The following is a 57,671-nucleotide window of genomic DNA, read 5'->3' on the forward strand; positions in this document are numbered from 1 at the left end:
TGCGGCGCACGTGCATTTCGGGTCCTTCTATTTGCAAGAGCGTATGCGGCCCCATTGGTCGAATGTGTTCCGCGCGGCAAAGGGAGCGGGATTAACGACCTCATTCGACGTCGGATGGGATCCGGAAGAAGCTTGGGATCGGGAACGTATCAAGGAGCTTCTGGCATGGACGGATTGGTTTATTCCGAGCGAGGAAGAGGCGCTCCGTATATTTGATGTCCAAACCCTGGCTGAGTTGGTTGAATCACTACCAGCCAAGCGAGGGCAGGTCATCGTCAAGCGGAGCTCATCAGGAGCCATGGCCATCGATACGAATGGCCTTATGACGGAAGGAAAGCCGTTTCGGGTGACGCCCGTGGACACGACGGGAGCCGGGGATTCGTTTAATGCAGGCTGGATTTCCGCGATGCTCTCAGGCAAGCCCAAGGCAGAGGCTATTCTCTATGCCAATGCTTGCGGAGCATTGGCTACCTTGTCCATCGGAGGAGCAGGGGGGCTAAGCCTGGAAGGGGTAAGGCGTCTTTTTGCACAGGAAGCCGGTTCATAATACGTCTTGATAAATGAAATCAACATCAACTTAGGAGCGTGATTGACTTATGACAGCCAACACACAGAACCGCGGAGAACTGACCTATCGCGAGATCGCCGAGCAACCGCTGGCGTTGAAGGAAGCCTATGAGGAGGCGCTGCGCCGCAAAGCTTGGGCCGAAACCTATTTAGCGGAACCAACGGTTTCACAAACCTTATTCGTCGGCTCAGGCTCCTCTTATTATCAATCCCAGACGATGGCGGCGACTTATCGCTCATGGCTTGGACGAGAAGCCTTGGCATTGCCTTCTTCCGATCTGTTGCTTATCCGTAAACAGGTTGCGTCCGAGAAGCTTCGGACGGTCGTGTTCGGAATCTCGCGATCCGGGGAATCCACTGAAGTCGTTAAGGCCTTGGAATCGGTGAAGGAGCTGCCGAACTGGCAGACAGCGGGCGTTACTTGTTATAAGGACAGCAGCATGGCGAGCTTAGGGGATGTACTGGTATCGAAGCTCGGCCAAGAGCAAAGCACGGTGATGACCAAGTCGCTTGCCAGTATGATCGTCGGCGTGCAGACGGCTATCGCCTCGGTATCGGATCAACCTTCTCTGTTAACCGATATGGCTGATGTAGTTGCGGGTCAAGCCGATCGCGTAATCGAAGGCGAACAGCTTGCCAAGGATTTGGTTCAATCCAGACATTTTGATCGTACGGTCTTTCTTGGCCTCGGAGCGATGTTCGGCATTGCTCAAGAGGGATGCCTCAAGCTCAAAGAGATGGCTAACGTCTGGACCGAAAGCTTCGGGACGCTAGAATTCCGCCATGGTCCGAAGTCGATCGTCGATCCGCATACTTGCGTGATTGTGCTTGTTACGGAGTCGTCGCGCGCGGCTGAGCTGAAGGTCGCACAGGAAATGAAAGAATATGGCGCTCATGTCGTAGTTGTCGTGGCAGCAGCAGGGGAGGATACAGCATTCGCGGATACGGTTGTCGTCGTTGGTTTATCGCATGTTGCGGATGAAGCCCGTTCCGTGGCCGCGCTTCCGTTCCTGCAGTATTACGGCTACTTCACCGCGCTCAAAAGAGGCGTAGACCCCGACCAGCCTCGCAACCTGACTCAAGTGGTTAGAATTTAGATAGAGCAGAGCCCTAATAGACATCATACTGGAGGAATATGCATGCCACTCGTATCATCAACACCCCTTCTTCGAACAGCACGAGCGGAAGGTTATGCCGTTACGGCATTTAATGTACACACGTTAGAGATGCTTCAAGCGGTCGTTGAAGCCGCAACGGAGCTTAACGCGCCGGTCATCCTACAGACGACGATGGGAACCGTTCAGCATCTGGGAGCAGACTATGTCGTAGCAGCCGCCAAAGTAGCTGCGGATCAGACGCATGTACCTGTCGCGCTCCATCTGGACCACTGCACCGACTTTGCAATGGTCGTTCGATGTATTCGCGCAGGATACACCTCCATCATGATCGACGCGTCCATGAAGCCTTATGCGGATAATGTTCGCGAGACCCTTCGAGTGGTCGAGATGGCTGCCGCGATTGGAATTAACGTTGAAGCCGAGCTAGGTAAAGTGGGTGGCGTGGAGGACGATATTGCGGTGGCCGATCACGATGCGACTTTGGCCGATCCGGAAGAATGCGTGCGCTTCGTGTCGGAAACCGGCGTACCGACTCTTGCTCCAGCCATCGGTACGGCACATGGGATTTATAAGGGCGATCCGAACATCGATTTCGAGCGGATCGGGCGTATCGCATCGATGGTTGACGTTCCTCTCGTGCTGCATGGAGGCTCGGGTATACCTGAAGATCAGGTGAAAAGGGCGATTTCGCTTGGGATGGCGAAGATGAACGTGGCGACCGAGCTTCGCATCGTGTTTACCGACGCGATTAAGAAGGTATTCGCGGACAATCCGAAGGTCGATGATCCCCGTCACTATCTTAAACCTGCCAAGGATGCGCTGCGCGAAGCGGCCAAAGAAAAAATCCGCATGTGCGGAGCCGCAAATCGCATTAAAAGGGGATAAAGGCGATGAACGCTCCGCTAATCTTGCCGATCGTATGTACGGCACTGAACCCTGCAATCGATAAGCGTCTTCATCTTCCTAAGTTAACTATCGGCGAGGTGCATCGGGTCGCTCATATGGAGGCGACGGCAGGCGGCAAAGGATTAAACGTCGCCCGCGTCGCCCGTGCACTTGAGGCGCCCGTAATCGCTTCCGGGTTCATAGGCGGGAAAAACGGGGAATGGATCCGAGAAGAGCTGACCCAAGCCGGAATCGAACAGCAATGGACGGCTATCGCGGGCGAGACGCGAACATGCCTTAATCTGATCGATGATTCCAACGGGAGCTCTACCGAGGTGCTGGAGTCAGGTCCTCCAATTTCCCAGGAGGAATCCGCCGCCTTCGTGAGTCTCTGGCGCGCTTTATGTGTTCCCGGTCGTTGGATGACTCTGTCGGGTAGCCTACCCCGCGGGCTGTCTCCTTCGTTTTATTCGCAGCTAATCGAGATTGCGAGAAGCAAGGGGGCTTCAGTCGTTCTGGATACGAGCGGCGTTCCGCTTGAAAAAGGCGTTGAAGCGGGGCCGCATACGATCAAGCCGAACGAGCAGGAATTTAGACAGTGGACGAACTCCGATCCGCGCGACGAAAAAGCGATGCTTGGTCTAGCTAAAGAATTAAGCTCGTATGGGGTCAAGACGATCATCGTCTCTCTAGGCCGGGAGGGGTGTATCGCGGCGACCGCCGACGGACGACTTTTGCGAGCTAAGGCCCCCGTTATACACGCGATTAACGCGGTCGGCAGCGGCGATGCGTTCGTAGCCGGCTGGACGGTTGCGTGCGCCCGAGGCATGGAGATGTCCGATGCGCTTCGTTATGCGTCTGCGGCCGGCGCATCTAATGCCATGTCGTCGGGAACAGGCGTCATCGACCCTTCCCTCATTCCTGCCCTAGCGGCGGAGGTACAGCTTACGCATTCCTGATCGTTTGCGATTGCGATCAGCCGCTATCCCAGTCGTCATCATAATCCAGATCCTGCAGATCTGTCCGGTATTCGGACAGGTCTGTTTTTTTGCAACAAAATAAAGTGGACGGATGTGAGTAATGATCGTATAATGATGTTAATTTGTAACATTAAATGATAATAACGAACTTTTTCAGTAGAGGAGACGGTTGATTTATGCTTCCAACGAATGCAAAGCCAAGGCTCAAAAGGATGTTCAGCGCACAGGGGAAATGCTTCGACGTTGCAATCGATCATGGTTTTTTTAACGAGATGAGCTTTTTGTCGGGAATCGAGAACATGCGGGAGGCAATAGAGACGATCGTCGACGCGGGACCGGATTGCATTCAGCTAAGCGTCGGTCAAGCTGGCCATCTGCAAGCGATCCCTGGCAAACAAAAGCCGGGTCTTGTGCTGCGCACGGACGCGGCGAACATCTACGGCAATCAGTTGCCGCGATTTCTGTTCAGCGAGTTGATCGGCAACGCGGTCGAGCATGCGGTTCGTCTCGATGCCGTCGCGATCTGCGTGAACCTGCTCATGCTCCCTAATCAGCCCGAGCTTCATCATCAATGCGTGCGTAATGTTACGTTGCTGAAGACAGAGGCGGAGAAATACGGAATGACGCTCATGGTTGAACCGCTCGTCATGCTCGGCAATGAGGAGAAGGGCGGCTATATGGTCGACGGAGATCTTAACAAGATTCTTCCGCTTGTTAGACAAGCGGTCGAACTCGGCGCCGATGTCATTAAAGCGGATCCTTGCGATAACGTACAGGAATATCATCGCGTAATCGAGATTGCTTCCGGCATCCCGGTGCTTGTGCGAGGCGGAGGCAGAGCGAGCGACGAGGAGATCATCAGCCGAACCGTTGAACTCATGAAGCAAGGCGCATCGGGCATTGTTTATGGGCGCAACGTCATTCAGCATCCTAATCCATCGGGGATGACGAAAGCGTTAATGTCGATCGTCCATCACGGCGCGACCGAGGATCAAGCGTTAGCTTTGTTAAAATAACACATTCGAGCGAGGAGATATCAGGCATGACTAATGCTACTAATAATAAGATCATCCGCTTCGGCGTCATCGGTTGCGGACTTATGGGCAAGGAATTCGCCAGCGCAGCATCGCGCTGGTGCCATCTGACCGGCGTAGACTTCGAACCGAAAATCGTGGCCGTCTGCGATGCGATGCCGGCGGCGACGGAATGGTTCACGGCCAACGTGTCTAGCGTTCAGAGAACTTATAGCGACTATAAAGATCTGCTGACGGATCCGGAGGTGGATGCCGTCTATTGCGCGGTTCCCCATAATCTGCACGCGCAGATCTATGTAGACATTATCCGTGCGGGCAAGCATCTACTCGGCGAGAAACCGTTCGGAATCGATCAAGAAGCGAATCGCCTGATCTCGCAAGCCTTGCAAGAGCATCCAGAGGTCATCGTCCGTTGTTCGTCCGAATTCCCGTTCTACCCGGGCGTACAGCAGATCGTGCAGTGGGTGAATGAGGGCAAATTCGGCCGAATCATTGAGGTAGAGGCCGGTTTCTGGCATTCCAGCGATCTGGATCCGACGAAACCGATCAATTGGAAGAGGCGAATTGCCATGAACGGCGAATATGGATGTATGGGCGACTTGGGGATGCATGTGTTGCACTTGCCGCTTCGCTTCGGCTGGAAACCGAATTCGGTACGCGCGCTCTTGTCCAAGATCGTGCCGGAGCGTCCGGACAATCAGGGCGGCATGGTGCCTTGCGAGACTTGGGACAATGCGATTCTGGCCTGCGACGTGAAGCTGGCAGACCAGAAGTTCCCGATGGTCCTCTCGACGAAGCGGATTGCTCCCGGCCATGCGAATACGTGGTTCATTCGGATTCAGGGCACTGCGATGTCCGCCGAATACTCGACGAAAAATCCGAAGCAGATCGCCTCGTTGCCTTACGCGCCTGGCGGACAGCAAGCGTGGCATGTGCTGGACACGCCTTATAAATCAGCTTATTCGACCATTACGGGCGGTATTTTCGAATTCGGATTTTCGGACTCCATTCTGCAGATGTGGGCGGCGTTCTGCGACGAGGTCGTTCACGGCAACCAGATGCAGCAGGCTTTCACATGCGCAACGCCGAGCGAAGCGGAGGACAGCCACAGAGTCTTTACCGCCGCATTAGAGTCAGAACGGACCGGAGGCACGATTCCGATTTCTTGGAGGGATTAAGTTGCGGGCAAGAGGAGCCGAGGTTATCGTAGCCGGACATATTTGCTTAGATATTATTCCTAAGCTTACGGAGAGGAAAGAAGGCGTAGAAACCTTATTCATACCGGGTAAGCTGGTGAACGTCGGCCCGGCGGTAATCGCGACGGGCGGCGCCGTCTCGAATACGGGAATCGCGCTTCACCGGCTGGGCAGCCGCGTCAGGTTGATGGGCAAGATCGGAGACGATCCGTTCGGCCGAACGATCGTGCAGGTGCTAAACGGTTACGACCCGTCATTGGCCGAAGGGATGATCGTTGCCCCTGGCGAGCATAGCTCCTACACGATGGTCATCAGTCCGCCGAACGTGGATCGTATTTTCCTGCATTCGACGGGGGCGAACGACACGTATACGGTGGACGATGTGAATAGCGAACATCTGCAAGGGGCTCGGTTATTTCATTTCGGCTATCCGCCGCTCATGCGCAGGATGTACGAAGAGGGCGGGGAAGAGCTGGCAAAGCTGCTTCAAGCCGTGAAGAACGAAGGTCTAACCGTTAGCCTCGACCTCGCGATGCCGGATCCGGAGTCCGAAGCCGGCAGGGCGGATTGGCGCTCGATTCTAGAGAGAGCTCTCCCTTATACCGATGTCTTCCTGCCCAGCTTCGAAGAAATCGTGTATATGCTTCACCGCGATCGCTACGAGCAGTGGCTCAAGATGAGCCCGAAGGGAGACTTGCTCCCTTATGCCGACGGCGAGCTCTTGCGCGAGCTCTCGGAGGAGCTGCTTGCCATGGGGGCGGCCATAGTGGCCGTTAAGCTCGGCGAACATGGCTTATACGTGCGCACGACGGCCGATGCCGAGCGTCTGGCCGCTATGGGTGCTTGTGCTCCGATTGAGGATGGCGCGGCGAATTGGTTAGCTCGGGAGCTGCTTGCCACGTGCTTTAAAGTAGATGTAGTCGGGACGACGGGGGCGGGAGACTGCACGATAGCCGGGTTTCTATCGGGATTGCTTGCAGGACATGCTCTGGAAGAGACGCTCCAGACGGCCGTCGGGGTTGGCGCGTGTAATGTAGAGAAGGCCGATGCGGCCAGCGGTATTCCGACGCTCGACGAAGTGAAAAGCAGAATGGCCTCCGGCTGGACCAAGCGAAAGCTATCGATTAGCTTGCCTGGCTGGGCGGAACGAGAAGATGGCGTATGGGAGGCATTGCGATAATGAATAAAAGCGAGATTCAGCAAGCGCAGAAACAGACTGCGGCGAGTTTAGCCGCATGCGGTATCCGGCTAACTCCGAGTGAACTCGATCAGATCGAAATCGCCGATTTCGGCCTCGGCGAATTGGAGCTTCAAGGCTTGGAATTGATTACTTACGTGAATACGGATCGATATTGCGCCAAGGAGCTCGTGCTCTTCCCACGCCAGACTTGTCCGGAGCACTTGCATCCCGCGGTAGGGGAGGATCCGGGCAAGATGGAAACTTTCCGTTGCCGATCCGGCAAGGTTTATTTATATGTAGAGGGTGCAGCGGCATCGACCCTTCAAGCTCATATCCCCTCTGGGAGCGAAGCGTACTATACGGTCTTTCACGAAGTGGAATTGAACCCGGGCGAGCAGTATACGATACAGCCCGGGACGAAGCACTGGTTTCAAGCCGGCGACGAAGGGGCGATCGTCTCCGAATTCTCGAGCACGAGCCGTGATGAATATGACATATTCACTGATCCACGAATTGTGCGAGTTCCAGCCGTTTTGGAAGATGAGTAGAGGTCTGACGGCTGCCGAATCCGGAGAAGCATTTCAAGAGTATACGCGACCAAAGAAGCTCTTGATAAGCTTCGCAACCTGTAAGCTTTGTTCTTCTAGCACAAAATGCCCTCCGCACAGAAAATAGGTTTCGATATGGACTAAATCTCTGCTAAAGGCATAAGCCCCTTCCAGCGTAAAGATAAAATCGTTTTTCCCCCAAGCTATGAGCGTTGGGGGCTGATAGGCTCGTAAATATTGTTGCCAGACAGGATATTGTTCAACGTTTTTTCTATAGTCGTAGCCTAGCGCCAATTGGATTTGGCTATTGCCGGGGCGATCCAGAAAAAACTGGTCCATCGTATACCCATCGGGGCTAATCAGATAAGGCTCGCACACTCCCGTCAAATATTGCTTTTTCGTAAAATCGAAGGTGACAAGCTCGGCAAATGCCGCTACGGTTGTCGGGCTCGGATCAGCCCAAAGCGCTTTAAAGAGATCGAACGGTTTCCCTAGACCTTTCTCGTCCGCCACTGCATTCTGAATAACAAAACCAAGAATTCGTTGCGGATTACGAACAGCCAGCCTAAACCCGATAGGTCCTCCATAATCATGAACGTACAAGAAATAGCGAGGAATGCAAAGCTTGGCGATTAGCTTCTCGATCACAATGGAGAGATTCTCGAAGGTGTATGGATATTGTGCCGTCGTAGGCATACTACTGTTACCGAATCCGGGATAATCGGGAGCGATGACGTGAAACCGGTCGGCCAGTAGAGGGATTAAATCCCTGAACATATGGGAAGAGCTTGGAAATCCATGAAGAAGGATTAGGGTCGGACGATCGGGGTGCCCGGCCTCCCGAAAAAAGATATCCAAGCCATCAATTTTCGTTTTTTTATATCTCACCATCATGTCAGCTCCCTATCCGAGCGCATTTCCCGTCATAACAAAAATATGTGAAGAAGATTCCTTTGAGACTTTCTAATTTCACAAGCGCCTGGCCGGGATCGATAGTAGTCTCCCGGCAAGACGAAAAATCCACAGCCCGTTAGAGGCTGTGGATTTTGCTTTATGAAGTGGGTTATCTAATTTAGTCGGCGAATCAACGGATTTTGGAGAAAGAAATCCAACTGAGGACGTTGATTTGCGTTTTTTTGCCCCTGTCCTTGACCATGCCGTAAAATTTCCCTAAGAATTGCTCCCACTTGCCGCCGAGCTCTTTGCTTGCCGCATGATTCTCCAATGCGGCATGTATGCTTTGATCGATGGCCTGCTCCAAGTGAGCAAGCGCTTCTCGAAGATGATCATCAATCGTTTGATTCTCCTGCATGCGGCATATCTCCTGTCTCTTCGAATGGACTGATTTCCGCGGCGATTTCCTGATCGAGCTTTTTCTTCATCCGTTCGAATTGGGCTTCGGCAACAATATCTTCGATCTCGTCCCGAGCCACTTGCAGGACGTACTGGATCCGGCCCGTCAATCCGGCGGCGGCGCCTTGGGTTCCGGTTTCTGCCGAAGGCTTCAAGGCGTTTCTCGCAATCGGCCAAAGCGTAGAAGCCGCATACGCGAGCGCGGCGCCTACGATAAGCTTTTCGGCGTTTTTTTCCAACATGTGCGGTTAACCTCCTAGGTACATTTGCAAAAAAAAGCTATTCCGCAGCTAAGCTGCGGAGTAGGAGAGTGTCCCGAAGCGCTTCGTCTCGTTGTTCCTGTCGAGCAAGGACAGGATCGGCTTCGAAAGCCAAGAAATCGAGGCTGCGACGAGTAGGATCGGACCCCATTGATACAGAGAGATCGGCGCGGTATGGAAAAACCGGTTGAGCGAAGGCATATACAGCGCGCCAAGTAGAGCGAGCCAAGAGATGCTCAGTGCGCCGACGAGGAAGCGGTCTTTACTCCAGTCGCCTACCGTCTGCTCGGTACCTTCCTGCCGCCAAGAGAACGTTTGGATCAATTGTCCCGCAACTAGCGTCGCGAAGGCGATGCTTTGCGCAACCGGCACCGGCTGACCGGAGGCCAGAGCCAGACCGAACAGTCCGAGCGACCCGGCGCCTAGCAGCACCCCGCGAGTAATCACCTTCCGGTAGAGCGATTTATCCACGATATCGATCCGTTTCGTCTGTTTCGTCTTGCTTCCGGGATTGACGGCCAGAATCATGGCCGGCAACGCGTCCGTCAGCAGGTTCATTAGCAAAATTTGAATCGGTACGAGCGGAATCGGCATACCCGCGACAACCGCCACGCTCGTTACGAGAATTTCCGCAAGATTGCCGGTAAGCAGGCAGCCGAGAGCCTTGCGTATATTGCCGATAATCGTGCGGCCTTCCTTGACCCCGTCTACGATCGAACCGAAATGGTCTTCTTTTAGGATGATATCCGCGGTTGCTTTACTGACCTCGGTGCCGGCTCGCCCCATCGCGATTCCGACGTCGGCCTGCTTGATCGCGGGACTGTCGTTCACGCCATCCCCGGTCATGGCGACGATATGCCCTTTTTTACGCATCGTACTGACGATACGCAGCTTATGCTCCGGTGTCATGCGCGCGAAGATGGACACCTCGTCGACGCACCGTTCTAATTCTTCATCGCTCATACGGTCCAACTCGTGACCCGAGAGTACTTGACCCGGCCCGGCGATATCCGTAATTCCGATTTGCTCGGCGATGGCGATCGCCGTGATCGGATGATCTCCGGTGATCATGACCGGCTTTACGCCGAGAGACAGCGCCTCTTGAATGCTTTTTTGCACATCGGCCTTCGGCGGGTCGATCATGCCGGCCATTCCGACATAGATCATATCCCGCTCGTCCAGATGCGCCTGCTGGTCATGCTCATCCGCTTGCAACGGCCGATAAGCGAAACCAAGCACGCGCAGCGCGCTGGAGGCAAGCCGTTCGCTCTGCTCCAGAATGCCCGCCCGAATCTGCTCGTTAAGCGGGCGGACTTCGCCGTCCTGCTGATACTTGCCGCAGCGGTGAAGTATCGATTCTACGGAGCCCTTAGAGAAAATAAAGCAAGCGTGACCGGACGAGGTATCTTTGCACACTACGCTCATTTTTCCGGTGCCGGAGTCAAAGGGCATCTCCGCGCCGCGATGCCAATGGGCCAGCCGTTCCGGTTCGATCCCGCCTTTATAAGCCATCGCCAGCAATGCGCCCTCGGTCGGATCTCCCTGCATCGTCCAGCGGTTTTCTTGCTTAACCAGCTTGCTGTTATTGCACAAGGAGGCAATCTGCAGAATTCGCAGAAGCTCCGGCTGCGTGACGGAGCTTTCGGATTTCGCCGATTCCGGCCGTTCGATGCTGCCGTCTCCAATATGACCCTCCGGATCGTATCCGCTGCCGGACACATGCCAGGTTCGGCCGACGGCGGCGATTTGCTTGACCGTCATTTCGTTTTTCGTCAGCGTGCCGGTCTTGTCCGTACAGATGATAGTCGCGCGTCCCATCGTCTCCAGAGCCGAAAGCTTGCGTACGAGCGCGTTTTTCTTGGACATGCGGAATATGCCCGCGCTCAGCGCGATCGTAATGGTGACCGGGAGTCCCTCGGGAATGGCCGAAGCGGCCAGCGTTATCGAGGTGCTCACCAGCTGAGGAAACGGAATGCCACGGATGAGCCCGGCTGCGAATACGACGCTTACGGCGATTAAGGCCCATTTGATAAATTTTTTACTGATGGAAGTAACCTTTTCCTGGAGCGGCGTAATCGTTTTCTCATTGGCCTTGAGTAGCGACATCAGGTGGCCGAACTCCGTGTTCATCCCGGTTTGGACGACGACGCCCAAAGCTTTGCCGCGGGAAATATCGGTGCCCATATACAGCATGCAGCTTCGTTCCGACAACGGACAATCGCCGTCTGCCTCATTTTCCTTCTTCGCCACGGGCACTGATTCCCCGGTTAACGCCGATTCGTTGACTTCGAGGTTCCATGCGCGAACCAGGCGAATATCGGCAGGCACCCGGTCGCCCGGCTCGAGGCATACGATGTCGCCAGGCACTAGGTCTACGGCGCTTATGCTTTGTTCCGCGCCTTCCCGGATGACCTTGGTGATCTGAGGCTGGAACTGGGTCAAGCTTTCCACGATCCGCTCGGCTTTACGTTCCTGGAACGTGCCGACCGCCGCGTTCGCGAATAGCACGGCGCCCATGGCGAGACCGTCGAAGAGTCCCCCGGTATACAAGGCGAGCACCGAGGTGCCAAGCAGGATCAGCGTCGTAAACTCTTTGAATTGTCCGGCATAAGACACGATCCAAGGAGTTTGCCGCTTTTCCTCCAGATGATTCATGCCGTATCGGCCGCGCAATTCGTTCGCTTGAACCGCGGTTAAGCCGCGCTCGACTTGGACTTGAAGCCGTTCGGCGACGCGTTCCCAGGGCAAGCCGTGCCAAGCGACGGCCTCCGCAGTGGCGGCTACTTCGTGACTGGCCCCGAAGGCGGCGTCGATGGAATGAACCGCGGCAGCCGGAAATTCCCGTTTAGCCAGTTTTTGCGAACGAGAAAGGAAGGCTAGGGAGAGGCCGTCGCCGATCAAATTCGCAAGCGGGGCGCTGAGCACTCCGACGGCGGCAAACAGCGATCCGAAAACATTCCACTTTTTGGTTACTTGAAAATGCTGGTTGACCGCGCTCTCGATTTTTTGAGCGGACTGTCTGGCGTCCAACAATGGACCGAGCTGATCGAACGTGATGCCGGCCACGCCGGCTTCCCTTAAATAGCGGCTAAACTCGCCGGTAGACTCGCTTACGAGGAGTACTCCGTCTCCTTGCTGATGAAGAGCAGCGATGCGCTCGACCGCTTCACCGTAAGACGCACCGAGCCAATCCGTCCCCAGTGCGAGTTGAGCGAGAGCTTCCTGACCGATGACGGAGTTATCTTCCAGCACGGCAGTCCGAATGCCCTGCCGCTGCGCTCGCGCGAGCAGCGCCGTCCGCTCGGGATCGAGCTGCCGTCCTCTGTAGATCAGCCCTTGGCAGACCCACTTGCCTCCGGTTTGTTTGGCCAGGTACAGCACGTTGCTACCTTTGGTCTCGATCCGTTTCGCTTCCAGGTAATACCGTTCATAAGACACTTCGTGTTTTCTGCAATAGGCGAGATTACCGATGCAATAAGACGTATTGCTGATCGTGCCGAGAATGCCGTCCTCCTCTTCGACGACGCGGAAAGCCGCGCGAACGGATCGGCATGTTTGCTTAGCCATCCGCAACACTTCCTCTTTCCAAGGATGTTCGGATTTCCCCATTAAGCCTGCGGCTATGCAAACCATTTTGTCCGGCTTCTCCTCGTGGGACAAGCATTCCGTCTCTTGAATATTCGTCTGCATGAGCATGGATGTATTGTCCAGGAGCAGCGTACGGGTATGGGCTAATTGCGCTAATTTCTCTCCGTGAAAATGATTCGGCTGCGATTCGTTGGCGTACAGCTCTGCCTGCTGCCACGCCGTTTGCACCGGAATCGTCGCCGGTCGCGGATTGGCGGCAAGCAATACCGCGATAGCCCGCAACGGACTTCGGGTAAACAGCAGCGTGCCGGCCGCCGCGGCCACGCCCCAGCGACCGGCACGCTCGCTGTAGGCTTGAATGTCGGGAGAAAGCGGCTGAGAACCTGCTTCGGTTAGTCCGTTTCGGCTGCGTCTCCAGCTTACGTATTGGAGGAGGCTTATGGCGCCCAGAACGACCAGGTTCTCCCGAATCAGCGCAAGTCCTAGCGCGGCGGAGCCCAGAATCAAGTCGGGACTTAGCTTGCCTTGCTCAGTGAGACGGGTGAAACCCCTTCGGAGGAAGGGGTATCCGGTTACGACCGCGAGCAGCCCGGACATGTAGAAAGGAACCGGGCTTTGGGCCAATGCCGACCTGCCGAAGATCAACTGTTTGGCTCCAAGCAGTAGAAGTCCGCTCATCGCAAGCGTAAGCGGAAGGGGGACGCCAGGCGGCGAAGCGGTTCGCGGATGGAGCGAAGCTGGCAGCATGCTCGGAGCTACGGACGCATCTCTTGAGTTCTGTATGTCATAAGTATAGGCCGGCAGTTGCGGAGGCGGCTCCCGGGTCTCTAAGGAGGCGGCAGCTTCGGCGCGTTCAACCGGTTCGGCAATTTCCGCTGCGGGCGTGTTCCGAGGAGCTTGGATATGTGTTTTATCGCGATCCAGTCCGGCGTATTTGCTCTCCAATAGCGCGATTTGCTGGAGGAGCTGATGCTCGGATGTTCGTCGTTCGTCATAAACGAGGAATATTCGGCCGGTAATCGCGGATGCTTCAGCTTTAGTGACGCCCGCCAGGAGCGTTAGATCCCGGCGCAAAGACAATTCTGTCGGCGTACTGCGCAGCAGACCGGCGAATTCCCAGCGAATACGTCCCGGCAATAAACGGATAAACCTGCTGCGAGGGGCGGTAATCGACATGAAGTGACTCCTTTCGGGAATAGCTGCGATTTTTAACATAAAAAGTAGTATATACAGGATGAACTTGGTTATTCGTCTAAGCCTTACGCATAAGCCGCCGCGCTTTGAGGGATAATCTTATCTATTAAATGGATCAATCAGGGAGAGTGCTGCTCATGATAAAGTCACGAATAGGTTTGATGTTGGGCGCGGCGGCTTTATTGTTGGTTTTGTCGCCGGAAGCCAGAAAAGCCGTCAGAAGGTGGGCGGTCAAGGGAACGGAGACCGTGCTCGATTTATCCGAAATAGCCAAGGATACGGGTACCGCGGCGCAAAGCAAGCTGAAATCTCTGATCGCTCACGGCGATGAAATAATTCCCAGCGGCACCGACCGACACCACTAAAGGAAATCGGGGCACAATCTGAAACGACCGCGAAATGCGGTTAACAAAAAGGAGGTAAGAAAGGAGGGTTAGGTATGTTCCAAGGCGGCTCATTATGGGCAGGCCTTCTCTCGGGAGGCATGTCGCAGTTTCAAGATACCAGAAACTTGCGGCAAGGGCAGATCGGGAAGAGGGAGTATACGAAGCAAACCGTAGAGAACGCAACCGGAGCGGTCGGCGTAATGGCCGGCGTGGAATACGGGGCGGTGTTGGGAAGCGCGGTACTGCCAGGCGTAGGTACCGTGGCCGGAGCGATGCTCGGAGGCGTGCTTGGGGACAGGCTCGGCCGAATGTTGGGCGGGCAGGCGGGCAATATGTTAGTTCAAAACCCGTTGGTTAATAAAGTAGTCGAGCCGATGGAAGAGATCATCCAATAATGAAGAAAGGCGGGAGCTTAAACCCGCCTTTTTCTTTGTACATAACGGATTGCAAACGAAGCGGATTTTGCTTTTGTAGAAGCGGTACTTGTATATTTATAAGGAATACATGGAACTGACAACCGGGAGGAAATAAATTGAGTACACAGAGTATTGGAGTTCCATTAGAAGGTTTTGCCGATTTTAGCCGAACGGTAGCCTCGGAAGGCGCGGTGCTGCTAAAGAACGACGATCAGGTGCTTCCGCTTCGAAACGGCGATAACGTTGCCGTCTTCGGCAGAACCCAAGTTAATTACTACCGCAGCGGTACGGGTTCGGGCGGGAGCGTCCATGTTTCTTATACGACCAACTTATTGGACGGACTACGCGGTAAAAAGAACTTTAAGGTCAACGAACGACTGGCGGCCGTCTATGAACAGTGGATAGAACAAAATCCATTCGATAATGGCGGAGGCGGTTGGGCCGCAGAGCCGTGGCACCAGAAGGAAATGCCTTTATCTGATGAACTGGTGTCGGAGGCAAGAGGCATATCGAACAAGGCGATCGTCGTGATTGGACGAACGGCGGGAGAAGACCAGGATAATGCAGACGAGCCGGGAAGCTACCGATTAACGGCGGAAGAAAAAGCGATGCTGAAGCAAGTGACGGCCTATTTTGAACAAACCGTTATCGTGCTGAACGTATCGAATATTATGGATATGAGCTGGTTGAACGACGATAGCTATTCGCACCCGATTACTTGCGCCATCTATTCTTGGCATGGCGGCATGGAAGGCGGAAACGCGATTGCCGACGTGCTGTCCGGAGAGGTGACGCCGAGCGGCAAATTGACCGACACGATCGCTTATTCCATCGAGGATTATCCATCGACCCGCAATTACGGCAATGAATTCAAGAACTTATATCAGGAAGACATCTATGTAGGCTATCGTTATTTCGAGACGTTCTGCCCGGATAAGGTTCAGTTTGAATTCGGATTCGGTTTATCTTACACCTCGTTTAAGATCGATCCCAAGGAAGCCAAGCTGACCGTCGCAGAGGGAGAAGAATACGTTGAAATCGACGTAACCGTAACCAATACGGGATCCGCCTTCGCGGGAAAAGAGGTCGTACAGGTTTATTACGAAGCTCCTCAAGGAAAACTGGGTCAGCCGGCTAAAGCACTGGCGGCTTTCGGGAAAACGAAAGTCCTTCAGCCGGGAGAATCTCAGCTTCTTACCGTGCGCTTCCCCGTTCATTCTATGGCGTCCTATGATGACGCCGGAGTGACGGGACATCCTTCCGCCTATGTACTGGAAGCCGGGACGTACCGCCTATATGCGGGAACTAGCGTCAAGAATCTGACGGAAATAGGCGTCCAAGGACAAAGCGGTTACGTCGTGGAGGACGTTCGAGTCGTGGAGCAACTGCAAGAGGCGATGGCGCCGACGGAAGGCTTTGCGAGAATGAAGCCTGGCGCTCGGAAGGATGACGGTTCGTATGAACTGATCTTCGCGGACGTACCGATGCGCAAGGTTTCCATGGCGGAACGGATCGATGCAAATCTGCCGCGCACCTTGGAACAGACCGGCGATCAAGGCTACAAGCTAAGGGATGTATACGAGGGCAAAGTCGGCATGGAAGCCTTTATCGCCCAGCTTAGCGATCAGGATCTGGCCGTAATCGTCAGAGGAGAAGGCATGAGCAGCCCACGCGTCACGCCGGGTACGGCTTCCGCTTTCGGCGGGGTAAGCGACGGCTTGTTCGACTATGGGATTCCTGTTGCTTGTACGGCTGACGGACCTTCCGGGATTCGGATGGACAGCGGTCATAAAGCAACGCAGGTTTCCATCGGAACCTTGCTCGCGGCAACGTGGAACTCGGAACTGGTCGAGGAGCTTTATGTCTTGGAAGGCAAGGAGTTGCTAAGTAACCAGATCGATGCTTTGCTGGGACCTGGCTTGAATATTCGCCGCAGTCCGCTGAACGGGCGCAACTTCGAGTATTTCTCGGAAGATCCGCTCGTATCCGGAGTATTTGCCGCCGCATGTACGCGAGGCATTATGAAGGGCGGCTCTAACGCCACGCTGAAGCATTTCGCCTGCAACAACCAGGAGAAGCATCGGAGCAAGGTCGATGCCGTCGTGTCCGAACGCGCTCTTCGGGAGATATATTTGAAAGGTTTTGAAATCGCGGTGAAGCAGGGCGGCGCGAATTCGATCATGACTTCCTATAATCCCATCAACGGGCATTGGGCGGCTTCCAATTATGATCTGAATACGACGATTCTTCGCGGGGAATGGGGCTTTAAGGGCATCGTCATGACGGACTGGTGGGCCGTTATGAACGACGTGGTCCAAGGCGGCCCCGCGGATCGGAAATATACGAACTGGATGGTCCGCGCGCAAAACGATCTTTATATGGTGGTCATGAACTACGGCGCGGAAACGAATGCGTGGGACGACAATACCCTGGACTCCCTTGCGAACGGTACCTTGACTCGCGGAGAACTGCAACGAAGCGCTATCAACATCTGCGAGTTCCTGATGCGCGCGCCGGTATTTTCCAGGAAACAGGCGGTTGAAGAGGCGGTCGGAACGTTCAAAGCGAATCCATCGCTCTCGACGGAGCAAGCGCAAGCGTTATCCGCGAACGCACAGGTGAAGGCTGCCGCGAACGGATCGATTGTCTTCAATGCGGATCAGGCCGGCGAGTACCGGATCAACGTGCGAGTCATGTCCCCCGAATCCGAACTTGCGCAAAGCGCGTGCAACGTCACGCTGAACGATCAACCGATGACAACCATTCAAACGAATGGCACCGACGGTAGATGGATCAAGCAGAAGCTGGTCAAAATCGAATTGGAAGCCGGTCTGTACGAGTTGAAGCTGGATTTCGTTAAACCTGGCTTGCAGATCGATTGGATCGAATTCAAACGGATTTAAGTATGATATCGGACGAATGAATCCCACATCTGCCCGAACCTGCGAAGGGGCTTCCCCGCGCAGGTTCGGGTTTTTTTTCGTGGGCGGAAAGATGATCTTATATTAAGTCGACACTTAATTAAGTGTATGCTAAATTAAATTCATGATAGATAAAGCCATTCAAGCCATAACCGAACCTAGGCGCAGAGACATTTTACATCTCGTCCGCGAGGGGGAATTGACCTCCAGCGCCATTGCGTCGCATTTCGATATTTCGGCGCCGGCGATTTCGCAACATCTTAAAGTTCTAGAGGAAGCGGGACTCGTAGTCGTGAGGCGGGCGGGTACCAAACGATTCTATGGGATTAGGAGGGAAGGGTTCGCCGAGTTGATGCATTATATCGAGAGCTTCTGGGATGATAGCTTGATGCGGTTAAAGAAAGCAGCGGAAGAGGAGGAACGGAGAAAACATGACTTCAATTAGCAGTAACTCAGTCAAGAAAGAGATTTTTATTGAATGCCATCCGGAAACATTGTTCTCGTTTTTTACCGATCCCGACAAATTAGTTCGTTGGATGGGGCGACATATCTTGCTGGATCCGAGTATCGGAGGCAAATATCGCATTGATGTTAACGGGAGCGACATTGCGATGGGCGAATATAAGGAAATTATTCCGCACGAGAAGATCGTCATGACATGGGGATGGGAGAAGTCGAAGACGGTACCTCCCGGATCCAGTACGGTTGAATTCAGGCTAATCCCTCAAGATAAGGGGACGCTTTTATTTATGACCCACTACGATCTGCCGGAATCGGAAGTTGCCTCGCATATCCAAGGTTGGTCGCATTATATGCCTCGCCTGCAATCGATCGCGCAAGGTCAGGATCCGGGCGTAGATCCGTGGTCGGTACAAGCTATGCATTAGCGTTCAAGTTGGTTGTTATTCGCCGCTTATTTAAGTGAAGAGGCGCGCGCATTTTGTGCGCGCTTTTCATTTTTCATTGGAGGTATCGGAGATGGTAGATGTTTTAACTGAAATAAGAATAAATTGTCCTCGCGATAAGGTCTCGGAATATGCGGCTAATCCTGACAATGCGCCCGAATGGTACGTCAATATTAACTCGGCGCAATGGCAAACGCCCAAGCCTCTCAAGGTGGGGACTAAAGTGGCATTCAAAGCTGCATTTCTCGGCAAACAACTTTCCTATGTGTATCAAATCGCCGAATATACTCCCGGAGAAAAGCTCGTAATGAGAACGGCCGATGGTCCCTTTCCCATGGAAACGACATACACTTGGGAATCCGCGGATGAACAATCCACTCGGATGACTCTACGAAATAAAGGGGATCCTACCGGGTTCTCGATCGTATTTTCTCCTATTATGTCGTTAATGATGAAGAGGGCAAACAATAAGGATTTGAAAAAAATCAAGTCTTTACTCGAAAACGATCATGGTAAATCCATTTAACTTGCGATGACATCGAACCTTCATCCCTTTTGCGCACGCGGATTCGTTGCCTTCAAGATCCCCAAAAAATACGGATGTTTCCCGAAAAATAAGGAACTTATAAAGGGGTTAATTTTGGTTTAGAATAGGAATTGGATATTGTAGGCTTCAGGAGTTACTCCCTAGCCCTCCGATCGAATGATGCGGCGGCTTAGGGATTTTTGTTTTATCGGCAACAAGCTTCACGCTAATATAAAGGACGATGGCGATGGCAAAACGGTTGGTGCAATGGTTATCTTTTTATCGCTCCCCCAAAATTCGGAGCCGCTTCTTGTTCGCCATGATCGTCGTCTCTCTTCCGCCTTTGTTCTTATTAGGCTATATTTCGTTTAACATCGCTAAGAACACGCTAGTTCAGAATCATGTTCAGACGATCCAAGGTCATTTGAAGACCTCAAGCGAAATGGCGGATCTGCTGCTTCGGAACATGATCAATATGAACCGGATTATTTTATCCAATGACGAATTACGGCAAGAGCTTTATTTAAGCGGAGTCGCCAAGGATACCGATCCTGCCGTTATCGATTTGAGAACGGCCAATTTGCTGCAAAATATCGTCGTCTCTAATTTGTTCGATACGCAAAATATAGAATCCATCTGTCTATTCGATAAAAACTTCAGATCCGTTTGTTATGGTCGGTCGGAGCAAGCGGGAAAGTACGGCGCGGATGATACGCGAGGGTTAATCGCCGACACGGACTGGTTTACGAAGAGCTTGTCCGCTAAGGGCAAGGAAGTATTTTTCGGCTATAACGTGCTCGAAGAAACGACAAAGAGCGATTCCTTCTCCAGCGTGAAGGTGTTGCGGGACCCGAACCATTTAAGCGGGCAAATGATCGGAATTCTCGTTATTAATATTAAGAAATCGATTTTCCGGGAATCCGTCAATGAAACCGACGAGAGCGGATTTCTGGTGCTTGAACCCCGAAGCACGGAGCAGTTGGTCGTGTACGACTATCATCCGGAATTAACTTCGGGCATCGGACTCGGCTCTACTTTGGAAGAGACATTCAGGAAGATGCAAGAAGCCGGATATCTCTATAGCCAGTATAAGAATGCAACAAGCGGCTGGACGTTCGTTCATTTCGTAAAGACGAAGACGCTATTGAAGCAGTCCGACCGTATTGGAACGATTACGATGCTCATTGCCGTGCTTATGGCAGGCATCGCCTTGGCGGTCTCCTATTTCGTATCCGGTACGATCACGCGTCCGTTGCTGCAATTAAAGAAATTGATCGTGGATTGGGCGAAGGGACATCAAACAGGGGAACCGAATGAATCGTTCGTCGCGGACGAAGTCGGCGTAATCGGGCAAACGTTTCAAAGAATGACGTTGGAAAACCAGTTGCTCAGCGAGAGACTTCTTCAATCCCAGCTTAAAGAAAGGGAAGCGGAGCTTCGATCGTTGCAGGCCCAGATCAAGCCTCATTTTCTGTATAACACGTTGGACTCCATCTATTGGATGTCCTTGCTCGAGGAGAAGGCCGATATCGCGCAGATGGCGCTTTCGCTGTCGGAAAGTTTCAAGCTGAGTCTGAACAAAGGAAAAGAATTAATTCCCGTGTTCAAGGAACTTAAGCATATCGAGCACTATATGATCATTCATAATTTACGTTACGACAATCGGTTTCATTATCGCGTGGATGTCGATCCAACCATCATGAGCTATGAAATTCTGAAGCTGATGCTGCAGCCGCTCGTCGAAAATGCGATCTATCATGGACTCGAGCCGAAGGTCGGAGAAGGTACCATTCGATTGAGCGGACGAAAAGACGGCGACTTTCTCGTATTCACGGTAACCGATGACGGCGTCGGTATGGCAAATATCGGTCAGACGGAGCAGGGCTACGGCATGCGGAACGTTCGCGAGAGGCTGACGCTTTTTTACGGGGCCCGAAGCGCGTTTACGATTACGAGCAAGCCGAACGAGGGAACGTCGATCGAACTCCGGTTTCCGTTCGAGGAGAAAGAGAGGGAATAACCGATGCTGAAGGCGGTCGTATTCGACGATGAATTTATCGTGCTCAAGGCACTTAAGAAGCTGATCGAATGGAACGATTACGGGATAGAGCTCGTCGGAACGGCAACCGATGGATTGTCGGCGCTCGAGACGTTCCGATCCTTAAGACCCGAGATCGTGATGACCGATATCCGTATGCCCGGAATGGACGGGCTGGAGCTCATCGATATCATTCGCTCGGAAGCGCCGGAAACCATGTTTATCGTGTTCAGCGGATATAACGAATTCGAGTACGTTAAGCGGGCCATAAAGCTTGGCGTAGTCGATTATTTGGAAAAGCCGATCGACATCGCCAAAATCAAAGAAGGCGTACAGAAAGCGGTCGATCGGATTAACGAACTGAACGAGGTTTCCGAGCTGAAGATGAAATGGCAGCAGGGACTTCTTGAAAAAGAGACGCACGATCTGTTATTGCATGGCGCCGAAGCTCGGTTGAAGTGGGCGGAGCAGTTCGGAGCGGATGCGGAGCGGGTAACGGGCGTAACCGTACTGGCTAGTTCGGAGGAAGGATTCGGGATACAGCCCGGAGGAGCATACCGCTCCGTGCAAATTCGTAACGGCAATGAAAGACTGATCGTGCTGTTCCATTTCAGCGATTCGAGGAGGGAATGGTCGGAAGAGCTCGCCTTATGGACGAATACGGCGGTCGGGTCGGGAAGGACGTATCCTTCGGTCGCCGATGCGCCTCAAAGCTATAAGGAGGCATTAAGGGCTCTTCGATACGGGAAGTATTTAGAAGGCAAGGGCTGGATCCGCTTTGAAGATCTTGGGGAGAGCCATGTGGTTAACCCTTTATTGTCGGAAAGGGAAGAGGAAGTTCTGTTCGACATGCGGATCGGGGATAAAGAAAGCCTCTTGCTCAAACTCGACGGCTATTTGGAAGAGTTTAAGCAGGAGAAAATGGATCCGGAGATTGCCGAGATCGAACTCTTGAAAATGGTGTTTCACGGCCTTGAAGTCGCCAAGGAAACGGGGGGCAACCCGTCGGAGCTTGGAACGATCGCCCACTTGCCGAGACTTGAACTTCGTAATCTGCAGACTCAGGAGGAAATGGCGCATTGGCTTCGCGGCCAGATGGAGAAAATTATGGATTGGATCCTAGTTGTCCGCCATAAGTCCAAGCATGCCGCTATCGAGAAAGCTCTGGATTATATCGCCGAACACTATGGACGCGATTTGACTCAACAGGAGGTTGCGGATAACGTTCAGATGAACGCGACATATTTCAGCCTCCTATTTAAAGAGCAAATGGGTATTTCCTATATTAAATACTTAACCAAGGTGCGCATCGAGAAAGCGAAGGATCTGTTGAACGAAGGGATGCCGATTCAGGAAATCAGCGAGAGGGTCGGATACTATCATGCCAGACACTTTTCCGAAGTGTTTAAAAAGCAGACAGGTATAACCCCGGGGCAGTATCGTTCGAGAGGGAAAGGACAGTGAAAGGATGAAAAAGACGCGTTCCTTCCTCATTGCGATCGGTTGTTTGGTCTTGATCCTTCAATGCTCGTGCGGAAGTCCCGCGATCTACTTAAACGAGGAGCAAGCCGATCCGGCCACGACCGTCTTGTATTTAACGTCCAACAAAGAAAACGAAGGAAGCTCTAAAATCATTAGCGAACTGGCACGCGAATACGAGGAGCTTCATCCGGGCGTACAGTACAAATTCGAAAACGTAGCCGAAAGGGACTTGTCGCAGCGCGTACAGTTGTTGGCGGCCAGCAATGATTTGCCCGTCCTGTTCAGTTATCAATCTGGCAGGCCATTGCTTGACCTCATTCGCAGCGATGCCGCGCTTAACGTGGAGCAATCCTTTTCCGAGTTGGGAATCTTGGATAAGCTGAATCCTGCCGCGGTTGATTTACTGAAGGCGTACGTGGACGGAGCAGGCTTATACGCGCTGCCGCTAGAAATGAACATTGAGGGCTTCTGGTATAACAAAAGCATATTCAGCAAGTACGGATTAAAGGAACCGACCACTTGGAACGAAATGCTCGAAATCGCCGAAACTTTAAAACAAAACGATGTCCTGCCCTTCTCGGTAGCCGGCAAGGAAAAATGGCCGATCACAAGGCTGATCAATGCTTACGCGATTCGCAAGTTCGGAGCGGACGCCATGGAGAAAGTAGACAAAGGAAGCCTCCAATTGACGAACCCTGGCTTCGTAGAAGCAGCACGGTCCGTACAGATGATGGGACTCCGGGGGTATTTCGGTCCTCGGGTGAACACGATAGACATGGGCACCTCCGTGGATCAATTTTTACAAGGAAAGGCTGCTATGTTCTATATGGGCAGTTGGCAGTTACGCGCGTTTAACGATCCCGCGCTGAACAAGATCGGTAAGGATCAGATCGGATTTTTCAGCATTCCCTTGGTTGAAGGCGGGGCGGGAACATTAGACGAGTATCCGGTAAACGCGGGACTTACGACGTCCATTTCAAAATCCGCTTATACACCGGAGGTCGGCAAGTGGTTGAAATATGTTTTCGAGCGTTACGGCGATCGTGCCATGAGCGAACTTGGAATGGTGACGGGATTTAATGTTCAGTCTTTGCCGGAGAACGTGCCGCCGTTGACGAAGATGGTTCAGGATAAAATTAATCATGCCAAGAAGGGAGTTCTGTGGTTCGAAGCGAGATTTAGCACGAAGTCCCAGTTGACGGCGTGGGATAACGCCCAGTCTCTCGTGACCAACGGAAGCTACTCTCCGGAACAGTACATGAAAGATTTGCAGATCCAGATCGATCACGATCGCGAGGCGCGGAAATAGCAAGATTTCATTGAAAGAACCCGCGAGGGTTCTTTTTTTGTGAAAAATGCGGATTAGATACAAAAAATGACTCACTTATGAGGAACGACAGTCTCTCTTACAATAAGAAAAGTAAGCGATATCAATCATTTCGGTCATAAACTATTCAAATGGGGGAATTCAATTGAAATCTTGGAAATCCAAAGCCGCAAGCGTCGCATTGGCCTCGTTGTTTACGTTGACTCTTTCTGCCTGCGGCAGCTCGAACGACAACAACGCATCCAACAGCCCATCGGTTAGCCCGTCCGCCAATGCATCGGAAAGCCCTTCCGCTAGCGCTTCCGGAAACACTTCGGAGCCGGTTACGTTAACGATGCTCGTATCCGGCGCTAAAGCTGCCGAAGGCGAGGATTTTGAACTCGAAACGTTGCCTAAGCTTGTAAAAGAAAAGTTCCCGAACGTAACGTTGGAAGTTCAAAAGCTGCCGGATGAGCAATACTATACGTCCGTTAAAGCGAAACTCGCGGCTAGCGAAGGCCCGGATATCTTCCTTGTATTCCCTAAGCTAGCTAATATGGGAGCGATAGAAGTGGCGAAAGCCGGCTATGCGGCAGACCTGTCCGATCTTGCCTTCTGGAAAAACGTGAGTCCCGCCGCCAAAAACGACATGAGCTACGAAGGCAAACCTTACGCGGTAGCGAAAGGCATGGATATTCTCGGTACTTACTACAATAAGGCGCTGTTCGACAAAGCGGGCATTACCGAAATTCCGAAGGATTGGCCAAGCTTCCTGGCGGCTTCGGATAAATTGAAAGCAGCCGGAATTACGCCAATCGTCATGGGCGACAAAGATCCATGGGTCATTCAGTTCGGCATGTACCAACTCGCGGCTAACTCCGTATATCCTGCCGATCCGGAATTCGATAATAAGCTGCAAACCGGAGAAACGTCTTTGACCGACTCGAAGTGGGTCAAAACGGTTAACCAGTACGCGGAGCTCTACAAAAACGGGTATGTCAATAAAGGTTCTCTTGGGATGGCGAGCGCGCAAGCCGTGCAGCAATTCGTCGATGGCAAAGCCGCAATGATCTTCACGGGAACTTGGGATCTTCCGGGCTTAACCGCCAAAGGCGCAGCCGAATTCGAGCGCGGATTTTTCTCCCTGCCGGGCAACGATGCGGGACAACCGGTATATGCCTCTGCGGCAACCGCCGCGGGATATGCTTTGAATGCGAACTCGAAGCATCTGGACGTAGCCAAGCAAATTTTCGAATATTTGTATGATGTTCAATCCCCGTTGTTCCAAGCATGGAGCGATTCTAACCCATCCATTAGCGTGTTCAACGGCGTGACGTTGAAGAATGAAATATTCAAAGACGTATTGAACGAAATCCAAAGCACGGGTCATGCCTTCTACTTCAGCAATCAAATGTGGCCGGCGGGCGTGAGCGATGTCATGCAATCGAAATTCGCGGAAATTATCGGCGGCAAGAAAACGACAGCCGAAGATGTGACGAAAGCGATGCAAGCTAAGTACAGCGAGCTTAATAAAGGTTAATAGAGGCGATCGTCGAGGGGGGAGAGTTGTCCTCCCTCGACGTAATTTCTCCCGAAAGGAAAGAAGCATCATGAATAGCGCCGTCATGAAAAAAACGATGTACTTTTTCGTACTTCCGGCTCTTTTGTTTTACTGCCTTTTTTGGATCGTTCCGATTCTCAAGCTGTTCCAGTATAGCGTTACGGATTACAACGGTTACGTACAGAAATTCAGTTACGTAGGTTTGGATAATTTCACAAAGCTATTCCATGAAGAAATCTTAGGGCTTTCCATCAGGAACACGTTGATCTATACGTTTATCACCGTCGTTGCGGGAAATTTGATCGCACTTGCCCTGGCATTTCTCTTAAACGCGAATATTCGAGCAAAAGGTATCTATCGTTCGGCATTTTACATCCCGACACTGTTCAGCGCGATCGTCGTCGGATTCATCTGGAGCTACGTATACATGCCGGACGATGGCTTAATTGCCTCTATCATGAATAAAATCGGAATTACGGGACTGGACACGAATTTTCTCGGCAGCTATTCCAAAGCGCTCTATTCCATTATCGCGGTCGATATTTGGAAAAATATCGGGACAAGCACGATCATATTTCTAGCCGGTCTGCAAACCGTCCCTCAAGATTTGATCGAGGCGGGCAAAATCGACGGCGCCGGCCGCTGGAAACTCGTTCGGTTTATTAAAATTCCGTTGCTTGCAACTTCGATCACGATTAACGTCACGCTTAGCGTCATTAACGGGCTTAAAGCGTTCGACTATCCGTTTATCATGACGAATGGCGGTCCGGGCACCTCCACGAATACGCTTATTTTCACTATTTATAAAATGGCGTTCACGGATCAGCAATTCGGCAAAGCATCGGCGCTCGGAATTATTTCCTTTGCGCTTATTATCGTCATTACATCCGTGTTCGTGTTTACCCTGAATAGAAGGGAGGTTGCGGCATGAGCACATCCGGCACCTTGGCCAAGAAATCCGTTACCCATGCGGTCATCATCGCGCTTGTGCTCCTCAATATAGCGCCTCTCTTGATCGTTTTGTCCAGTTCGTTAAGGTCTCCGCGCAATATGACCGACCCGCTTGACTGGTTCAACGAGTTGACGCTAGCGAGCTTTCGTTCCGCTTATACGCGAATGCATTTCCCGACGGCATTGTGGAACAGCGTAGTGTTAACCGTTCTGTCCGTTTTGTTCGTGGTCCTATTGGCGGCTATGGCCGCCTACCCGATCGCGCGAATCCGCAGCAAGGTTAGCAAGTTCCTTTATATTTTCTTTCTGTCCGGGCTTGTCGTTCCTGGACAAATGGTTCTCATCCCCATTATTCAGATGATTAAGGGTTTGGGCATCCCGATGAGTCAATATACGCCGATTCTCATGTTCATCACCTGCAGCTTGCCGTTCTCTACATTCTTGTATACGGGATTCATCCGGAGCAGCGTTCCGGAAGAGATCGAGGAAGCCGCGCACATTGACGGCGCCGGTCTGTTCCGTCGCTTCTGGCAAATCGTGTTTCCCCTCATCTTACCGGTCACCGTGTCCGTAGTGATCACGCAAGGGGTTTGGATTTGGAACGATTATTTCTTTAACATGGTATTTATTACAAAGGCGGCGGACGCTCCGCTTCCGGTCGCCATGCTCGGGTTTCTGGGCGATCAGCAAAATCCGGCGCAATGGAATGTTCTGTTCGCGGCATGTATTTTGTGCGCGCTGCCGCTATTGGTGGCCTTCCTCTCGCTTCAGAAATACTTCGTAGGCGGCTTGACGGTAGGCTCCGTCAAAGGCTGATTCGCAGGTTGAGGAGACTAATAATGATAAATAAACCATTCGTGGACATAGCTGAACGGTTAAAGCCGGAATTAATCGAACAAAAAATATACCCGAAGCGTCTCGTTGAAATCGTAGCCGACCCGGAAGCATTACATGGGTGGCGCGTTCAAGGTGTCGGCACGTACGATTCGCTGCATGAGCGGAAATTCGAGAAAGGCGATAGCTTCGTCTTGGATCTCGGCGACCATCAAGTCGGGTATTTGACCTTCTCGCTGCAGTCGGCGGAGGCAAGGGCCGATGCGCCGGTTCGCTTGAAATTCATCTTCGGCGAAATGCCTTGCGAAATCGGCGAAAGCTTCGATGAATACAACGGCTGGTTAGATCGCTCTTGGCTGCAGGACGAGATCGTTAACTTCGACGTCGTGCCCGGAACTTATACGCTTCCGCGTAGGTACAGCTTTCGTTATTTGAAAATCGAGGTGCTGACCCCGGCTCGCAAATTCAAGATTGCATTCGCCGATCTTTACGTGACTTCCGTGAGTTCGGCGGATCTTTCCTCGGTTCCGCCTTTGCCGGATCATGTTCCCGACGATTTGCGCGTAATGGATCGCATCTCTATCAAGACGCTGCAGGATTGCATGCAGACGGTGTTCGAGGATGGACCGAAGCGCGACCGGCGTTTGTGGATCGGCGATTTAAGGCTGCAGGCTCTAGCGAATTACGAGACCGTTAAAAATTACGAGCTCGTAAAAAGATGCTTGTATTTGTTCGCGGGCTTGCGTTTAGAAGGCGGTCAGGTGTCCGCATGCGTGTACGAGAAGCCGGAACCGGCCGCGGACGACATTTACTTGTACGATTATTCCTTGTTTTTCATTTCAACGCTTCATGATTATTACGCGGCTACCCAAGATCGTGATACGCTCTTGCAGCTATGGCCCGTCGCTCTTGAGCAGGTGGGACTTTCACTAGGCAGATTGGATGATCGGGGAATCGTCACCGACGATCCGTCTTGGTACTGCTTTACGGATTGGCACGAGGATCTGAATAAACAGGCTTCGGCGCAAGCGGTGTTAATCTACGCCTTAAAGCAAGCCGTTGTGCTTGCGCAGACGATCGGATTAACAGAGCAAGCGATTAGCATTCGAAGCGATGTGGATCGTGCATCCGAAGCCGCGTTGACTCACTTGTTAAATAGGAGCACCGGGTTCTTCGAAAGCGGTGACCAACGCCAAGTCTCTTGGGCATCGCAAGTATGGATGGTTCTAGCGGGCGTTCTGGAGCAAGAAGAGAATGCAGCTCTTCTCGATCGTCTGTTCGAAGAGAATCCATCCATTCGGCCGATGACTCCTTATATATACCATCATTTAATTGAAGCGCTTATGTTGTCCGGACGGAAAGAGAAGGCTTTGGAGCAGCTGCGGGTTTACTGGGGAGGGATGGCCGAGGAGGGCGCGGACACTTTCTGGGAAGTATTCCAACCGGCCGACAAGAACAATTCGCCCTACGGTAGCAATTTGATCAACAGCTATTGCCATGCTTGGAGCTGCACTCCGACGTATTTCATTCGGAAGTACTACGCGCCGTTTCATTCAAATCGGACAAAAGATTCGCATTCCTCAGAAGTAAACTAGAGGGCACCGGCGGTATAACGCAAGACCACAACCTTAAGAGGTTGTGGTCTTTTCGTTACGATCGCGTAGAGAGCCGATTAATCGATTTCCCCACTTAGGAGATAAGCGCTTTTGATTCCGTTGTTCCTCCAGTAGCGATGCCATCCAATGTTGGATGCGTCTGATGTCCTCCGTTGCCCATGCGGAATGTGCATAATTGCGCGTTTCGCATGGATCCTCGGTTAAGTTATACAACTCGTATTCGTCTTGGATCGGTTGTGTTTTGACGGAAGCGACACAATGGGAGTAGGGTTCACCGGCGGCACCTCCGATTTGTTGGACGGTCACGTCCTTTACCCCCGGATCGCTCCAGAATTGAACGTTATCGAAATAGCGGGACAATTTCCACGATTCTCTCGCTCCGTTTCGATATAAGGTCGCGATTACGGTCTCGATGTGGTTAGGCTGAACAACGGATGAATAGGCCTTTCCCAACGGACTGATTTGGCGTTGACCTCGGGTAACATCGTCGTCGGTCATGAAGTAAATCGGCTCATCGGCCAGAGTAGCTTGGTTATGCCCTAGGATGTAGGGAGCAAGGTCGCGTCCCACAAAGGGATGGACCTCGCTGAATCGCCTTTGCAGTCCGCGCTGAACTTCTTCGAGGTCGATATTCGCTAACCCAAGCATTGTCGGTACGAGATCCATGTGGCTTGTAGGCGAATGTAAGCTATCGTATTGCGGGAAAAGACGCCGATTATGAATGACGAAAGGGACATGCAAAAACTCTTCGTAAGCGCAGTAAAATTTCTGGAAAAGGTGGTTGTGGGCGCCTAGCAGATCCCCATGATCGGATGTGAATACGACAATCGTATCGTCATAGAAAGAGGAGCGGGTAAGCGCCTCGAATACTTTATACATTTGCCGATCGGCATTTTTCTGCAACTGATAGTATAGCTTCCGGTAGAACGGCTGATCGGTAATCGGCTGCAAGGCTTGCGGATAGACGTCCCGATAGCTGGCTTGACATCGCGGTTTCGTGGCTAAGGATTCGTATAAGGTCGGAGGAGGGGCGACGTCCGGCATAGGGTCTACCTCGAATTTGAAGGCGGGAATCCGGGCAGTTATGTCGCCGTACAAAACAATATCGTGCGGATTCACGAACGAAGCGACGAGCAGCCAGGGTTGGACATTCTGTTCATGGCATTGCTGGCGGTCGAGGGATTCGATAAGGGCAACGACTTCCGAGGCATAGACTTCGTCTCTGCCGCTAAGTCCGATCGCGGCGGAAGAAGCCGAATTTCGTGGGTTTTTGCCATGGGGCTCGGGACCGATCCAACCGGAGAAGCCGAAGCTCTCTAAGCGATCGGCATTTCGATATAAGGCTTCCTTATCTTCGTCGGGTACGCCTGTTAACGGATTGTAGCTAGGAACGCTTTTGTGGGTGCCGGGAACGATGATATCTTCGTCGGAGGCATGCCATTTCCCCTTATAGTAGGTTTGATACCCCGCTTCGCGGAAATAATTCCCCATCGTAGGTACCGTATTTCTATTCAACCAGAACATATCGGAGTCAAAAGCTTCCTTGGCGATGCCGGTCGTCTGCGTGACGCCATGAAGCGAAGGATACTGACCGGTCAACAAGGTAGCCCGACTAGGGCAGCATGCGGAGCTGCCGATATAATGCCGATGGAATTCCAGCCCGTGAGCCCTTAGCAGCTCCTGCGTAACGAGGTTTTGTTTGCGCCATTGCTTCATTTCGGAGTTTTCATAAACAGGGGGATACCGCTCTTCATCTACAAGGAACACAAGGAAATTAGGTTTATCGAGACGTCGGGACAGAGGTGGGATATCCTTCAAGGCATACACATCCTAAGTGTTTTTTTCCTAGGGTATGTGTCGAGTCATCCGAACAGAATGGAGACGTATGGAATCTTCTAAGGCTTTCGCCGCATAGTAAAGACCGCTCGGTTGGCAAAATTCCTCCGTGGCGGTCTTATTGTAAGTGCTTATTACAAAGGAAAATGGCAAGCTACTTGTCGATCATCGCCTGTTGGCTCCAGAAGCGGTTCAGCAGTCGCGCATTTCTCCTGAGCATAAGGGCAACGGGTATGGAAACGGCATCCGGACGGCGGGTTGGCCGGCGATGGAACGTCACCGTCCAGAATAATCCGCTCCGTCGTCCGATGCGGCGAAGGCTTAGGAATGGCTGAGAGCAGCACCTTCGTATAGGGATGTCTAGGATGGGCGAACAACTCCTCCGTCCGCGCAACTTCCACCAATTTTCCCAAGTACATGACACCGACTCGGTCCGAAATATGCCGAACGACATTTAAGCCGTGGGCAATGAACAGATACGTCAGCCCCAGATCTTTCTGAAGCTTCTGCAGCAGATTCAGTACCTGGGACTGTACGGAGACGTCCAACGCCGATACGGCTTCGTCCGCTACGATGAATTTCGGGTTGAGTGCGATCGCCCGTGCGATGCCGACACGTTGGCGCTGTCCGCCGGAGAACTCGTGAGGATAGCGATTGCGGCGGGAAACGTCCAGCCCGACGAGCTCCATCAGCTCCACGACCCGATAATCGATTTCTTTAGCCGACATTTTCCGGTGCGTCCGCAACGGTTCCGCGATTACGTCTTTGATGAGAAAACGCGGGTTCAAGGAGCCAAACGGATCTTGGAAAATAATTTGCATCTCCTGGCGGAGCTTGCGCAAATCCGAGGAACTAACCTGCTCAATGTCCCGCCCCTCGAAACGAATGTCCCCGCCGGTCGCTTTTTTAAGTTTCAACAGGACACGGGCCAACGTGGATTTCCCGCATCCGGATTCGCCTACCAATCCGAAGGTTTCCCCCGACCGGATTCCTAAGGAAACGTCGTCCACGGCTTTCACGTGGCCGACGACCCGGTTGAACAAGCCGGTGGTGATCGGGAAATACTTTGTGACATGCCGGGCTTCCAATAAGTACTCGTGCTTCATGGAAACGTCACCTCCGGCCGGTTACCGATCGTAACCTTTGTTTCCCGATTGTTCGGATTACCCGGCCTTGGATCCTCCGCTCCCGTATCGTCCAGCCAGCAGGCAGCCATATGACCGGAAAGCGATCGGCGGAGCGGAGGCTCGTTCGTCCGACATAAGTCCATCGCATAGAGGCAGCGGGGATGGAAACGGCAGCCTGGAGGAATGTTGCTGAGAGGCGGAATCGCCCCTCTGATCGTATACAATTCCCCGCCGCGCTCCCCTTCCAGGCCTGGAATCGACTGAAGCAGCCCGATTGTATACGGATGCCGCGGCCTCTCGAATATGTCCGCCGCCGTACCTTCTTCCACGACCGCGCCCGCATACATCACCGTGATGCGGTCGGCGACCTCAGCCGCAACGCCCATGTCGTGGGTGATGAGCAGCATGGACATCCGGAATTCCTGCTTGAGCTGAAGAAGGAGCTCAAGAATTTGCGCCTGCACGGTGACGTCGAGAGCCGAGGTCGGTTCGTCCGCGATCAAGAGCTCGGGATTGCAGGCGAGCGCCATGGCTATGACGACGCGTTGACACATGCCGCCCGACATTTCGTGCGGATATTGCCGTGCCCGGATCTCGGGATCGGGAATCCGGACCCGCCGCAGCATATCGACGCTTTGTCGCCAGGCTTCTTTCTTGCTTAACCTTTTGTGCGTTCGAAGCGACTCGGCGATTTGTTCGCCGACGGTGAACACGGGATTCAGAGCGGACATCGGATCCTGGAAAATCATCGCGATCCGGCTTCCGCGGATGTTCAGCATATCGAGTTGGCTTTTTTGAACCAGATCTTGCTTGTCGAACCTTGCTTCCCCCTCCGTAATCATCCCGCCCGCGTATTCGATCAGCCGCATGACGGACAAGGCCGTGACGCTTTTCCCGCTACCGGACTCGCCGACTACGCACAACGTTTTCCCTTTCTCGATGTCGAGCGATACGCGGTCCGTGGCTTTGACCATTCCTCCATCCGTTAGAAAGCCGGTCGTCAAATTCCGGATTTCGAGAATCTTTTCCGCCATTGGTCGAGCCTCCTTTGGGGAATCGTCGTTTTCCGCGGGTCTAGCGCATCGCGAATGCCGTCGCCGACGAAGTTAACGGCGAGTACGACGATAAGGATGCACAAGCCAGGGTACAGAGCTTGCATGGGATCGGTGAGCATGGATGCCTGCGCGTTACTTAGCATAAGACCCCAGCTCGTGCTCGGAGGCTGAATGCCTAAGCTCAGATAGGAAAGCGCGGATTCGCTCAGAATCGCGCCTCCCACCATCAAGGTCGCGGTTACGATAATCGGGGCGGAGGAGTTGCGGAGCAGATGTACGAAAATAATGCGCCAGTCGGATACCCCGATCGCCTTGGCCGCCTCTACGTACTGCATTTCCCGAAGCTGCAAATAGTTCCCTCTGACGAGCCGCGCTACGCCCATCCAACTGGTAAAGGCGAGCACCCAGATCATATAAGAGGCTTTTGCGCCGAAGATAGCCAGAATCAATATATTGAGAAACAGCGAAGGAACGGAATACATGACGTCGACTATGCGCATGGCGATCGTGTCCACCCATCCGCCGAAATAACCGGAAATCGCACCGATCAACGTACCGACAATGACGGAAACAAAAGCGACGGAGAATCCGACAGTGAGGGAAATCCGGCTGCTGTAAAGCAATCTGGAGAAAACATCCCTTCCCAATTCGTCCGTGCCGAGCAGATGTCCGGACGAGCCGGCCGGCAGGTTGGGAAACATCAAATCAAGCTTGTTCGGTGGATAAGGGGCGAGCCAATGCGCCAATAACGCGATCCCTATAAAAATCAGCAACAGGACGAGTCCTGCAACCGCGAATGGATTGCGCATGAACTTCTTTGCACCTGTCTTCCACGGCCCCTCTGGACGCGCTTCGACAGTACGCGCTTTCGCCCGCTTTTCCCGGGGCTCGTAACGGTTTTCCTCCGGAATGGGAGGTAGAACTTTCGCGTCGCTCATGCCGCGGTTCCTCCTCCCCGTCCGTACTGTACTCTCGGGTCCACGACAGCGTATAAAATATCCGCCAATAAGTTGCCGATGACGACGAAAACGGAGACGACCAACGTGATGGACATCAGCACCGAGTACTCGCGCGCCACGGCCATATCCACGAACAGTCTCCCCATGCCGGGCCAGTTAAACACCCTCTCCGTTAGGGCGGCGCCGCCTACCAAGATCGGCAGATCAAGGCCAAGGATCGTGATGATCGGAATGAGGGCATTGCGTAAAGCATGGCGAAATACCACTTTGCGTTCCGTTAATCCTTTGGCGCGCGCCGTACGGATATAATCCTGGTTCAGCACCTCCAGCATGCTGGAACGCGAATATTTCACGTAGGCGGCCAAGAAACCGAGTGACAGCACCGTCACCGGAAGCACCAAATGGAGAAGCAAATTGCCGAAGTTCCCTTGCTTGTCCATATCGTACATATCGGATAGAGGCAGCCAGTCGCGCTTCAACGCGAAATACTGCTGCAAAATGATCCCGAACCAAAACGTGGGCATGGCGAAGCCCAAATAAGAAATAAAAGAAGACGTCTGGTCCGACAGTCCGTACTCTCGGGTGCTGTTGTAAATCCCCCAAGGGATCGCAATGATCAACGACAGCAACCAGGCAGCGATCATCAACACCATCGTATGGCCGACGGTAGGCCACAGGATGTCGCCTACGGGGATATTATTTTTGAACGTATGCCCCAAGTCCCCTTGCAGCATTCCCCCAATCCAGCTTAGAAACTGGACGGGGACCGAACGGTCAAGTCCCAGATTATGTGCCTGGATCTTCGCCGCCTCCGGAGACAAGCCCGGTGCGAGGAGCACCTGGGTAGGACCTCCCGGCGCCGCGTGGATCATGGCGAACGTCAGGATGGATATCAAAAAAAGCACCAGTACAGATTGCAGCGACCGGCGTATCAAATATTCGGTCATCCGGCGTCCCCCTCTCTGCGAAGAAGGGGAAGGGCTCTGGAGTCCTTCCCCCGAATCCGTTTGTCGTTACTCTACCCACCAGTTAATCGCATGGAACAAGTAGCCGTAACCCATGGAGGATTCCGGACGATCGTTTTCCTCCCATTTCAGCTTCGAGGCATCATAAGCTTGCGGGAGTCCGTATTGATACAAGAAGACGTAAGGCAAATCGATAGACAGCTCTTTGCCGAGCTCGTGGTAGATTTTCGCGCGTTCCGCCTGATCGACCACTTGCTGCCCTTTCACCCACAGATCGTCGGCTTTCTTGTTGACGTACCAGCCGCCGTTCTGACCCGTCGGCGGGAAGTACTTCGAGGAGAAGATACTCTCGCCATCCGGATCCGGATTGTTGAGAGACCACGCCAGTAGGATGGCCGGAAATTTGCCGGGTGTAATGTTCTGGTCGATCCAAGTCGCGAAATCGATCCCTTTCGGCTTCACTTCGATTCCGACGTCTTTCAAGTTGTCTTGGATGATGGTCGAGACTTGTTCGCGGCGGCTGTTGCCCGCGTTGTATTGAAGCTCGAAGGAGAACCGGTGCCCATCCTTCACGAGAATGCCGTCCTTGCCCGGTTTCCAGCCGTCTTCCGCCAGCAGGGCTTTCGCCTTGTCTGCCGAGTATTCGTAATTGACCGCTTCAGCGCCCGGATCGGCCCAGCTACCCGGTAGGAACGGACTGTTCATTAGGCCGCCGGAGCCTTTCAGTACGTTGTCCACCATACCTTGACGATTGACGGCGTAAGCGATTGCCTGGCGGGTTTTTTGGCCTTTGAACGGCGAATATTTGTCAGGGAAGTTCTCGTCCTTGAAGTTGAACTGGATGAATTCGTACGTCGGTCCCGGCTTAAGGATGACCTGAAGGTTATCTTTCTTCTTGATCGCGTCGATCTGCATAAGCGGAACGGCTTCCGTCATCTGAGTGTCGCCCTTCAGTAGCGCTTGAACTTCCGTGTTCTGATCCGCGTAGATTTTATAGATGATTTTGTCGATGTGAGGCTTCGTCTCTCCCCAATAATTAGGGTTCCTGTTGAGCGTGATATATTGCCCCTGCTTCCATTCGGAGAACATCCACGGTCCGCTGGTGACGGTTCTCGCCGGATCGACGCCGAACTTATCCTCTTTCAAGCTTTTGAGGGGGACATCTTTCAGAATGTGCGCCGGCAAAATAGAAGAGTAAAGCGAGAATTGAAATGGCGCGTAAACTTGCTTCAGCTTGATATCGAGGGTATAGTCGTCGGCCTTGGTAATGGATTCGATCTTATCGTACTGGCTGATGCCCGGAGCCCCCGTTTCCTCGGTGCGGATCGTATCGAACGTGAATTTGACGTCATCCGCGGTGATGGGCTGGCCGTCGCTCCATTTGGCCGTATTTTTCAACTTTATGGTGTAAGTTTTATTGTCCGCGCTAACTTTAGGCAACTCGGCGGCAAGGGACCATGGCTCTACCGCGAGGTTGGATTGGCGGTCCAGATCATACAGCTTGGCAAAGACAAGCTGTTCGATATCCCCGGAAGAAGTATCGTTAATGAAGATCGGATTGACGGATACGATGTCGGAAAAAGTGCTGATGGTTAAAGTTCCGCCATCTTTCGACTGAGCGCTTGGGCTGGGTGATGGAGAATCTGAGGGAGAGGGACTTGCGGAGGTGCTTGGCGAGACCGAGGGCGATGCCGGCCCTGGCGTATTGTTGCCTTTGCTGCATCCTACAATGAGTAACGCAATCAGAGCGAATACGGTGATGCTTGAGATCCACTGCTTTCTTTTCATTTAATCATCCTCCTCAAAATAGTTAGGAAAATAGTGGGAAAAGAGATCGTGTAAAACAAGCATAACCATTTTTACGAATACTGGCAAAACGTTTTTTATTTTACAATTTTCTTGGTTTTTTGCGGATCGGGAGAATGAGCGAGAAAAGTAAAATCAGCGTAAAAAGGCTTTTACTCTGCGGCGTATGCCTAGAGTAGAAGCCATTTTACGCTGTGATTCAGCCCTTCAGCCTTGCAGCCCCTCCAAATACCGTTCGCAATCGCCAGCGGCCATACATCCCGAACCGACGGCGCTGGCGATCTGTCCGTACCTGTCATCCTGCACGTCGCCGCATGCGAAAATGCCGGGAATGTCCGTCTCCGTCGTTCCGGGTTTGACCATTAGATGTCCCCTCCGTCCTACGGGGAGCTGTCCATCGAGGAAAACCGCGTTGGGCGTGCTCCCGATCGCAACGTAGACGCGTTCCGCCGGAACAACCGTTTCTAGGCCGGTACGATTTTCTCTTACCTTTAGGCCCGAAACTTGATGCCCATCGTCTAAGATTTCTAGAGGAGTAACATCTAGCATCCATTTGATTTGCTTGGATTGGCGGGCGCGTTCTTGCATGCCTTTGGAAGCTCGAAGTTCATTCCGGCGGTGCACGATCGTGATCTCGGATGCATAGCGGGTCAAGTATAACGCCTCTTCGAGCGCGGAATCTCCTCCTCCGATCACGACAACCTTCTTCTCCGAGGCAAAATAACCGGTACACGTGGCGCACGTGCTCACTCCTCGTCCGAAGTTGGCCGTTTCCCCCGGAATGTTCAACGATTTAAAGGAAGCTCCCGTTGCGATAACGATCGACTCGGTCTCGATAGGTTCGATCTCGATCGATCCATGTCCGGTCGTTAGAATAAGAAACGGGCGTTTGGATAAGTCCGCGCTCTTGACCGATCCCGTCCGAATCCGAGCCCCGAAATACTCTGCCTGTTTACTCATATCGTCTAGAAGAGAGGGGCCGTTAACGCCAAGGGGAAAACCGGGATACGCGTCGATTTCCATCGTGGTCATCAAGTATTTGCTTGGGGTGACCCCCTTGATCACAAGGGGTTCCACGTTCGCTTTCGCCAAATAGATGGCGGCCGATAATCCGGCAGGTCCTGCTCCGATAACGATTGCTTTCTGCACGGTCATGGTCGATCGCCTCGTTCGATCAGATTTGGTCGCTATCGTTATTATTGGAAATCGGGTGGGAACCTATGCCGCGATTGGCGCTCTTAAACTCCGAAGGCGTCATTCCCGAATGGGACTTGAATACTTTGCTGAAGTAACGTTGGTCCGCGTAGCCGGTCAGTTCGGCCACCTCTTTCAGGGGAAGAGACGTCGTACGAAGCAGCTCGGCGGCTTTCTGGAGACGCATTTCGGTCAGAAATTCCACGAACGTCGCGTTCGAGAATTCTTTGAAAATGGAGCAAAGATAAGAGATGGATACCCCGAACAAATCGCCGAGGGCTCCGAGAGTCGTCGGTTCGTTCAGGTGGCTGGATAGATAAGCGCGGATTTTCACGAACGCTTCTTCTCGCGTTACGGACGCTTCCGACGGTTTCCATTCTCTCGAGACGAAGACGGCGAATTGCTCGTTGAGGGCGCGATAGGAGGGAGAGGTACGCACCAGCCTCTCCATGATTTTCGCGTATTCGGATAGCGACTCGTCCTCTCCGTGCACGCACTTGACGATGATCCCCGTCAATTTCTTCAGATTCCGTTCGAGCGCGTGGATCGAGCAGCCCTCGTGCTCCCATAAGGAGAACATTCGCTCGAAGAATTTGTCCAATTCGTCCCATTTATGATGACCGATCAAATTTCGGATTTTGCTTTCATGAACGGATCCGAGTTGGGCGTAAGCAGGGAGATCTTGATCCGAATGGTTGGAGAGACGAACGAAGGAAGGCTTGTTTAAGGTGACTAATTTATGAAAAAGGGTATGGAGCTGTTTCATGTCCTTTAATTGATCGACGGCGAGGTTGCACCGGTATCCGGCCTGCAAGAAAGACGGGAACGCGATGCGCAGCCGGGAGAAGACATCTTGCAAGTTGCCTTCGGACATACGGGGAGATGCGATCGCCAAGAGCATTTCATTAGAATCCTGCAGATCGATTAACCAGACGAAAGAATCCGGTTCGAAGGCGCTTTGCATGTCGACGATCAATTGACGAAATGGATTATCGATCAGTGATCCGACGTGCGAAGGCGCGTTCAAAGGAAGGACCCGCAGGAGGAAAAAAGAGAAGCTCAACGGTCCGAGCAAGTCTTCGATCGATCTAAGAATCGGATCCTGATCCGAATTGCGAAGCCATAATTGTTCTAACGCTTGCTTGCCGAGATCGTGCTTATGCCGGAGTTCGAGCTTGCGGACCATTTCGTGGAAAAGCTCCGGATTAACCGGCTTCTGGATAAAATCGACGGCGTTCGCTTTGAAGGCTTCCCGGGCGTTCTCGAAAGAGGGATAACCGCTCACGATGACGACGTTGACGCGAGGCCAATGCTCTTGGATCTGTTTGGCTAACGCCAGCCCGTCGACAGTCGCCATGCGAATATCCGTGAAGACGATGTCGGGTTGGGCCGCGGGAAGTTGTTCCAGCGCATCCTTGCCGTCGTAGACTTCCGAAACGACCTCGAGAGAGGAGCGATAAACCGAATTATAATCCGTAATCAACTTACGTATTCCCATCATAAAGATAGGCTCGTCGTCTACGATCATGACCTTCATCGAAGCACCTCAATTCCTCTCGGCAGCTTAAAAGCAATGCGAATGACAGCTCCTTGGCGTTCTTCGTTCGCGTCCAATTGAAGCTCGACGTTCTCGCCGTAGAGCAGTTTTAGCCGTAAATACGTACTGGCGATGCCCATTCCGCCGATGGACAAGCCATCCGGGCCGTCCTTGCGGGACAAGCTGGTCGAATGATTCTTTATGGATTGTTTGACTTCATTTAACTTGGACGGTTCGAAGCCGGTTCCGTTGTCTTTGATCTCTATCGTTAAGCGATCGTCCGCCATCCAACCTTCGACTTCGATCAGCATGGGACGGCTTAGGTTTTTGTAGCCGTGTTTAATGCTGTTCTCTACGAGCGGCTGAATGACCAGCTTGGGCAGACTCATATCCGCGACTTCTTCCGACAACGAAATCCGATATTCCAACCGATGTTGGTACCGGCTTTTCATCAATTCCAAATACATCTCCGTTATGCCGAACTCTTCCCTCAAGGATACTTTCGTCTGATTGTCGCCGATCGTGTATCTTAGGAATTCCGCCAGCTTAATGCACAGATTGGCCGCAAGCTTGCTCTCGTTATGGTCGGACAGCACTTGAATGACGCCTAACATGTTAAACAGAAAGTGCGGATTGATCTGGGACTGCAGCAGGTCGAACCGGGATTGAAGCTGCAGATTATGAAACCGGACGATCTCGCTCAGCGATTGCTGCAGCCTGCCGTTCATTTTGCGGAAAGAGCGGTTCATCCGTTCTATCTCGTCGATGTAATAGCTTTGGCTCAAGTCGACTTCCATTCCGTTCTCTTCGTCGCTTAATTGCATCGAATCCAGGGCGAACCTGATTTTCTTGAGCGGCGAGGTGAGAATTCGGGCCAAATAATAGTAGATCAGCAAGGAAAATAGGACAAGGAAGGAGACTATGGAGATCATGACCCACTGAAAGTTCCGGATCGGCTCGTACAGTCGGTCTAATCCGACCGTCATGTAGATCGCGAAATTGCCCGATTGCGATTGCCTATAGAATTCCAGCTTGCCGGATTTCGTTCTCGGGAATTTATCCACGGAGTCGGCAATGCGTTCGGCACTTGACGCCGTCCCGCCATAATCGGTCTCCGCGTTAGGATAGGCGTATATGCGAGAGGAACGGTTATAGATCCTGATCTGGTCGAAGGGGATTTCGGATAGCGCCGAAGGATCGAATATCCGCGAGGCTTCGATTTGAATCTGCATGAATCCGGCAGGCTCCGCCCCGACTTGCAAGAGCCTCGTGAGAGAGAATACGGGAACTTCGCCGCCCGAGGTATAAGGATCCCGCGCGGCGTATTGGGCGTCAATAGCGCCGCCCAGCGTGCGTGCCTTTCCTATCCATTGCTCGCGAAGGGCATCGGGCGGATCGGCGGCGACTTCTTGGTTGGAGAACACCGTGCCGTCTTCGAGAATAATGCTGATCCGATCCCAGTTCTTATAGATTTCTTGTCCCAGCGAAATATAATTTTTAACGGATTGAATCGTAGCGAACTTGTCGGCCGTCTGGTGATCCATGGCTACGAGTTGTTCTACGAGGGTGTAAGGGGATTCGGTGCCGTATCCTCTGATCAAGTAGATCTGCTTCGTGTAATTCTCGTACTGGGATTCCAGCAGATTGAAGTTATTGACGGAGCCGTTGAAGATCTGCTCCACGATGGCGTTCTGGTTACGAACGAGCTTGTCCTTCAAATAGTAATAAGTAGGCACGGCAACGGCAACCGTCAGAATAATAATAATGAGAGAGTAGGAGATAAAGAGCTTGGTATGAAAGTTACGAAAGAGAAGAAATCTCCTTAGCATGTCTCCGCCTCTTGTTCTCTATTTTTAGTAGGCTCAGTGTAGCATAATAGAAAAAGTTTGAAAACGCTTTAGAAGCGGGAAGAAGATATTCCACATGCGCGTGCAAGATATTCGGTTGTTGGGGAGCCCGGAATCTCTTATAACTAATTTGTAAGCACTTACAACACAATTGGGGGAAGCAACATGAACCGAAAGCTACTTAAGATCGTCACGTTCGTAACGATGATTTGTTTAATTCTCGCGTTGGCCGCATGCGGCAGCAACAAAGGAAATAACGGCGGCAATGCCCAGCCGAGCAACAGCTCCGAATCCGCCGAGACGCCTGCTCCTTCGGCCTCGCAAGAGCCGATGAAGCTCACCATCATCGGTCACGGGTCCAACTTCACGACGGGATGGGAAGCCGTGCTGGCGGACGCGAAGACGAAAGGCTTCGAGATCCAAGTCGAGAAGCTTCCGGAAGGCAGTCAAGGCGACGATATCGTGAAGACAAGATTGGCAACGAAGGAATTACCCGATATTCTGCTGAACTATTCCGGCCAGGCCAATATTATGGGCAACGGAAATCCGGATGAACTATACGTCGATCTGTCGAACCAAGCTTGGGTTCAAAACCTGAATCTCGACACATGGGGAAGCTCCTTCGCTTATCAAGGCAAAGTCGTAGGCGCTCCGTTCCAAGGCTCCCAGGTCATGGCGATGTTCTATAACAAAAAAGTATTCGAGAGCGCCGGAGTGAACGTGCCGACGACGTACGAAGAATTCTTGGCGACGTGCGACGCTATTGCCAAAGCCGGTAAGACGCCCGTGTTCTTGCCGGGCAAGGATCCATGGACGCTTCAGTTCAGCACGCTGTTCTCCACGGCGCAGAAGGATTCGACGGAGATCGCGGGCAAGCTCAACCAGAACCAAATGAAATTCGCGGAATACCAGGACTTCAAGGCAGGGTTGGACGTGCTGAAGGAAATCGTGGACAAGGGGTACGGCAGCAAGGATCCGTTCGCTCATGGCTATGACGATGCCGAAAAGGCGCTTGCCAACGGAGATGCCGCTATGTTCATGATGGGCGCATGGTTCATGACGGATATCGTGAAGAAATATCCGGACAAGGTGAATGACATCGGAGCGTTCGCGATGCCGATCCCGGGCGGCAAGACGCCGACCGTAGCCGTTTCTCCTTCGGTGGCGCTATATGCGATGAAAGGAACCAAAAATCAAACCTCGGCGGAGAAGTTCATCGAATATTTCGAATCGATCGATACGCAAAATATTTTCTTCGGAGCCGAGGGTGGCATTCCCGAGATTACCGGAGTAAGCAAGTTAACCTTGACCCCTGCAGAGATGGAGGCCAAAGCGATCGTCGACGCGGGCAACGGATTCGTGAACTACCAAGGCTCGGGATTGAACTATGCGGGCGGCGATTTCCCAAGCTTAAGCGCGGACATCGTCGGAGGAAAGAAAACTCCGCAACAAGTGCTGGAAGCGATGGATAAGGAATTCGTCAAGCAAGCGAAGATCAAGAACGATCCGAATTTCAAATAAGAACCGTGGTGGAGGGAGGGCGGTAGACGTCCTCCCTTCTTCGCGAAAGAGGTGATCGCCCGATGAGCAAATTGACTAGACAAAATTACCCGTACTACCTCTTGCTGCCCGGTCTTCTCGTTTTCCTCTGTTTTTTTGCTTATCCGTCCGTCAGCGGATTTTACTATGCCTTCGTGAATTGGGACGGTCTTCAGATCAGAGGGTTTACGGGATGGGAGAACTTCCGCAACTTGATCGACCGGGACGATTTCGGCCTGGTTTTCTACAATACGTTCTTGTTTACGTTCGTGACGACTTTTTGCAAAATCGTGCTCGGTTTGTTGCTGGCCGTTCTGGCCAATATGACGCTTAAGTCCGCCCGTCTGTTGCGATCCGTACTGTTCATGCCCGTCATGCTCAGTTACGTGGCCGTTGGCTTGGTATTCTCGGCCATCTACGATCCGGACAACGGATTATTGAACCAATTGCTCGCTTGGGCTGGGCTGGGAGGATGGACGCAATCTTGGTTGACGAACGAGCATCTCGTCATGTATTCCATCTCCGCCGTGGAGATCTGGAAGACCGCGGGGTTCTGCATGATGCTGTTCTTGGCGGGATTGCAGACGATCCCGAACGAGTGGTACGAAGCCGCCAAGATTGACGGCGCGGGGGCCATGGGTAGGTTCCGCTACATTACGCTGCCCGCTCTTCGTCCGGTCCTTCAGATCAACGTCATCCTTACGCTTATCAGCGGACTAAAAGTATTCGATCTCGTCTATACGATGACGGGAGGAGGACCGGCCGGCGCGTCGGAGATCATCTCCACGGTCATCTACGATTCTTTCGCCAAAGGGTACTACGGGGAAGGCACAGCAGCCAATTTACTCTTATTCGTCATCATCTTAATCGTAATCGCGTTAACGCATAAGTTGATTACGAAGAGAGGCGAGGGGGTCTAACCATGCGCAAAATGTTAAAAAACAATAGATTAGGCTGGGAGATCTTGGCTCTCGCGATATGTCTCGTCGTCTTCCTTCCTACTTTTATGGTTATCGTGAATTCCTTTAAGGACGTCGCGGGAGCGGCGGACATGTCGATTTCGTTGCCGAAGGCATGGAACATCGTCGATAACTACAAGACCGTATACCGGGAAGCCAATATTCCCCGGGCTTATTGGAACACGTCGGTCGTCACCGTGCTGAGCGTCATCGGAGTCGTCCTGTTCTGCAGCACTTCGGCTTACGTCATTCAGAGAAGAGACGACCGTTTCATCCGCGTTCTGAGATACGTATTGCTAGCGGGCATGATTTTGCCGTTAACGATTATTCCGACTTTTATTCTCTTTCATAAAGTCCATCTCACGGGAAATTACTGGGGAGTCATCCTTCTCTATATCGCTTCTTCGTACCCTTTCATTACTTACGTCTATAGCGGATTTTTCGATGGCATATCGAAGGAAATCGACGAAGCGGCGGCGATGGACGGAGCCAAGGGAGCGGGGCTGTTCCTTCGCGTCATCTTCCCGTTGCTCATGCCTATTAACGCGACGGCCGTCATCATTAGCTTCATGAGCTTCTGGAACGATTTCGGCACGGCGATCTATTTTCTAAGCTCGCCGAAGCTGCAGACGCTCGGATTAACGATCTATTTCTTCTTCGGCGTTCATTCGAGCGATTGGAATTACGTCTTCGCCGATCTCGTGCTCATCTCTCTGCCGGTCATTCTACTATATGTTTTGCTGCAAAGGTACATCGTGTCCGGGCTTACTTCAGGGGCGGTCAAAAGTTAATCGCGGATAAGAGGGGAAATCGACGATGAAATTAACGGGCTGGGAGAAAAAAGCGGACTTGCTCTACCTCGAGACGGAGACGGGAATAGCGAAGCTGGTTCCGGTGTCCGAACGCGCCGTGCGCGTCGTGTATACGCAAGATCGGAGCTTTAGCGTCAAAGAGAGTCTTATCGTTCTTAATCAGGGGAAGAAGTCCGTCCGGTGGGAGCTTCGGGAGGAATCGGATCGGCTTATTCTGCGAACGTCCGCGCTGAAGATCTCGATTAATAAAAATACATGCGCATTCACTTATGAAGACAAGGACGGATGTTTGCTGACGAAGGAACCCGATCGGGGAGGCAAGACGCTCGTTCCGATCGAGGTCGAGAAAACGGTATACGACGACCAAGTGACGATTACGACCGGGCAAGGCGCCGACGGAGTTCGGGCACGGGTAGAAGGCTCCCGCAAGACGGTCGACCGGAGCGCTTATCATACGAAGCTGGAGTTCGAATGGCAAGAGGGAGAGGCGCTGTACGGTCTGGGTTCGCATGAGGAAGGCGTCATGGATTTACGCGGCACCCATCAGTATTTGTACCAGCAGAACATGAAGGCCGTCGTGCCGATGCTCGTCTCTACGCGCGGGTATGCCGTTCTGTGGGACAGCTGTTCCTATATGGCTTTCCGCGACGACATGCACGGCTCCTATTTGTGGACCGACGTAGACGACGAGATGGATTACTATTTCCTGTACGGCCCCGAATTTGACGAACTCGTATACGAATATCGGGAGTTGACGGGCTCGGTCCCGATGCTTCCGAAGTGGGCTTTGGGTTATGCGCAATCGAAGGAGCGTTACAAATCGCAGGAAGAGATACTCGACATTTTGCGGGAGTATCGCGAGCGCAAGCTGCCTCTGGATTTACTGATTTTGGACTGGCAATCCTGGACGGGCAACTGGTGGGGGCAGAAATCGCTCGATCCCGAACGTTTTCCCGATCCGGAAGGCATGATGCGGAACCTTCATGAGGATGGAGCCAGGCTTATGGTGTCGATCTGGCCGATCATGAACAATAACGGACCGGACCAGGAGGAGATGAGGGAACAGGGCTTCCTGCTGGGCAATCAGGCGAACTATGATCCGTTCCGCCCCGAAGCAAGGTTGCTTTATTGGAAGCAGGCCAACGAAGGATTGTTCAAGCACGGTATCGATGCCTGGTGGTGCGATTGCACCGAGCCGTTCGAGGCGGATTGGAAAGGGGCGATTAAGCCGGAACCGGAAGAACGCGTATCGATTAACGTGAACGAGTTCAAGAATTACTTGGACCCGGAGGTCATCAATGCATATTCGCTCCTTCATTCCCGCGGCATATACGAAGGTCAACGGGAAACCGACGATACGAAGCGGGTCGTCAATCTGACGAGATCGGCCTACGCCGGGCAACAACGTTACGGAGCCATCACTTGGTCGGGCGATACGGCGGCGACTTGGACGACCTTGCGAAATCAGATTCCCGCGGGGCTGAATTTCTGCGCGACGGGAGTCCCTTACTGGACGATGGATATCGGAGCGTTCTTCGTCGGAAAGAAACCGGAAATGTGGTTCTGGAATGGGGACTACGACAAGGGCTACGAGGATGACGGATATAAGGAATTGTATGTCCGGTGGTTCCAATTGGGCGCTTTCCTGCCGATGTTCCGCTCCCATGGAACGGACACGCCGAGAGAAGTATGGAGATTCGGGGAGCCGGGATCCGTCTTCTACGATACGTTAGCGAAATTCCTGAAGCTCCGATATCGGTTATTGCCTTATTTGTATGCCTTGACGGGCGCGGTCACCCAGGACCATTACACGATGCTTCGGGCGCTGGCGTTCGATTTCAGGGAAGACCCGGCCGTGCGCGATATCGGGGATCAATATATGTTCGGTCCCGCGTTTCTCGTCAATCCGGTAACGAAGCCGATGTACTACGAGAGCGGGTCGCGCAAGCTGGAGGGAGTACCGTCAACTCGCCGGGTCTATTTACCGTCGGGCTCGGGTTGGTACGACTTCTGGACGGGCGCGCGACTGGAAGGCGGTATGGTAATCGAAGCGGAAGCCCCGTTGGACATTCTGCCGCTGTTCGTCCGGGCGGGTTCGATCGTGCCGATGTCGCCTGTCGTCCAGAGCACGGACGAACTCGGCTCGCAGCCCTATGAAATCAGAATCTATCCCGGACGAGACGGGAAATTCAAGCTTTACGAAGACGAAGGCGACAATTACAACTACGAGAAGGGCGAATTCGCTTCGATCGAGATGGAATGGCTGGACGAGGAACGGACGTTCAAGATTGGTAGCAGGCAGGGGGATTTCCCCGGCATGGTTCGGAAGCGCCTGATGAATCTCGTGATCGTCGGCGCGGGAGGCGGACAAGGCAACGGGGAGGCGGAGTCGACTATGTTCGATCGTACCGTTACGTATACGGGAGAATCCGTCGTCATTTCTTTCGACTCGCATGAAGCCGCATCATGACGACATCCGCGGACAAAGAACTGAAGCTGCGGTACGGGCAACCCGCCTCTAGCTGGATAGGCGGATTGCCTATAGGGAACGGCAGACTAGGCGCAATGATTCATGGCGGTTGCGAGGAAGAAACCTTGTCGCTTAACGAGGATACTCTATGGTCGGGTTACCCCAGCAAGCGACATAACGATCAAGCCAAGCGGCACTTGGAGCCCGTCCGCCAACTGTTATTCGAAGGCCGTTATAAGGAAGCCCAGCAATCGGTCGAGGAACATATGCTCGGAACTTGGCAGGAATCGTACTTGCCGCTGGCCGATCTGAAGGTTTCCCTCGACGCTCCCCTCCATGCTTCGGGATATCGAAGGGAGTTGGATTTGCGCACGGCGATCGCCTTGTCTCGTTACGAGAGCAGCGGCGGCGTGAGGATTGAGCGAGAGTGTTTCGCTTCCCATCCCGATCAGGTTCTGGTCTACCGGGTCGTCTCGTCTCGGCCGGGAGCCTTGAATGTCGGGTTGGGACTGACAAGCAAGCTTCGTTGCGAAGTCGGAACGGAAGGGCCGTATCTCTTTCTCAAGGGAGAAAGTCCGTCCCGCGTAATGCCTCATTACGTGCCATGCGACGATCCGATCCGTTACGGGGAGTCCGAAGAACAGAAAGGCATGGCATTCGGCGCGGTCGTAAAAGTGATGGCCGACGGGGGAGAGCTTCATCGGGACGAAGCAGGCCTAAGGGTAACGGGAGCGAACTCGGTCACGCTCCTGCTCGCGGCTTCGACGGGATACAACGGTTACGAGTTCGCTCCTTCCCGCGATGGCGAGTTATGCCTCGATCAATGCCGCGGGACGATCGAGGATGCCTCGTACAGATCGTTCGAGCAATTGCGGCTCGCTCACTTAGAGGATTATCGTTCCTTGTTCGGCAGGGTTGAGCTGGAATTGGGCTCCGGGATTCAATCCTCCGCTCCTACCGACGAACGACTTCATAAGGTCAAGAGCGGAGAACGCGAAGATCCGGGATTAACGGCGCTATTGTATCAATACGGGCGATACTTGTTGATTGCCAGTTCCCGTCCGGGCACGCAACCCGCTAATTTGCAAGGCATCTGGAACGATCGAATCCGTCCTTATTGGAGCAGTAACTGGACGACGAACATTAACGCGCAGATGAATTATTGGCTAGCGGAAAGCGCGAACTTGGCGGAGTGTCACGTCCCGTTGCTTCAACTCGTCGAAGACATCAGCCTAACGGGACGGGAGACCGCCCGCATCCACTACGATTGCGGCGGTTGGGTCGCCCATCACAACGTCGACCTTTGGAGAACGACGACGCCGGCGGCGGGACTCGGGGAACACTGGGCTTGCTGCTCGTTCTGGCCGATGGGCGGCGTATGGCTAAGCCAGCATCTTTGGGAGCATTATGCTTTCGGATTGGACGAAAGCTACTTAGCCGGGAAAGCTTACCCGGTCATGCGGGAAGCGGCGATCTTCTGTCTGGATTGGCTGATCTCTTCTCCCGAAGGCTACAAAGTAACCGCGCCCTCCACGTCTCCGGAGAACTCGTACTTGAACGATGCAGGAGAACGGACGACGGTCAGCATCGCCTCGACGGCCGACATGTCGATGATCTGGGAGCTGTTCGCCAATTGCATCGCGGCGAGCGAGATTCTGGGTGCGGACAAGGAGTTCAGAAGAACGCTGAGGGAAGCGCAAGCTCGGCTGTATCCTCTTCGTATCGGTAAGCATAGGCAGCTCCGGGAGTGGTTCGACGATCCGGAAGAATTCGAGGTTCAGCATCGCCACTTCTCGCATCTCTTCGCCTTGCATCCCGGAACGAGAATTTGTCCGGAGAGAGATCCCGAGCTTGCTAAGGCGGCCGAAACCAGTCTTCGAAGACGTGTAATCGGAGAGGCCGAGCAGATTGGTTGGAGCCTGGCCTGGCTTTCCGCTCAATATGCCCGTTTGGGAATGGCTCGAGAGGCCCATCAAGCCGTGTCGCGTTTTGCGGTGAATTCGCTGTACGACAGCTTGCTCTGCTCCCATGCTCCGTTAAGTCCGGAAGAGGAGACGGTGTTCCAGATCGACGGCAATTTCGGCATTACGGCGGGGATCAATGAAATGCTGCTGCAGAGTCAGCACGGCATCGTTCATTTATTGCCCGCGTTGCCCGAAGAGTGGTCCGAAGGGATGGTAACCGGGTTACGGGTTAGAGGAGGGGCGGAGGTCGGAATGCGTTGGAAGAACGGCCGACTGCAAGAATACTCCATCCACTCCGCGGTCGACGGCACGGTCTCCGTCCGTTACGGAAGCGTAATTCGCGACATTCAGGTGCAAGCCGATCAACGTCAAAGTTATCAGGCAAACGAGTTTCGGATGGAAGAGAGTGAATGACCCTGCTCGTAAAATGATAATCGGGAGGATTTGTGATGAGTTCGAAATGGCCTTTAACGAGAAAACGGTTCATTATGGTGTCGTTATTTACTTTGCTGGTTTATGCGATCGCGCCGTTCCTGCATGCGGAGAAAGCTTCCGCCGCCGTTCAAGCCAGCTATTATGTCGCGCCGAACGGTAGCGATACGAATCCGGGTACTTTGGGCGCTCCTTTCCGTACCTTGGATAAAGCTCGCCAAGTCGTACGCACGATCAACGGAAACATGTCGGGCGATATTATCGTCAACTTCCGCGGGGGGCAGTATCCTTTTGCCGGTCCGGTGAGCTTCGATCAAGCCGATTCGGGGACGAACGGTTATCGCGTGTACTATCAAGCTTACCAAGACGAGGTTCCCGTATTTAACGGGGGCACCAAGGTAACGGGATGGACGCAAACGTCAGGCAACATCTATCAAGCGACTCTGACTCGAAGCAGCAAGCTAAGAACTTTATACGTGAACGGCAAGCGGGCCATCATGGCCAGGGGCTCCGAGATGGCGCCGCAAGGCGGAGACGGGACTTATACGATCAACGGCACGGAAAGCTGGGCGCTTAGCTCCGGCTCGACTTATTCGGGAATCAAGTTTAACGCTTCCGATCTAGGCAGCTATGCCCGGCCTTCGGACGTCGAGCTCGTAAACCAGGTCGGGTTCTCCTTCCATATCATCGGATTGTCCGATCTGGCGACAAGCGGTTCTTATCGGGTCGCGAAGCTTCAGATGCCGATGGGGGCCATCGCGTTATCCGAGCCGCAAGCTTGGGGGATGGCGTTCTATCAATACAACAATAACCCCGCCAATCATTTCTACGTGCAGAATGCATACGAGCTATTGGACCAGCCGGGGGAATTTTATTTTAACCGAACTACGAATACTCTCTATTATTACAAGAGAAGCAACGAAGACATGAGCAAGGCGGAAGTCTATGCTCCCACCTCCGAAGGGATGCTCAGACTCAGCGGGACTTCTCAATCGAGCAGGGTTCACCATATCGTCTTCCAAGGCATTAAGTTCGCCAACGATCATTGGTCCCTCATGAACGTTGCCGGCTCGGTCGGGGCGACGACCGTTCAAGCCAACGCGCTGTATAACAAGTTCGTGTCAGGCGGCAATTGGCATCAAGTCGCTTACCGGAATACCGACGTGATGCCGGCAACGGTCAAGGTCGAGAGCGCAAGCGACATTCAATTCATACGCAACGGGTTCGAACATCTCGGCGCGGGGGCGATAACGTTCGGCAACGATACGGTTAATTCCTCCATCGTCGGCAATCGGTTTACCGACATTAGCGGATCCGCGATCACGATCGGAGACCCTCTGAATACGTACATCGGAGACGGGGATTTCGCCGCGAACCGAGAAGGCGCGCCTACGAATATTACCGTTCAGAACAATGCCGTGAATACCGCGAGCGTGGAGTTCCTACAGACCGTTCCGGTGATGATCTACTACACCGTCAACCTGAATCTTTCCAATAATTTGATCGTCAACTCTCCTTACAGCGCCATAAGCTTAGGATGGGGATGGAGTTATTTCGCGGGTTACGAAGAGTCGGGCGTGACTCCCATCAACGTCGCGTCCGGAAATACGATTGCGAACAACCGGGTTCTCTCGTCGATGAAGCTCATGCACGACGGCGGAGCGATCTATACGATCGGTAAACAAACGGGGACGAGAATAACCGGCAATTTCTTATCCGATATCGGCGGCGTTTCTTACGGCAATGCCATCTACACGGACCAAGCTTCGTCGCAGATGGAGATCGATCATAACGTCTTGGAAAATTACAATGGTGCTTGGTGGACCGTATGGGGAACCGCCGCTAACGTCAGCCAATTGAACGTCCATGACAATTATGTCGATTACGCCACGGGAACCGAAGGAGCTTATGCTTCGAACACGACCCGCACGAATAACGTAACGGAGCCGAATTCGCCGCCATGGTCGACCGCCGCGCAATCCATAATCAACAATTCGGGACTGCAAACGGCTTATCGAGACATCGCTACGGTTAAAAGCACCGTATTCGAAGCGGAGAACGGAATTAAATTCGGTCGGGCAGCCGTTTACGACGATACCGGAGCTGCCAATGGCCAGGGAGCGCTGTACTTGGATCTTAACGGCGACGGGCTGCAGTTCGACCGCGTTCCGGCCGCTACGCAGCTAACCATCAAATATGCCACCCCGAACGCCGGCAATTACAGCCTGTATGTCAACGGAGTGAAGACTTCCATCAGCTTCGCCTCTACCGGAGGCTGGTACGCGCCTTACGGAACCAAAGTCGTTCCGATCGACATTCCGGAAGGAGCAAGCCTTAAATTCCAGCACGATACCGGAGATATCGGGCTTAACCTCGATCAAATCAGCGTTAGCTACGGGAATACGGTGCTCGAAGCGGAGTGGGGAATCCCTACCGGCCGGGCGGCGGTTTACGGAGATGCATCAGCTTCCGGCGGCCAGGGCGTTCAGTATCTCGACTTAAACGGCGATGCGCTGCAGTTCAATAACGTCCCGGCCGCAACGAAGCTGACACTGAAATACGCCTCTGCTAGCGCAGGTACCTACAGCCTGTACGTAAATGGCGCCAAAACAAGCCTCTCGATTCCATCTACGGGTAGCTGGTATGGGGCTTACGGAACGAAGACGATCTCAATCAGTATTCCGTCAGGGGCAACGCTGAAGCTCCAGCATGACTCCGGGGATACGGGGATGAACTTGGATGCGTTATATCTTCAATAAAGAAATGAGCCATAAAGTTATTCGGCACCTATAACCCGTCATAAGAAGGTCGGCCAGAAGTGTTTCTGGTTGGCCTTTTGCGCGTTCGGCATAGGACGGATTCACGAGATACGCTCAAAGGAGAGGCAAGGCTTAAGGTCGGCAATTTGTGATATGATAAACCTACTCGTTAAAGGGAAAATCATCAGGAAGTGACACCAAATGGAATTTTCTTGGAAAAAGAACTTGTACGTGTTATGGCTCGGAGTTTTTTTCTGCAGCGCGGCGTATTCGATCTCGATCCCGTTTATCCCTCTATTTCTGCATAACGAACTAGGGATCAACAACCATCTTGAAGCGTGGTCGGGCTTCGCATTCGGGATTACGTTCCTTGCTAGCGCACTCATATCGCCCTACTGGGGCTCGCTTGCCGACAAATACGGACGAAAGCCGATGCTCATCCGTTCGGGTTATAGCTTGGCCGCTTTGTACGTTCTCACTTACTTCATTCATGATCCGTATGTGTTCCTCATCCTGCGAGTGTTCCAGGGGCTGTTAGCCGGCTACGTTCCCGCATCCATCGCGCTCGTCGCGACCAACACCCCCGAGAAGCAGGCGGGGTACGCGCTTGGCATCATGGCGACGGCAGGTGCGACTGGCGGAATCATAGGACCCGTGATCGGAGGAGTCGTCAGCCATTACACGAGCAATCGGGAAGCTTTCCTGTTCTCTGCGGGAGTGGTGCTTGTCGCCGCATTGATCGCGACCTTCTTCGTTCACGAAACGAAATTCGACAGGACGGCGAAGCGTTCCCACGTTCGCGATGATCTCCGGACGGCATGGGGGAACAAAACTTTCGTTACCTTGCTAGGCCTCGTAGCGCTCAGCACGTTCTCCGTCATGCTTCTAGAGCCGCTTATTACCGTGTATGTCCTCCAACTCGGGACGGATAAGAGCAGTGCTTCGCTGCAATCGGGCTTGATCTTCTCGGCGGTAGGCATTGCCACGCTCATTGCCGCTCCTCAGTGGGGCAAGATCGGCGGCAGGATCGGATACGTCAAAGTTCTGATTATCGGATTGCTCGGCGGAGGCGTCGGCAACTTGCTTCAGTTTTTCGTTGGACATTACGCGGAATTCGGCATTCTTCGATTCATGTACGGATTGTTCTTCGCGGGAGTGTATCCGGCATTAAACGCCATGATCGTAAAGGTGACGGCGGCCGATTTCCGGGGACGCGCGTTCAGCCTGAACCAGTCGGCGACCCAGTTGGCAACGATGCTCGGTCCGATGCTCGGAGGCGTGCTGGGTGGATGGATTCCGATCCGGTGGGTGTTCATCGTGAACGGCTCCATGCTGATTTTATCCGCGCTTCTGCTTCTTAGGAAGCGTCACCTGGACGTCAATCCTCTTTCCGTGACCAAGTAGACATCTGTATTCTTTTATTTGTGAGAATCTTGGGATCGCTTTTTGTAATCATCTGAAAAGAGGTGTTATTTCAGCTGCTTCAAGGGGGGATTTTACTGAAAGTCATCGAAGGAACTTTCAACGGGGTAAACGGGACGCAGTTGTTCTATCGCAAAGCGTTTCAACGGGAATCGGCCAAAGGAATGGTCCTTGCCGTTCACGGACTTGGGGACCACAGCGGCGGTTTGCGGAACCTTTATGAAAAATGGGCGGAGAGCGGCTATATCGTGTATGCTCTTGACCTGCGCGGTCATGGGAGGAGTTTGGGTAAACGAGGGTTTATCCGGACTTGGGATGAGTTCCGGGGAGATCTTCATTCGCTCCGGGAGCTAGGCGCTTCCGAGACCCAAGGATTGCCGATCTATTTAGCGGGACACAGTCTTGGCGGGGTTATTAGCGCAGATTATGCTCTGCATCATGGCGAGGGAATCTCGGGGCTCGTATTGATCGCTCCTGCCATTTCCTATCGTCCGACCTTCTTTGAAAAATTTCTCCTCGCTTCATTAGGGAAGCTGAAGCCGGATTTGGCCATCCGAAAAAACGGGGACCCGGAAGGACTGACATTAGATCCTGAAATTCTGACTCGACTGACCTCCGATCCCTTACGGCACAATACCGTGACCCCGGGTCTTGGGCTTGGATTGATGCAAGCCGTATCTAGAATAATGAAACAATCAAGTGCCATTCAAATTCCTTTGCTATTGCAATACGGACTCGAAGATAAGCTGACTCCCCCCGCCAAGCTGCGGGAATTTTTCCATTCCGTTGGTTCCGGGGACAAACAAACGTTCGAATACGATGCCATGCGGCACCGCCCGTTTGACGATTTGGATCGGGAACGCTTTTTCGCGGACATGTTGAATTGGTTGGATCGGCATGTTGAGAGGCGCTGAAGTCCGGACAATTTTACGAGAATCGCTCCCTATCCTTTCTTTATAATTTCACCAAGAAACCCAACCTGAATAAGGCTGGGTTTTCGTTTTTGGTGCGTGAAGAAGATCAGTCTGCGTAGTTAAGTCTCTACTTTAATGAATGTCGCATTTGTTCTGAATGAAGTGGATTTGATTTTCTAGACGATTTTTGGTTTCATTCATTTCGGCCGAATGTTCATTGCCGTTTGCTGCGAGAAGTTGTTCTAATTCCTGCTTTAATTGATGAAGATCATCGCCCGCATTCGAGCAATCGTAATTGCTTTCCAACTCGTTAAGCAAGTTAAAGTCATCCTTTTTCAAGTTTATTTGTTTCCGGATTTATTGCTTTTCTTGTCAGAGGTTCGTGTTGTCGTGTTCTTGTTCGCGTGTCCTTGTTGTTTAGACATGTCTAAATCCCTCCTTCGTGCGAGCGATGCGTTTATTATTCGGAGAAGAAGTTCAAGTTATTCGTATGGCTCTTCGAGAGGGGGGAATCGAACAATAGCTAATTTCGAAGAAATTTCTGCTAAGAATCCAGCAGTATACATGTACGAACCGAGTAAAATGCGATAAAATAGTAACTATTATGTGATTTGTTTCACAAAACTTTCTTAAAGTGGCTTCATGACTTCATCCGAGGGAGGAAACAGAATGTCTGAAACATCTGTATTGAATGCTGAGCAGGGGTCTGCGGTAACCGAAGCGGCCGCGAAGTTGGATGTGCTGGATCAATTATTAAAACCGGAAGTACAGCAAGCGATTACCGTTCTGGTGGATCAATTGCCGAAGTTAGCCGAGATGATGTCCGTGCTGACGAATATCTACGATATCGCACAGAAGGTTACGAACGACCGCGTGCTAATCCAGGACATGGTCGGCGGAATCCAAGAAGTGCTTAAACCGGTTGGAGAGAAAGTCAAGGATTACGCATCCGCGGCTATCGAAGCCAGCGATCGCGCCGATAACAGCGATGCCACGATCGGCGTCTTCGGCATGATGAAATTGCTGAAAGATCCGGAATTGCAAAGAATGCTTCGCTTCAGCCAAGCTTACCTGAACATCTTGGGCGAGAGAAAACAAAACAACAAATAACGACGACCGATATATAGGCGAAGAACGGAGGAACATGGATGAGTAAAGAAATATTGATTCTCGGAGCCGGTTACGGCGGCTTGCTTAGCGCCCTGTCCGCAAGAGAGCATTTGTCGACCGCTGAAGCGAATATTACGGTCATTAACCGCGCAAGCACGCATCAGATCATTACGGAGCTTCACCGTCTAGCCGCAGGCAATGTATCCGAGAAAGCCGTTGCGCTGCCCCTGGAGAAATTGCTGAAAGGCAAACAAGTGAACATCGTCGTTGGAGAAGTGCAATCCATCGATCCGGAAGGAAAGAAAGTATCGCTGAACAACGGTTCATCATACCGTTACGATGCATTGGTGCTTGCGCTCGGAAGCGAAACGAATTATTTCGGCATTCCGGGACTGCAAGAGAATAGCTTGATCCTGAAATCCGTACTGGACGCGAATCGGATTTTTGCCCATGTCAAAGACCGTATCAAAGCGTACGCGACATCGAAAAATAAAGCAGACGCGACGTTCGTTATCGGCGGAGGCGGTCTGACCGGCGTCGAGCTGGTCGGCGAGCTGGCTGATGAATTGCCTGCGATCTGCCGCGAGAACGGCGTAGATTTCTCCGACATCTCGCTTCACTTGGTTGAAGCCATGCCGACGATTCTGCCGATGTTCTCGCCGGATCTTATTCAACGGGCCGTAACGAGCCTCGAGAAACGCGGCGTGGAATTCCTGACTAGCCTTCCGATCACGGAAGTCAAAGGCAATGTCGTTACTTTGAAAGACGGCCGTACGATCGAAGCGAACACGGTGGTCTGGACAGGCGGCGTTCAAGGCAATACGCTCGTAGCCAACTGCGGCATCGAAGTCAATCGCGGTCGCGCGACCGTTAACGAAGCGTTGCAATCGACTTCGCACCCGGACGTATACTTGGCAGGCGACTGCGCGGTCGTGTTCGGACCGGAAGGTCGTCCTTACCCGCCTACGGCTCAGTTAGCTTGGCAGATGGGCGAGCTGGTCGGCGCGAATATCGCCGCTTCTTTCAAAGGGATGAAAACGAACGGCTTCTCCCCTGTATTCTCCGGTACGCTAGCTAGCCTAGGCCGCAAAGACGGAATCGGCTCCGTCGGCGAAACGGGCATCGAGATGCGCGGACTCCCGGCATCGCTGATGAAGAAAGCGAGCAACGCCCGCTATCTGACCCACATCAACGGACTGTTTACGCTCGCTTACTAGGACAAGCTTAAGGCACGGACGAGAAGATAAACCAAGCAACCTTGGTTCGGCATAGGCCGGGCCGAGGTTGCTTTTTTATTGACCCAATGATTTGCAATCCCGCCAAGTCCTATGATAGAATTGGCTAACTTGAATTGAACGGAGGGTTACGTGTGATAGACTATATCCGAGTTAGATCTTTGCGCGGCTAATTGAATAGCGCCAAGTCTCTGCCCGCGTGCAGAGGACTCAGATTAAGTCTGTCCCATGTGACTTTAATATCGGAAGCGCAGAAGTTTACTCGCCGTCGCGGTGGGTTTCTTTTCGTCGATCCGCAGTCCTCTTTCCCGTACGCGTAACGCACAGGCCACGGCGCCCGTGTGTTTTTTTGTACCTTAAACCCGTCTGATCAAGAGGAGGAATCCCCCTATGGAACAACCGAACAACAAAGCCGTCATCGTCGGCGTTAACTTAAACGATCGGCCCGATTTTGCCTACTCGATGGAGGAACTTCGCAGTCTTGCGGATGCCTGCAATATCGAGGTGGTCGGAGAACTGACCCAGAATTTGTCCAAAATCAACAGCTCCCAATACCTCGGCACCGGCAAAATCGAGGAACTGTCCGCGCTTGCGGAAGGGTTGGAAGCGTCGACCGTTATTTTTAACGATGAGCTGTCCCCTTCGCAAATTCGCAATCTGGAGAGCTCGCTGCAGAAAAGGGTTATCGACCGCACGATTCTGATCCTCGATATTTTCGCGGAGCGGGCCAGAACGAGAGAGGCTCAATTGCAGGTGGAGGTCGCGAAGCTGCAATACATGCTCCCGAGGCTTGTTGGACTGCGGGAATCCCTTGGCCGTCAAGGCGGAGGTTCAGGGCTGAAGAACAAAGGCGCGGGGGAGACGAAGCTCGAGCTCGACCGCAG

At 52.8% G+C, this 57,671-nt stretch carries 46 protein-coding genes (2 of these 46 running past the window's edge); 32 read left to right on the top strand and 14 right to left on the bottom strand.

The genetic code is table 11. The features are described from left to right. From D7Z26_RS18960 to D7Z26_RS18995, 8 genes are all read left to right on the top strand, one after another. Positions 1 to 547 carry the 3' portion of a carbohydrate kinase family protein gene (locus D7Z26_RS18960; protein ID WP_120978593.1) on the top strand. The gene continues 392 nt to the left of window position 1, outside the view, so 547 of the gene's 939 nt are visible here — the last part of the coding sequence; its start codon lies beyond the left edge, outside the window; it ends in the stop codon at positions 545 to 547. A 49-nt stretch (positions 548 to 596) separates the two neighbouring features. Continuing rightward, positions 597 to 1,664, top strand: coding sequence for an SIS domain-containing protein (locus tag D7Z26_RS18965; RefSeq protein WP_120978594.1), 1,068 nt, complete (start codon positions 597 to 599; stop codon positions 1,662 to 1,664). Between the two features lie 42 nt (positions 1,665 to 1,706). Next, entirely contained in the window at positions 1,707 to 2,570 is an 864-nt protein-coding gene (locus D7Z26_RS18970) for a class II fructose-bisphosphate aldolase (protein ID WP_120978595.1), read from the top strand. 5 nt (positions 2,571 to 2,575) lie between these two features. Further along, positions 2,576 to 3,529, top strand: coding sequence for a 1-phosphofructokinase family hexose kinase (locus D7Z26_RS18975; protein ID WP_120978596.1), 954 nt, complete (start codon positions 2,576 to 2,578; stop codon positions 3,527 to 3,529). A gap of 197 nt (positions 3,530 to 3,726) precedes the next feature. Continuing rightward, the gene (locus tag D7Z26_RS18980; RefSeq protein WP_120978597.1) at positions 3,727 to 4,566 is read left to right on the top strand and encodes a class I fructose-bisphosphate aldolase; all 840 of its coding nucleotides are present in this window, start codon (positions 3,727 to 3,729) and stop codon (positions 4,564 to 4,566) included. 26 nt (positions 4,567 to 4,592) lie between these two features. Beyond that, positions 4,593 to 5,762, top strand: coding sequence for a Gfo/Idh/MocA family protein (locus tag D7Z26_RS18985; RefSeq protein WP_120978598.1), 1,170 nt, complete (start codon positions 4,593 to 4,595; stop codon positions 5,760 to 5,762). Position 5,763: 1 nt separating this feature from the next. Then, entirely contained in the window at positions 5,764 to 6,960 is a 1,197-nt protein-coding gene (locus D7Z26_RS18990; RefSeq protein WP_120978599.1) for a carbohydrate kinase family protein, read from the top strand. Beyond that, positions 6,960 to 7,508: a D-lyxose/D-mannose family sugar isomerase gene (locus tag D7Z26_RS18995; RefSeq protein ID WP_120978600.1), complete on the top strand. Its 549-nt coding sequence runs from the start codon at positions 6,960 to 6,962 to the stop codon at positions 7,506 to 7,508. Before D7Z26_RS18990 ends, D7Z26_RS18995 begins: the two co-directional genes overlap by 1 nt. 33 nt (positions 7,509 to 7,541) lie before the next feature. On the opposite strand, the gene D7Z26_RS19000 is transcribed toward D7Z26_RS18995, so the two are convergent. The 4 genes from D7Z26_RS19000 to D7Z26_RS19015 form a co-directional block, all read right to left on the bottom strand. Further along, positions 7,542 to 8,399 carry an alpha/beta fold hydrolase gene (locus D7Z26_RS19000; RefSeq protein ID WP_120978601.1) on the bottom strand — a complete coding sequence of 286 codons (858 nt, stop codon included), beginning with the start codon at positions 8,397 to 8,399 and terminating at the stop codon, positions 7,542 to 7,544. 193 nt (positions 8,400 to 8,592) lie between these two features. Further along, positions 8,593 to 8,820: a hypothetical protein gene (locus tag D7Z26_RS19005; protein WP_120978602.1), complete on the bottom strand. Its 228-nt coding sequence runs from the start codon at positions 8,818 to 8,820 to the stop codon at positions 8,593 to 8,595. Then, a complete protein-coding gene (locus tag D7Z26_RS19010) occupies positions 8,798 to 9,103 on the bottom strand; it encodes a DUF5132 domain-containing protein (protein ID WP_120978603.1) in 306 nt (101 codons plus the stop codon). Before D7Z26_RS19010 ends, D7Z26_RS19005 begins: the two co-directional genes overlap by 23 nt. A 48-nt stretch (positions 9,104 to 9,151) precedes the next feature. Further along, positions 9,152 to 13,885, bottom strand: coding sequence for an HAD-IC family P-type ATPase (locus tag D7Z26_RS19015; protein ID WP_120978604.1), 4,734 nt, complete (start codon positions 13,883 to 13,885; stop codon positions 9,152 to 9,154). Positions 13,886 to 14,040: 155 nt separating this feature from the next. Between D7Z26_RS19015 and D7Z26_RS19020 the strand changes: the two genes are divergently transcribed. The 13 genes from D7Z26_RS19020 to D7Z26_RS19080 all read left to right on the top strand — a co-directional run bounded on the left by D7Z26_RS19020 (position 14,041) and on the right by D7Z26_RS19080 (position 28,824). Beyond that, on the top strand, positions 14,041 to 14,268 hold the full coding sequence (locus D7Z26_RS19020) for a hypothetical protein (protein ID WP_120978605.1): 228 nt from the start codon (positions 14,041 to 14,043) through the stop codon (positions 14,266 to 14,268). A gap of 74 nt (positions 14,269 to 14,342) precedes the next feature. After that, entirely contained in the window at positions 14,343 to 14,684 is a 342-nt protein-coding gene (locus D7Z26_RS19025; RefSeq protein ID WP_120978606.1) for a hypothetical protein, read from the top strand. 137 nt (positions 14,685 to 14,821) lie between these two features. Continuing rightward, positions 14,822 to 17,608, top strand: coding sequence for a glycoside hydrolase family 3 C-terminal domain-containing protein (locus tag D7Z26_RS19030; protein WP_120978607.1), 2,787 nt, complete (start codon positions 14,822 to 14,824; stop codon positions 17,606 to 17,608). A 142-nt stretch (positions 17,609 to 17,750) separates the two neighbouring features. After that, the gene (locus D7Z26_RS19035; protein WP_199731738.1) at positions 17,751 to 18,071 is read left to right on the top strand and encodes an ArsR/SmtB family transcription factor; all 321 of its coding nucleotides are present in this window, start codon (positions 17,751 to 17,753) and stop codon (positions 18,069 to 18,071) included. Continuing rightward, positions 18,058 to 18,513 (top strand): SRPBCC family protein, encoded by a 456-nt coding sequence (locus D7Z26_RS19040; protein ID WP_120978608.1) that lies wholly within the window; start codon positions 18,058 to 18,060, stop codon positions 18,511 to 18,513. The genes D7Z26_RS19035 and D7Z26_RS19040 overlap by 14 nt, the downstream gene beginning before the upstream one ends. A 91-nt stretch (positions 18,514 to 18,604) precedes the next feature. Further along, on the top strand, positions 18,605 to 19,057 hold the full coding sequence (locus tag D7Z26_RS19045) for an SRPBCC family protein (protein ID WP_120978609.1): 453 nt from the start codon (positions 18,605 to 18,607) through the stop codon (positions 19,055 to 19,057). Positions 19,058 to 19,304: 247 nt separating this feature from the next. Then, positions 19,305 to 21,077, top strand: a complete 1,773-nt coding sequence (locus tag D7Z26_RS19050; RefSeq protein ID WP_120978610.1) for a cache domain-containing sensor histidine kinase — start codon at positions 19,305 to 19,307, stop codon at positions 21,075 to 21,077. Positions 21,078 to 21,080: 3 nt separating this feature from the next. Further along, positions 21,081 to 22,559 (top strand): response regulator, encoded by a 1,479-nt coding sequence (locus D7Z26_RS19055; protein WP_120978611.1) that lies wholly within the window; start codon positions 21,081 to 21,083, stop codon positions 22,557 to 22,559. Positions 22,560 to 22,563: 4 nt separating this feature from the next. Next, on the top strand, positions 22,564 to 23,886 hold the full coding sequence (locus D7Z26_RS19060) for an ABC transporter substrate-binding protein (RefSeq protein ID WP_120978612.1): 1,323 nt from the start codon (positions 22,564 to 22,566) through the stop codon (positions 23,884 to 23,886). A gap of 163 nt (positions 23,887 to 24,049) precedes the next feature. Then, positions 24,050 to 25,423, top strand: coding sequence for an ABC transporter substrate-binding protein (locus D7Z26_RS19065; protein ID WP_233567054.1), 1,374 nt, complete (start codon positions 24,050 to 24,052; stop codon positions 25,421 to 25,423). Positions 25,424 to 25,493: 70 nt separating this feature from the next. Continuing rightward, positions 25,494 to 26,375, top strand: a complete 882-nt coding sequence (locus D7Z26_RS19070; protein WP_120978613.1) for a carbohydrate ABC transporter permease — start codon at positions 25,494 to 25,496, stop codon at positions 26,373 to 26,375. Continuing rightward, a complete protein-coding gene (locus D7Z26_RS19075; RefSeq protein WP_120978614.1) occupies positions 26,372 to 27,211 on the top strand; it encodes a carbohydrate ABC transporter permease in 840 nt (279 codons plus the stop codon). Before D7Z26_RS19070 ends, D7Z26_RS19075 begins: the two co-directional genes overlap by 4 nt. A gap of 23 nt (positions 27,212 to 27,234) precedes the next feature. Next, complete coding sequence (locus tag D7Z26_RS19080; RefSeq protein ID WP_120978615.1) at positions 27,235 to 28,824, top strand: alpha-L-rhamnosidase-related protein; 1,590 nt, start codon at positions 27,235 to 27,237, stop codon at positions 28,822 to 28,824. A 33-nt stretch (positions 28,825 to 28,857) separates the two neighbouring features. On the opposite strand, the gene D7Z26_RS19085 is transcribed toward D7Z26_RS19080, so the two are convergent. The 9 genes from D7Z26_RS19085 to D7Z26_RS19125 all read right to left on the bottom strand — a co-directional run bounded on the left by D7Z26_RS19085 (position 28,858) and on the right by D7Z26_RS19125 (position 41,153). Continuing rightward, a complete protein-coding gene (locus D7Z26_RS19085; protein ID WP_120978840.1) occupies positions 28,858 to 30,645 on the bottom strand; it encodes a sulfatase-like hydrolase/transferase in 1,788 nt (595 codons plus the stop codon). 170 nt (positions 30,646 to 30,815) lie between these two features. After that, on the bottom strand, positions 30,816 to 31,787 hold the full coding sequence (locus D7Z26_RS19090) for an ABC transporter ATP-binding protein (RefSeq protein WP_120978616.1): 972 nt from the start codon (positions 31,785 to 31,787) through the stop codon (positions 30,816 to 30,818). After that, positions 31,784 to 32,842, bottom strand: a complete 1,059-nt coding sequence (locus D7Z26_RS19095) for an ABC transporter ATP-binding protein (protein WP_120978617.1) — start codon at positions 32,840 to 32,842, stop codon at positions 31,784 to 31,786. The genes D7Z26_RS19090 and D7Z26_RS19095 overlap by 4 nt, the downstream gene beginning before the upstream one ends. Then, positions 32,809 to 33,801 carry an ABC transporter permease gene (locus tag D7Z26_RS19100; protein ID WP_120978618.1) on the bottom strand — a complete coding sequence of 331 codons (993 nt, stop codon included), beginning with the start codon at positions 33,799 to 33,801 and terminating at the stop codon, positions 32,809 to 32,811. Before D7Z26_RS19100 ends, D7Z26_RS19095 begins: the two co-directional genes overlap by 34 nt. Then, positions 33,798 to 34,769, bottom strand: coding sequence for an ABC transporter permease (locus tag D7Z26_RS19105; protein ID WP_120978619.1), 972 nt, complete (start codon positions 34,767 to 34,769; stop codon positions 33,798 to 33,800). Before D7Z26_RS19105 ends, D7Z26_RS19100 begins: the two co-directional genes overlap by 4 nt. 66 nt (positions 34,770 to 34,835) lie before the next feature. Then, complete coding sequence (locus tag D7Z26_RS19110) at positions 34,836 to 36,575, bottom strand: ABC transporter substrate-binding protein (RefSeq protein ID WP_120978620.1); 1,740 nt, start codon at positions 36,573 to 36,575, stop codon at positions 34,836 to 34,838. A 225-nt stretch (positions 36,576 to 36,800) separates the two neighbouring features. Then, entirely contained in the window at positions 36,801 to 37,742 is a 942-nt protein-coding gene (locus tag D7Z26_RS19115) for an NAD(P)/FAD-dependent oxidoreductase (protein WP_120978841.1), read from the bottom strand. 25 nt (positions 37,743 to 37,767) lie between these two features. Further along, entirely contained in the window at positions 37,768 to 39,324 is a 1,557-nt protein-coding gene (locus tag D7Z26_RS19120) for a response regulator (protein ID WP_120978621.1), read from the bottom strand. Further along, on the bottom strand, positions 39,321 to 41,153 hold the full coding sequence (locus D7Z26_RS19125) for a sensor histidine kinase (protein WP_120978622.1): 1,833 nt from the start codon (positions 41,151 to 41,153) through the stop codon (positions 39,321 to 39,323). The genes D7Z26_RS19120 and D7Z26_RS19125 overlap by 4 nt, the downstream gene beginning before the upstream one ends. 183 nt (positions 41,154 to 41,336) lie before the next feature. On the opposite strand from D7Z26_RS19125, the gene D7Z26_RS19130 reads away from it, so the two are divergent. The 8 genes from D7Z26_RS19130 (at position 41,337) to D7Z26_RS19165 (ending at position 54,442) form a co-directional block, all read left to right on the top strand. Continuing rightward, the gene (locus D7Z26_RS19130) at positions 41,337 to 42,692 is read left to right on the top strand and encodes an ABC transporter substrate-binding protein (protein ID WP_120978623.1); all 1,356 of its coding nucleotides are present in this window, start codon (positions 41,337 to 41,339) and stop codon (positions 42,690 to 42,692) included. 62 nt (positions 42,693 to 42,754) lie between these two features. Next, on the top strand, positions 42,755 to 43,630 hold the full coding sequence (locus tag D7Z26_RS19135) for a carbohydrate ABC transporter permease (RefSeq protein ID WP_120978624.1): 876 nt from the start codon (positions 42,755 to 42,757) through the stop codon (positions 43,628 to 43,630). Positions 43,631 to 43,632: 2 nt separating this feature from the next. After that, positions 43,633 to 44,460: a carbohydrate ABC transporter permease gene (locus D7Z26_RS19140; RefSeq protein ID WP_120978625.1), complete on the top strand. Its 828-nt coding sequence runs from the start codon at positions 43,633 to 43,635 to the stop codon at positions 44,458 to 44,460. Between the two features lie 25 nt (positions 44,461 to 44,485). After that, on the top strand, positions 44,486 to 46,951 hold the full coding sequence (locus tag D7Z26_RS19145; protein WP_120978626.1) for a glycoside hydrolase family 31 protein: 2,466 nt from the start codon (positions 44,486 to 44,488) through the stop codon (positions 46,949 to 46,951). Further along, positions 46,948 to 49,329 carry a glycoside hydrolase family 95 protein gene (locus D7Z26_RS19150; protein ID WP_120978627.1) on the top strand — a complete coding sequence of 794 codons (2,382 nt, stop codon included), beginning with the start codon at positions 46,948 to 46,950 and terminating at the stop codon, positions 49,327 to 49,329. The genes D7Z26_RS19145 and D7Z26_RS19150 overlap by 4 nt, the downstream gene beginning before the upstream one ends. A gap of 35 nt (positions 49,330 to 49,364) precedes the next feature. Continuing rightward, positions 49,365 to 52,106 carry a carbohydrate-binding protein gene (locus tag D7Z26_RS19155; protein ID WP_120978628.1) on the top strand — a complete coding sequence of 914 codons (2,742 nt, stop codon included), beginning with the start codon at positions 49,365 to 49,367 and terminating at the stop codon, positions 52,104 to 52,106. A 201-nt stretch (positions 52,107 to 52,307) separates the two neighbouring features. Further along, a complete protein-coding gene (locus tag D7Z26_RS19160) occupies positions 52,308 to 53,510 on the top strand; it encodes an MFS transporter (RefSeq protein WP_120978629.1) in 1,203 nt (400 codons plus the stop codon). Positions 53,511 to 53,572: 62 nt separating this feature from the next. Further along, positions 53,573 to 54,442 (top strand): alpha/beta hydrolase, encoded by an 870-nt coding sequence (locus D7Z26_RS19165; protein WP_120978630.1) that lies wholly within the window; start codon positions 53,573 to 53,575, stop codon positions 54,440 to 54,442. Positions 54,443 to 54,574: 132 nt separating this feature from the next. Here the strand turns inward: D7Z26_RS19165 and D7Z26_RS19170 are convergent, their stop codons facing one another. After that, positions 54,575 to 54,760 (bottom strand): DUF2524 domain-containing protein, encoded by a 186-nt coding sequence (locus D7Z26_RS19170; protein ID WP_120978842.1) that lies wholly within the window; start codon positions 54,758 to 54,760, stop codon positions 54,575 to 54,577. 351 nt (positions 54,761 to 55,111) lie between these two features. Here D7Z26_RS19170 and D7Z26_RS19175 point away from each other — a divergent pair, with 351 nt between their 5' ends. The 3 genes from D7Z26_RS19175 to hflX all read left to right on the top strand — a co-directional run. Next, complete coding sequence (locus tag D7Z26_RS19175) at positions 55,112 to 55,552, top strand: DUF1641 domain-containing protein (protein WP_120978631.1); 441 nt, start codon at positions 55,112 to 55,114, stop codon at positions 55,550 to 55,552. 38 nt (positions 55,553 to 55,590) lie between these two features. Further along, the gene (locus tag D7Z26_RS19180) at positions 55,591 to 56,769 is read left to right on the top strand and encodes an NAD(P)/FAD-dependent oxidoreductase (protein ID WP_120978632.1); all 1,179 of its coding nucleotides are present in this window, start codon (positions 55,591 to 55,593) and stop codon (positions 56,767 to 56,769) included. Positions 56,770 to 57,177: 408 nt separating this feature from the next. After that, positions 57,178 to 57,671, top strand: partial view of a GTPase HflX gene (gene hflX, locus D7Z26_RS19185; protein ID WP_120978633.1) — the 5' portion only. 784 nt of this gene lie beyond the right edge of the window; 494 of the gene's 1,278 nt are visible here — the first part of the coding sequence; its start codon is at positions 57,178 to 57,180; its stop codon lies off the right edge, out of view.

Source organism: Cohnella endophytica (assembly GCF_003628305.1).
Classification (GTDB): domain Bacteria; phylum Bacillota; class Bacilli; order Paenibacillales; family Paenibacillaceae; genus Cohnella; species Cohnella endophytica.

What these genes read in the sequence shown, in the direction of transcription:
- D7Z26_RS18965 (WP_120978594.1), top strand. Translation starts at nt 597, where the DNA reads ATGACAGCCAACACACAGAACCGCGGAGAACTGACCTATCGCGAGATC.
- D7Z26_RS18970 (WP_120978595.1), top strand. Translation starts at nt 1,707, where the DNA reads ATGCCACTCGTATCATCAACACCCCTTCTTCGAACAGCACGAGCGGAA.
- D7Z26_RS18975 (WP_120978596.1), top strand. Translation starts at nt 2,576, where the DNA reads ATGAACGCTCCGCTAATCTTGCCGATCGTATGTACGGCACTGAACCCT.
- D7Z26_RS18980 (WP_120978597.1), top strand. Translation starts at nt 3,727, where the DNA reads ATGCTTCCAACGAATGCAAAGCCAAGGCTCAAAAGGATGTTCAGCGCA.
- D7Z26_RS18985 (WP_120978598.1), top strand. Translation starts at nt 4,593, where the DNA reads ATGACTAATGCTACTAATAATAAGATCATCCGCTTCGGCGTCATCGGT.
- D7Z26_RS18995 (WP_120978600.1), top strand. Translation starts at nt 6,960, where the DNA reads ATGAATAAAAGCGAGATTCAGCAAGCGCAGAAACAGACTGCGGCGAGT.
- D7Z26_RS19000 (WP_120978601.1), bottom strand. Translation starts at nt 8,399, where the DNA reads ATGGTGAGATATAAAAAAACGAAAATTGATGGCTTGGATATCTTTTTT.
- D7Z26_RS19005 (WP_120978602.1), bottom strand. Translation starts at nt 8,820, where the DNA reads ATGCAGGAGAATCAAACGATTGATGATCATCTTCGAGAAGCGCTTGCT.
- D7Z26_RS19010 (WP_120978603.1), bottom strand. Translation starts at nt 9,103, where the DNA reads ATGTTGGAAAAAAACGCCGAAAAGCTTATCGTAGGCGCCGCGCTCGCG.
- D7Z26_RS19015 (WP_120978604.1), bottom strand. Translation starts at nt 13,885, where the DNA reads ATGTCGATTACCGCCCCTCGCAGCAGGTTTATCCGTTTATTGCCGGGA.
- D7Z26_RS19020 (WP_120978605.1), top strand. Translation starts at nt 14,041, where the DNA reads ATGATAAAGTCACGAATAGGTTTGATGTTGGGCGCGGCGGCTTTATTG.
- D7Z26_RS19025 (WP_120978606.1), top strand. Translation starts at nt 14,343, where the DNA reads ATGTTCCAAGGCGGCTCATTATGGGCAGGCCTTCTCTCGGGAGGCATG.
- D7Z26_RS19035 (WP_199731738.1), top strand. Translation starts at nt 17,751, where the DNA reads ATGATAGATAAAGCCATTCAAGCCATAACCGAACCTAGGCGCAGAGAC.
- D7Z26_RS19040 (WP_120978608.1), top strand. Translation starts at nt 18,058, where the DNA reads ATGACTTCAATTAGCAGTAACTCAGTCAAGAAAGAGATTTTTATTGAA.
- D7Z26_RS19045 (WP_120978609.1), top strand. Translation starts at nt 18,605, where the DNA reads ATGGTAGATGTTTTAACTGAAATAAGAATAAATTGTCCTCGCGATAAG.
- D7Z26_RS19050 (WP_120978610.1), top strand. Translation starts at nt 19,305, where the DNA reads ATGGCAAAACGGTTGGTGCAATGGTTATCTTTTTATCGCTCCCCCAAA.
- D7Z26_RS19055 (WP_120978611.1), top strand. Translation starts at nt 21,081, where the DNA reads ATGCTGAAGGCGGTCGTATTCGACGATGAATTTATCGTGCTCAAGGCA.
- D7Z26_RS19060 (WP_120978612.1), top strand. Translation starts at nt 22,564, where the DNA reads ATGAAAAAGACGCGTTCCTTCCTCATTGCGATCGGTTGTTTGGTCTTG.
- D7Z26_RS19070 (WP_120978613.1), top strand. Translation starts at nt 25,494, where the DNA reads ATGAATAGCGCCGTCATGAAAAAAACGATGTACTTTTTCGTACTTCCG.
- D7Z26_RS19075 (WP_120978614.1), top strand. Translation starts at nt 26,372, where the DNA reads ATGAGCACATCCGGCACCTTGGCCAAGAAATCCGTTACCCATGCGGTC.
- D7Z26_RS19080 (WP_120978615.1), top strand. Translation starts at nt 27,235, where the DNA reads ATGATAAATAAACCATTCGTGGACATAGCTGAACGGTTAAAGCCGGAA.
- D7Z26_RS19090 (WP_120978616.1), bottom strand. Translation starts at nt 31,787, where the DNA reads ATGAAGCACGAGTACTTATTGGAAGCCCGGCATGTCACAAAGTATTTC.
- D7Z26_RS19095 (WP_120978617.1), bottom strand. Translation starts at nt 32,842, where the DNA reads ATGGCGGAAAAGATTCTCGAAATCCGGAATTTGACGACCGGCTTTCTA.
- D7Z26_RS19100 (WP_120978618.1), bottom strand. Translation starts at nt 33,801, where the DNA reads ATGAGCGACGCGAAAGTTCTACCTCCCATTCCGGAGGAAAACCGTTAC.
- D7Z26_RS19105 (WP_120978619.1), bottom strand. Translation starts at nt 34,769, where the DNA reads ATGACCGAATATTTGATACGCCGGTCGCTGCAATCTGTACTGGTGCTT.
- D7Z26_RS19110 (WP_120978620.1), bottom strand. Translation starts at nt 36,575, where the DNA reads ATGAAAAGAAAGCAGTGGATCTCAAGCATCACCGTATTCGCTCTGATT.
- D7Z26_RS19120 (WP_120978621.1), bottom strand. Translation starts at nt 39,324, where the DNA reads ATGAAGGTCATGATCGTAGACGACGAGCCTATCTTTATGATGGGAATA.
- D7Z26_RS19125 (WP_120978622.1), bottom strand. Translation starts at nt 41,153, where the DNA reads ATGCTAAGGAGATTTCTTCTCTTTCGTAACTTTCATACCAAGCTCTTT.
- D7Z26_RS19130 (WP_120978623.1), top strand. Translation starts at nt 41,337, where the DNA reads ATGAACCGAAAGCTACTTAAGATCGTCACGTTCGTAACGATGATTTGT.
- D7Z26_RS19135 (WP_120978624.1), top strand. Translation starts at nt 42,755, where the DNA reads ATGAGCAAATTGACTAGACAAAATTACCCGTACTACCTCTTGCTGCCC.
- D7Z26_RS19140 (WP_120978625.1), top strand. Translation starts at nt 43,633, where the DNA reads ATGCGCAAAATGTTAAAAAACAATAGATTAGGCTGGGAGATCTTGGCT.
- D7Z26_RS19145 (WP_120978626.1), top strand. Translation starts at nt 44,486, where the DNA reads ATGAAATTAACGGGCTGGGAGAAAAAAGCGGACTTGCTCTACCTCGAG.
- D7Z26_RS19150 (WP_120978627.1), top strand. Translation starts at nt 46,948, where the DNA reads ATGACGACATCCGCGGACAAAGAACTGAAGCTGCGGTACGGGCAACCC.
- D7Z26_RS19155 (WP_120978628.1), top strand. Translation starts at nt 49,365, where the DNA reads ATGAGTTCGAAATGGCCTTTAACGAGAAAACGGTTCATTATGGTGTCG.
- D7Z26_RS19160 (WP_120978629.1), top strand. Translation starts at nt 52,308, where the DNA reads ATGGAATTTTCTTGGAAAAAGAACTTGTACGTGTTATGGCTCGGAGTT.
- D7Z26_RS19175 (WP_120978631.1), top strand. Translation starts at nt 55,112, where the DNA reads ATGTCTGAAACATCTGTATTGAATGCTGAGCAGGGGTCTGCGGTAACC.
- D7Z26_RS19180 (WP_120978632.1), top strand. Translation starts at nt 55,591, where the DNA reads ATGAGTAAAGAAATATTGATTCTCGGAGCCGGTTACGGCGGCTTGCTT.